The sequence below is a fragment of the Novosphingobium sp. ZW T3_23 genome (assembly GCF_044987305.1).
GTDB lineage: Bacteria > Pseudomonadota > Alphaproteobacteria > Sphingomonadales > Sphingomonadaceae > Novosphingobium.
In genome coordinates, this window is sequence record NZ_JBJDRF010000042.1 from 1 (window position 1) to 43,008 (window position 43,008).

Genomic DNA, 43,008 nt, shown 5'->3' on the forward strand with positions numbered 1-43,008 from the left:
GGTTGTTCGGGCGCGGTAACCCCGCCGCGCTGGTCGAGGATCTGGTGGCGATTGTACTCGGCATCGTGGTGGTGCTGCACGCATGACCCGCCGGTTCGACGCCATCATCATCGGCGCGGGACAGGCCGGGCCGCCGCTCGCGGGCCGACTTGCCGCAGCGGGGCAGAGCGTGGCGATCATCGAGCGCCATCTGGTCGGCGGCACCTGCGTCAACACCGGCTGCATGCCCACCAAGACGCTGGTCGCCTCCGCCTATGTCGCGCACCTTGCCCGGCGCGGAGCGGACTACGGGGTGAACACCGGGCCGATCTCCATCGACATGGCCCGCGTCCATGCCCGGACCAGCGCGGTCGCCGCCGGTGCGCGGGGCCGCAACGAAAAGTGGCTGTCGGGGATGGAGTGCTGCACGCTCATTTACGGCCACGCCCAGTTTGAAAGCGCCCGCACCGTGCGCGTGGGCGAAGAGCTGCTCGAAGCCGACCGCATCTTCATAAACGTCGGCGGGCGGGCGTCGATCCCCGACATGCCGGGAGCGCGCGACGTGCCGCTGCTGACCAACAGCTCGATCCTGGAGATGACGACGGTACCCGAACACCTCGTCGTCATCGGGGGCAGCTATATCGGGCTGGAGTTCGGACAGGCCTTCGCCCGCCTCGGTGCGCGCGTGACCATCGTGGAGAAAGGCCCGCGCCTGGTCTCGCGCGAGGATGCGCCGGTGTCGGCTGCGATCCGCGCCATGCTGGAGGAGGAAGGGCTGGCGATTCGCACCGATGCCGAGTGCATCCGTTTCCATGCGCGCGAGGACGGCGGCATCGACGTGGGCCTTCATTGCAGCGACGATCCTGATACAGTGGCCGCCAGCCACGTCCTGATGGCAGTTGGGCGTGTTCCCAATACCGCTGACCTCGGACTGGAGGCGGCAGGCGTGGAGACCGACGCGCGCGGCTACATCGTCGTAGACGAGCGGCTGGAAACCTCGGTCCCCGGCATCTGGGCGCTGGGCGACTGCAACGGGCGCGGCGCCTTCACGCACACCAGTTACAACGACTTCGAGATCGTGGCGGAAAACCTGCTCGACGGGGCGGACCGCAAGGTGGCGGACCGGATCGCCTGCTATGCGCTGTTCACCGACCCGCCGCTGGCACGTGTCGGCCTCAGCGCCGGGCAGGCCCGGGCGGCGGGCCGCACGGTCCGGATCGGGCGCCGGGCGATGACCCGCGTCGGTCGCGCCGTGGAAAAGGACGAGACGACCGGCTTCATGGAGATCGTCGTCGATGCGGATAGCGACGCGATCCTCGGCGGAACCATCCTGGGCACCGGCGGGGACGAGGCGATCCACGCGGTCCTCGACATGATGGCGAACGGCGCGACCGCCGATTGCCTGCGCCGCACCGTGCACATCCACCCTACCGTGGCCGAACTCCTCCCGACCATCGCGGGGGAATTGAGCTAGGCCGTGCGCTGCAAGCACCATCGAGGAACGGAACGAGCGACATGACAATCCGGGCCACCCGCCAGCACCAGATGTTTCCCGTGCTCAACCCCGCGCAGGTCGAGACTGCGCGCCGCTTCGCCAGCGGGCCGGAGCGGCGGTTCGCGCCGGGCGAGGTCGTCTACGCCATCGGCGAGCAGGGGGTGCCGTCGTGGCTGGTGCTGAACGGCGGCATCGAGGTCTCGCGGCGGCACGGCCTGAACGACGATCAGGTCTATACCACCTATAACGCGGGCCAGTTCAGCGGTGAGGTCAACCAGCTGGCCGGTCGCCCCACCATTGCGCACGGTCGCGCGGGGCCTGAAGGCTGCACTGCGCTGCCGTTCGATGCGCCGCACTTGCGGGCGCTGATGGTGGGATCGGCCGACGTGGGCGAGATCGTCATGCGCGCGCTGATCCTCCGCCGCGTCGAACTGATCGAGGATGCCGAGGCGGGGACGATCCTGATCGGGCGCCCTGGCAGCCGGGCCCTCGTTAGGCTGCAGGGCTTCCTTGCGCGCAGCGGCTATCCCAACCTCGTTCTCGATGCCGAGGTGGAAGGGGAGGGCCGCGCTTTCGTCGAGCGGATGGGGGTGCTGCCGGAAGACCTGCCTATCGTCGTCTGTCCGGACGGCGACTTCCTGCGCAATCCGGGCGAGCTGGAACTGGCGACCTGCCTCGGCATGCTGCCCGAGTTCAGGCAGAACGAGCCTTACGACGTCGCCATCGTCGGCGCGGGGCCTGCGGGGCTGGCTGCGGCGGTCTATGCCGCCTCCGAGGGGCTCTCGGTGGTGGTGCTGGACGAGCGTTCCAGCGGCGGGCAGGCGGGCGCATCGGCGCGGATCGAGAACTACCTGGGCTTCCCGACCGGCATTTCCGGGCAGGCGCTGGCGGGACGCGCCTTTAACCAGGCGCTCAAGTTCGGGGCGGAGATCGCGGTGCCGCTGAAGGTCCACCACCTCGACTGCTCGGAAGCTGGCCTCGCGCTCGAACTGGTGGGTGAACGGCGGATCAACGCGCGGGCCATCGTCATCGCCTCGGGCGCGCGCTACCGGCAGCCCGAGGTGGAGGGGCTCGCCATGTTCGAGGGCAATGGCGTGTCCTACTGGGCCTCACCCATCGAGGCACGGCTGTGCGCGGGGGAAGAGATCGCGCTCGTCGGCGGCGGCAACTCTGCGGGGCAGGCGGTCGCCTACCTCGCGCCGCATGTGAAGCGGCTGCACCTCTTCGTGCGGCGTCCGCTGGCCGAAACCATGTCCCAGTACCTGATCGAGCGCATCGCGGCGCTGCCCAACGTGGACGTGCACGTAGGGTGCGAAGTCATCGCGCTGGAGGGGGATGCGCTCTCGGGACTTTCGGCGGCGACCTTCCGCAAGGCAGCGGGGACCACGCATCGGTGCGAACTGCGGCACCTGTTCCTGTTCATCGGCGCAGATCCCAACGCGGACTGGCTCAAGGGCTGCGTCGATATGGATGAGAAGGGCTTCGTCCTCACCGGCACCGGTCCGCGCCCGCTGGAAACCAGCCGCAAGGGCGTGTTCGCCATTGGCGACGTGCGCGCCGGCTCAACAAAGCGCGTTGCGGCAGCAGTAGGCGAAGGCGCCGCGGTCGTCGCCCAGATTCATGCGCTGATCGCCGAACAGGCTGGAAGGGACACGCCATGACCCCGTTCACCCTAGCGGCCATTCAGGCCTCGATCTCAGAATGGCGTGAGTTGGTCGCTTGCCGCCGGATAGCGGGGGAGACGGCACGCTCACGCTCTTCCTTAGCATGAGGCGCCCTTTCCATCCGAGAGGCCACAGCCTCACCCCTCCGGCTCGCGACGGCAGAAATCTACGCCCCACGACTGCCATTACGAGTATGCCGACCCCTGGCTCAAACGGTGCTGATCGTACCGCCATCTATGACAAATTCAGCGCCGTGGATCGCCCCTGCGCGATTCGAAGCCAGATAGGCAATAAGGTCGGCGACTTCGGAAGGCTCCGCCCCGCGGCCAATTGAAATGCCGCCGAGAGCTTCAAGGACTGACTGCCTCGCATCCTCAATTGTGCCGCCATTCGTTTCCTGCAGGCGCTCCAAGAAGCGGCCCGTCGACTCAGTCATGATCCAGCCGGGGGAGACCACGTTGACCCGCACGCCCTTGGGACCAAGCTCCTTGGAGAGCGATTTGCTGTAGGTCCTGAGCGCGGCCTTGGCGGCGGCATAAGCTGTCGTCGATTCCGGCAAAGGCAGCACGGACTGGATGGACGTGACATGCACCACGGCGCCGCCGCCCTGTTCGATCATCTTGGGCACCAGCAGGCGATCGAGGCGGACGGTCGCCAGAAGGTTCAGGTTCAATTCGGCAAGCCAGTGTTCATCGGTCAAGGCAACGAAGCCGCCGCCCGGCGTGGACGAACCGCCGATGACATGCGCGAGAATGTCAATGCCGCCCAGGCGTTCGAGCGCTGCATCCGCCAGCGTCTTGCTGCCGTCCGGGGTTGCGAGGTCTGCTTGGACGAACTCCACTCCGTCGATGGGGTCCGGCGTTCCGCGCGCGGCGGTGATAACGCGCGCGCCCCCGGCCAGGAAACGGTCCACCGTGGCGCGGCCCGCACCTTTGGTGCCGCCGCTGACGAGTACGCGCTTCCCTGCGAACTCGGTCGGATCAGCCTTGATCGTCATGCCGTGACCTCCACTGCCTTGATCGCTCCGGCTTCGATCGCGAAGCGGTAGGTGAAGCGGATGGGACTGCCGGGAAAGTCACCATGGGCGAGGCCTTCGACGACGACCAGACCGTCTTCGCGGCGGATCGCATCCGGCGTGAAGATGGCTTTCACGGCGATGACCTCTTCCTCGAACAGGATCCGGATCTGGTCGTGGCCCTCAAAGCGTTTTCCATTATCCAGGAAAGCCGCGTCGGCAGCAAACGGCTTGAGCATGGCGTCTGCATCGAGCCGTGCGTTGGCCGCGACATAGTCGGCGATGGGTTTGGGTAGTTCGATCGGCATTGCTACGCTCCTTGCGGTGACGAGGAGAATTTAGCGCCGCACGATGGTTGTGATAATCGGGCTAAAGCGGCATGTGGCGTTGCGAAAGGCGGGACAATGTCGAAACACGGTTTGAACGAATTTGACGCTATTCTCGCGGTAGCGCGGCGCGCATCGTTCCGCGCGGCAGCGCTGGAACTGGGGCTCTCCACCACTGCGCTAAGCAATGCCGTCGGCAAGTTGGAAGGGCAGCTTGGCGTCCGTCTGTTCAATCGCACGACTCGCAGCGTGTCCCTCACCGATGCTGGACGAAATTTCGTCGAGCAGGTTGGGCCCGCTGTGGGCACCCTCCACGAAGCGATGGGAGCCGCTCGGTCACAGCAGGAAACACCCTCAGGAACTCTGCGAATCAATGCTTTCGCCACAGGCGCACGGGAGATACTCGGCCCACTTTTGCTGAAGTTCCTACGACATTATCCCAAAGTTCACATCGATCTCGTCACCGAAGGCCGGATTGTCGACATCGTCGCTGAGGGGTTCGACCTCGGGCTGCGAAGCGCGAGCCTGGTGCCGACCGACATGATCGCCATTCCAGTCGGACCTCCGCGCAGTTTTGCCGTCGTTGCGTCGCCCGCATATTTCAAGGACAACGACAAACCCCGCACACCCCCGGACCTACTTCATCACTCCTGCCTGCGCATCCGGCTGCCAAACGGCGCGCTGCATCGCTGGCACTTCGAGAAGAACGGCCAGCCCGTTTTAATCGATGTTTCCGGCCCCATAACCCTGGACGAGGCGAGCCTGTCGCGCATCGCCGTGCTCGATCATGTCGGCATCGGCTATTTCATGGAAGCTGACGTCCGGGACGACATCCAGGCGGGACGCCTGGTCCGTGTCTTGGAAGACTGGACACCGCCGCTCGCACCCTTGTGCCTCTATTATCCTAGCCGGCGAAATGCTTCAGCTGCCTTCAGGGCCCTGATTGAGATGGCGCGACAATCACCCAGGTAATCGACTTGCCGGGACTACTTTTGCCATCCAATATCATTCTCGGTGCTGGGCTGAATGGCGCTATCTGGTCGACACTTGCCGGGGTAGCAGACCGTCAGCAGTTGGGGATCAAAATTGGCTGCTGAGAGTCTTAAATGGGTCGGTTTCACCGCGGCCGAACGCCGGATCGTGGGACAAAACCGACGTTTTCGAACCGGGTCGGGAATGGCGGTCCGCATCCAACACCCGCCATTCCTAAAGCCAAAACGATCGTTCCAGGAATGTGCGAGACTGGCCGATAGGCGAATGTCTGGTTAGGAGCCGCGTGACGGATACAGCCGACATCTCAGCGGCGCTAGCTACCGACCACTCAATGTGTTTCGGGGTAGCCGTTGAAATGTCCATCGGCGTCGGAACCGGTCTACGCCCGTTAAGCGGCGGCAGACCGCCGTGCATGAAGACCGACGATCGTCAACTCGATAGTGTCGACCATGAAAGTCGAGAAGTCGGTGATGGCGGCACCGATATCAGAATCGGACGCATAGGCCACCAACAGCGCTTCGGCTATTCAGAAGGACTTCCAACGTTTTGTCACAGATGGCTTACCACATGAAACCAAGGACCAACTACAGCTGGCGCTCACGGACCTCGGATGTCGGAGACTGGCCGTCGGTGGAGGCAGCATTGCCGTCAGCAGCGGCCTGACGGTGAACGGCGGCGCGACGTTCGACATTTCTGGCACGACTGCTGGCGTCACGATCCAGGCGCTGAGCGGCGGGGGCAATGTAGCGCTCGGCGGCAAGGTGCTGACTGCCGACCAGGACTCGAACACCAGTTTCGCAGGCGTCATCGCGGGCACGGGCAGCCTGACCAAAGCGGGCACGGGTACGCTGACGCTGACGCTGACGGGCGTGAGCACTTATGAGGGCGGTACCGTGGTGGGTGCAGGGACGCTGGCGTTGAGCGGTGGAGCCAGCATTGCCGCCAGCACCGGCGTGACGGTGGACGGTGGCGCGACGTTCGACGTTTCTGGAACGACCGCTGGCGCCACGATCCGGGCACTGAGCGGCGGGGGCAATGTAGCGCTCGGCAGCAAGGTGCTGACTGTCGATCAGGTCTCGAACACCAGTTTCGCAGGCATCGTCGCGGGCACTGGAAGCCTGATTAAAGCGGGGACGGGTACGCTGACGCTGACGAGTGTGAGCACTTATGGTGGCGGCACCCTAGTGGGTGCAGGGACTCTGGCGTTGAGCGGAGGCGCCAGCCTTTCGGACAGCAGCGGCGTGACGGTGAACGGTGGCGCGACGTTCGACATTTCTGGCACGACTGCTGGCGTCACGATCCAGGCGCTGAGCGGTGCGGGCAATGTAGCGCTCGGCGGCAAGGCGCTGACTGCCGACCAGGCCTCGAGCACCAGTTTCGCGGGCGTCATCGCGGGCACGGGCAGCCTGACCAAAGCGGGCATGGGCACGCTGACGCTGACGGGCGCAAGCACTTATGGTGGTAGCACCGTAGTGGACGCTGGGACGCTGGCACTGAGCGGTGGAGGCAGCATTGCCGTCAGCACCGGCGTGACAGTGGACGGTAGTGCGACGTTCGACGTTTCTGGCACTACCGCTGGCGTCACGATCCGGGCACTGAGTGGAGCAGGCAATGTGTCGCTCGGCGGCAAGACTCTGACCATCGATCAGGCCTCGGCCACCAGTTTCGCAGGCACTGTCAGCGGTATCGGCGGCCTGACCAAACAAGGCACGGGCACGTTGACGCTGAGCGGCGTCAATACTTATGGCGGTGACACTGTAGTCGCCGCAGGGGCGCTGGCACTGAGTGGCGGAGCCAGCCTTTCGGGCAGCACCGGCGTGACGGTGGACGGTGGCGCGACGTTCGACATTTCTGGCACGGCCATGGACGCCACGATCCGGGCGCTGAACGGCGCGGGCAATGTAGCGCTCGGCGGCAAGGTACTGACTGTCGATCAAGCGTCGGCCACCAGTTTCGCGGGCGTGATCGGCGGTACCGGCGGCCTGACCAAGCAGAGCGCGGGCACACTGACCCTGACGGGCGTGAGCACTTATGACGGCGGCACCACAGTCGATGCTGGTACGCTGGCGCTGAGCGGCGGTGCCAACATCGCGAACAGCACCGGAGTGACGGTCAATAACGGCGCGACGTTCGACATTTCGGGTACGACCGCTGGCGCTACGATCCGGGCGCTCAGCGGCGCGGGCGATGTGTCGCTCGGCGGCAAGGCGCTGACTGTCGATCAGGTCTCGAGCACCAGTTTCGCGGGCGCCATCGCCGGTAACGGCACCTTGACCAAGCAAGGCACCGGCACGCTGACGTTGACGGGCGACAGCAGCGCATGGACCGGTACGACGACGATATCGGTCGGCAAACTGGTCGTGGGCAATGCCGTCGGCGGCGCGCTGGGCGGCGACGTTACGGTGGACGCGGCGGGTACGCTGGGCGGTTCGGGCGTGATTGGCGGCTCGGTCCGTGTTGACGGCACGCTTTCCGCGGGCAACAGCCCTGGCACCTTGACCATCGCCGGGAACCTCGATCTTGGTGCCACGTCGCGCTCGTTGTTCGAGCTCAATGCCCCTGGTGTCGTTGGCGGCACGAGCAACGATCTGATTGCGGTCGGCGGCGACCTGACGCTTGGCGGCGCGTTGGATGCGCAGGTCGCGGCGGCGGGTTATTATCGCCTGTTCGACTACGGCGGCGACCTGCTGGCCGGCAGTTTTGCCGACGAAAACGTGACCTCGATCAATGCCGATTTCACGGTAGCGAACCATCAGGTGCAGACCGGCATCTCCGGACAGGTCAACCTGTTCGTTCGCGGCGAGGGCCAGATCCTGCAGTTCTGGGACGGTGCCGATACGGTGGGCAACGGCATCGTGAACGGTGGCGGCGGAGCCTGGAGCGCGAGCGGAACCAACTGGACCGGCGCGCCGGGAGAGGCCGACTTCAACGGCACCTGGCAAGGTTCGGGGTCGGTAGCCGTCTTTGGCGGCGCCAATGGCAGCATGGTGACCGTTTCCGGCACGCAGAGCTTCGATACGCTGCAATTCTCGGCCAACGGCTATGCGCTGGATGGTGGGGCGCTGGCCTTTGCGCCTGCTTCGGGCACCGCGGCAACCGTTCAGGTGGACGGCGGCGTCACCGCGACGATCGGCTCGACGCTGACCGACGGTGCGTCCGCTACCCGCCTGAACAAGACCGGCTCCGGCACGCTGGTTCTTAGCGGCAACAATCTCTATTCGGGCGGAACCACGGTTTCGGGCGGCACGCTGGTGGGCAATGCGGCCGCGATCCGGGGCGACCTGCGCAATGCCGGCGTGGTGATCTTCGATCAGGCCAGCGATGCATCGTTTGCGGGCTCCATCGCCGGGCTCGACGGCAATGCGGGCACGATGGTGAAGCGCGGCGCGGGCGAACTGACGCTGACCGGGGCTTCGGCGCTCGACTGGACGATCGAATCCGGAGCGCTCGTGACGAACACGCAGTTCTTCACCGGCAACGCGGCGGTCACGTCCGGCGCGACGCTGACTTTCAGCCAGGCCGAGAACGGCCGCTATGACGGACGACTTTCCGGGGCGGGTACATTGTCCATCGATGGCGGGGCCGGGATCGAGCTGACAGGGGATAGTAGCGCATTCAGCGGCGAGCTTCGGGTTGTTTCCGGCCGGCTCGTCGCCACCGGCGCAATTGGTGGCACGGCCCGCATCGGTGCAGGAGGCGTCCTGGCGGGCAATGGCGGGGTCGGCACCACGATCATCGGCGCCGGCGGCATCGCCTCGCCCGGCAATTCGATCGGCACGATCACCGTCAACGGCAATCTCGTGTTCGAGCAGGGCTCGTTCTATGAGGTCGAGGTCGATCCGCTCACCAGCGGCAGCGATCAGATCAGGGTCACCGGCACCGCGACGCTCAACGGCGGCACCGTTGCGCATATCGGCTTTGGCGGGAACTATCGCCCGTCGGCCAGTTACACCATCCTGACCGCCGCGGGCGGGGTTACCGGGACCTTCGACGCCGTAAACTCGAACTTCGCGTTCCTGACGCCGACGCTCGGCTACACCGCCAATACGGTGACCCTGACGCTGAAGCGCAACGACGTCAATTTCACCGAAGTGGCCGCAAGCGCCAACCAGCGCGCGGTGGCCGGCGCGACCGAAACCCTGGGCGCCGGCAACGCGATATACGACGCATTGGTGGTGGCCGACGCCGCGACGGCGCGTGCCGGATTCGATGGGTTGTCGGGCGAGGTCCATGCCTCGTTGCGCAATGCGATGGTCGAAAGTGCCGGGTTCATCCGCTCCGCCGCGCTAGATCGTCTGCGCAACGTCAGGACCGAGACAGGCGTCGGCTATTGGATGCGGGGTGTGGGCGGTCAGCGCCGGGTCGATGGAAACGGCAACGCCGGTGGCCTGAAAATCCAGAGTGCCGGCGTGCTGATGGGCGTTGACGCGATGGTGGGCGAAACGGTCCAACTGGGCGTCTTCGGCGGTTGGCTGAACAGCGACGTCAAGGTGAAAAGCGTCGCTTCCAGCGCCGATGTCGATAGCTGGTCGATCGGATTCTACGCCGGAGGAGAGCTGGGTCGGTTCAATCTTCGTGCGGGGGCCGCGCTCGGCGCCTACTCCGGAACGACGAAGCGCGGGATCGCAATTGCGGATTTCGACGAAAGCGCGAAGGCCGATGTCGGCGGTTCGGTGCTGCAAGGCTTTGGCGAGATCGGCTATCGCGTCACGCTGGGCGACACGCAGATCGAGCCGGTTGCCGGGATCGCGCACGTCGTGCTCGACAGCAAGACCGCGCGCGAGCAGGGCGACGCCGCAGCCTTGCAGGTCGCCTCGGGTTCGACAGCGACGACCTTCACGACGCTTGGCGCGCGGCTTGCCCACGGGTGGAACGCGGGATCGGCGCGGGTCGTGCTCGATGCCGCCGCCGGGTGGCGGCATGCTTTCGGCACCCGCCGCCCCGACGCACGCGTGGCTTACGCAAGCAACGTTGCGCAGTCTTTCACCATCAGCGGTGCGCCGATTGCCGAGGATATGCTCTCGACCGAACTGGGGCTGGGCATCGCCTTGTCCGCCAGCACCCGGATCGATCTGCGTTATACCGGAGACGTGGCGGGCAGCGCGTCCAATCACGGTGGGAACGCTACTTTCGCCTGGCGCTTCTGATATCTGCAGGGAAGCGCTTCGATCCGGGGAATGTCTCCGCTTCGACGCGCTTCCGGCTAGATGGAGGCGAGCAGTCTTCGCGGGGGTGATGACGCAGAGTTGCGGCGGGGGCGGACAATTTGGCCACGTGACTTTTCTTTTTGCGGTCGTTACCCGCGATTCCGATGTTTTCGCTGCGCGCCTTTTTTCGTGACCATTTGGGGCTTTACGCCCTGGTGATCGCGCTGGCGCTCGCGATGAAAATTCTTGTGCCTGCAGGTTACATGCCGGGCGAACAGGCAAAGACCTTCACCGTCCAGATCTGCGCGGATGCGCAAGGTCGGCACCTCACCCAGCAGATCGCCATTCCGATGAAGGGCGATTCCAGCGACAGCCAGGACAAGCACGTCGGCGGTGACGGCGTTTGCAGCTTCACCGCGCTGGCGATGGGCTCGCTTTCGGGCGCCGATATCGTCCTGCTGGCGGTTGCGCTGGCGTTCATTCTGGCGACCGGCTTTACGCCGACGACGCCTCCGCGCCTTGAGCGCATCTTCCACATCCGACCGCCCCTGCGCGGCCCGCCCGCTTCGGCCTGACAGACCAGCCCTTTCCCGTCTGATCACCCGGACGCGCCGATTGCGTGCGCATCCGGGCCGAAACGAAGCCTTCCTCCATGTCAGAAACACTGCGTTTTCGCGCAGGGCCAGAGCTTGGCGGCGTAACCACACGCCGAGCAGCAAAGCGTCCTGCACGCACGATCATAAGGCAGGTCCACCTGTGGCTGGGCCTTACCATCGGCCTGCTGTTCGCGATGCTGGGGCTGACCGGCTCCGCCCTGGTCTTCTACGTCGAGATTGACGGCCTGTTGCATCGGCAAAGCCATGTCGTTGCAGAGGGGGCAGGGCCGGGGTGGTCCTCGCCAGTATGGGACCGGGTCTTGTCGACCGTCCACACGCGGTGGCCATCCGCTGAAGGCCAATGGCGGTTCGAGGTCACCGGCGAGGCGGGGCCCATCCCTGCGCGCTATTACGGAGACGGCGGCCATTCGCATTCGATGATGGTCTGGCTTTCGCCGGATGGCAGCCGCGTGCTGCGCCGCGAGCAATGGGGTGAATACCTCATGACCTGGATCTACGACCTGCACATGAACCTGCTGGCCGGAGACTTTGGCAAGCAGGTGGCGGGATGGTCCGGCATCGCAATCCTCACCCTGCTGCTTACCGGCCTGGCCGTATGGTGGCCGCGCGGCACTTTGCGCAAGGCGCTGGCGTTCAAACGCCAGGCGGCCCCGCTGCGCCGTCTCAGGGACTGGCACAAGCTGTCCGGGCTGTGGGGGCTGCCGGTGCTCATTATTCTGGTGGCCACGGGCGTGCTGCTGGCCTTGCCGCAGGAGCGCGACTGGGTGCTGGCGCGCACGCTTGCGCCTCTCGATGCACCCGTAACCCCCGCTGTCACTGCCGGGGAAGGGCCCGCGCAGCCGCTCTCCCGGTTGCTGGAATCCGCGCACCGCGCCGTGCCGGACGCGAGACTGGTCTGGATCGAGATACCCGGAGACGCATCGGCGCCGGTGCGCTTTCGCGTTCAGGTGCCGGGCGATCCCAGCAGGCGCTTTCCGCGCAGCTACATCCATGTGGACCGCCACAGCGCGTCAGTGGTGGCCTTCGCCGATTACCGGCGCAGCGGCGCTTCGAGCGCTTTCAACACGTGGCTGCACCCGCTTCACGACGGATCGATCGGCGGTTTGCCGGTCCGCATCCTGGTCTTTCTGTTCGGTCTCGTTCCGCCAGCGCTGTTCGTGACCGGGCTTCTTCATTGGCTGCGCCGCCGCAAGGCGGCTCGCCGCAGCCACACCGATATTTCCAGAACATACCGACAGGGAGCATGACTTCATGCGCACATCCATTTTCGCTCTCGCCGCAGCCTTGCTGGCTTCGCCCGCCCTGGCCGACGAAGCGCCCGACAACGGCACGATCACCGTCACCGGGCAGCGCGATCCGTTGAAGCTCGAACAGCGCAGCGACGCCGCGAGCCGGCTCGACCTTACCGTCATGGAAACGCCCGCCAGCGTCGAGACGCTGACCCAGGCGGACCTCCAGTTCCGCGGCCTTCGCACCGCGCGCGAGGCATTTGCCGATGTTCCCGGCGCTATCGCAGGCAACGTTCCCGGCAACCCGGCCGTCGTCAGCATGCGAGGCTTCGCGGGCAATGTCGTCTCGATCCTCCAGGACGGGGTTCGCATATCCTCCTCCACCGTCGTCCAGCGCGACACCAACACCTGGCACTTCGACCGTATCGAAGTGATCAAGGGGCCCGCCTCGGTGCTGTTCGGCGAAGGTGCACTGGGCGGCGTGATCAACAAGGTGACGCGAAAGCCCACGTTCGATGGCAACCACATGGATGGGCTGCTCAGCTACGGCAGCTTCGATACGGTCATGGCGGCGGGCGGCGTCAACTATCGGATATCCGACACACTGGCGCTGCGCGCCGATGCCAGCAACCTGTCGTCCGACAGCCTCTACGATGTCGACAACAACCGGACGCGCTCCAGCGGCCTGACGGCCAGCCTGCTTTTCCGGCCTTCCGCAGACCTTTCGGTGCTGCTGGCGGTCGATCACTACAGCGACCGGGCGGACAGCGCCTACCAGGGCGCGGTGTTGATCCCGCTCGCCTATGCACGCGACCCCAGCGATGCCGTTTCAACTGCTAACGGCTATGTCATCGACAAGGCGACGCGGCATCGCAACTACACGCCCGATGGAGGATATTCCGGCGCGACCGACACCACCATCCGTTCGCGCATCGACCTTTCGCTGGGTTCGGGCTGGTCGCTCGGCACCGACCTCGTCTGGTACACTGCGGACCGTGCCTTCGTGAACAACGGCACCCGCACATTCGTGGCGCCGGGTGAGGGGTTCCCGAACGGCAGCATCCAGCGCGGGCTCACCCGTTTCTACCACGACCACGAATTCTGGAATGTGCGCACGGCGCTGGGCAACGAGGGGGTGATCGCCGGATTGCGCAACCGCTTCACCCTAGGCGTGGAATATAACCACACCGAGCTTTCCAGCCTGCGCGAGACGAGCACCGCCACGCTGGTAGAGCCGGTCGACCCCTTCGACCCGGTGGTCGGAACGTTTCCCACCAACGGCACGCAGTATCGCGCCTCGAACGTGAACTTCGATTCCAGGCTGAGGACGATCTCGATCTTTGCCGAGGATGCGCTGAACCTGACGCCGCAGTGGCTGCTGGTAGGTGGCATCCGCTACGACCACATGGACCTGGACCGCGCCTCGACCGATTACCTGGTGACGCCCAACACCGTCACCCGCGCGAACCCGGTCTTCGAGCCGATTTCCTGGCGCATCGGCACAAGCTATGCGGTGACGCCCGGCCTGACGCTCTACGGGCAATACACTACGGCTGTCAGCCCGGTTTCCTCGATCCTGCTGATGCCGCTGGCCAACACGCGCTTCAAGCTGACCAAGGGCTATTCCTATGAAGGCGGCTTCAAGCTGGCCGCCTTCGACGAGCGGCTGACGGTGACCGGGGCTGCATACCGGATCGTCCAGAACGACATCATCACCCGCGATCCCACCAATCCCACCTTGAGCGTTCAGGGCGGCACACAGTCCTCGCAAGGGCTGGAAATCAGCCTTGGCGCTGCGGTCACGGACAATCTCTCGCTCGGGGGCAGCGCGAGCTATGTCGATGCCCAGTACGACGAACTGATCGAGGCGGGCGGCGTGGATCGTTCCGGTAACAGGCCGGTCAACGTTCCATCGACCACGGCCGCGGCGAACTTCGCCTATCGGCTGCCCGGCCGGCCGGTGACGCTGAGCGGCTTTGCCCGCCATGTCTCGGGTTTCTACACCGACACGGCCAATACCGTCTTCGTGAAAGGCCGCACGACGTTCGACGCCGCCGTTTCCTGGAAAGTGGCCGAGGCTCTCACGGTGGCCCTGCGCGGGCGCAACCTGACCGACGCGTTCTACGGCGAATACTCGGGCTATGGCGCCAACGACATCTACATCGGCGCCCCGCGCAGCGTCGAGGTATCGCTGGCGACGCATTTCTGACGCGCGTCTTCAGCGCGCGATGACGCCCGACCCCGCAAAAGCCACGCTGGGCTTTCGCGGGGCCGGGCGCTGTGGTCAGTTCCCGCTTGCCGAAGCGTTCAGGCTGATCGAGCCGCCGCTGGCGGAACCTGAACCTGCGGCGGCGCCCGATGCGGTGGCACTGTGCCCCCCGCTCGACGCCGTGCCTGAGCCGGCCGTTGAGCCTTGTGCATTGGCGGTCGAAGCCGTGTCCTGCGCCGAAGACGCCGCGTTGGATGCGTGCTCGACGGCCGTATCACGGGCGGATCCGGCGGTCCCGGCAAGGTGCGAAGCCGCGCCGGTGGCATCGGGCAGCGCCGGGGCGGCGAGAGTGCCGCTGGACGCGCCGCTGCCCGAGGCGGAGCCGTTGGCGTTCGTGCCTGATGGCGCATGGCTCGCGCTGCCCAAGGCCGCACCGCTGCCTGACGTGGCTGCGTTACCGGCCAGCGAATTCAGCGTGCCCTGCGCCGAGCCGGCCCGCGAGGTTGCGCCTGAGACTGCCGAGCTGGCAAGGTTGCCGGCAGTGCCGCGCGCATCATTGCCTGCGCCGGAAGAATCCGGCGTGGAAACCGCAGGCGCCGTCACCTTCTTGTCGGCGCGGCCGTTGCCCCGGCCGGAAGCCGATGCCGTGGCCGAACGCGCGCTGCGGCTGGCGCGCATGTCGCCTGCTGCGCTGCCCATGCCATCCAGCGTGCTGCCGACCGAGCCGGTGCCGAACGAGCCGCCCAGCGCTCCGCCCAGGCTTCCGCCCAGACTGCCACCGATACCACCGCCGCCGAGAAGCTGAGCCTGTGCCGTGCCGGGCGCCATGGCGACGGCGACGGCCGCCAGAGCCGCGCCGAGGGTCGCCTTGTTGAGAGTGATGCTCTTCATCGTTCGGGTTCCTTTCCTCTACTCGTTCCCTCCGCCGCCGCGCCCGAGCGCCTTGCGGTGGGTCTGAGAGAGAAACGGATGGCCTTTCCGGTTTCATCCGCAGGTCCGGCGAAAAAACTTCAGACCGCGATCATCCGCCGGTTCGGCAAACCATGCAGAGCACCCCGCGCCCGGTCCGCCGCGAAGGCGACAGAGCTTCGCCGTCGGTGGCCTTCAGGGCCGCCGCAACGTCTCTGCCGGCCCCCATCCGCGCGGCGATACGCGCGGCGGCGAGGGGAGCGGCGAACGAGGTTCCGCGTAGCCCGGTGCGTCCCTTGCCCGGAACCAGCGCCGTCATGTCCGCGCCCGGCGCCGCATAATCGAGATGGGCGGCCTTGCCTGCCTCGATCAGCACGCGCCCGCGTCCGTCGACGCCGGTAACGGCAACCACGCCGGGGTAGGAGGCCGGATAGGCCGGGGGCGCCGCGGCGCCGTCATTGCCCACGGCGCCGACCACCACCATGCCCTTTGCCCGCGCCGCCGCCACCGAACGCGCCAGGAGCGGATTGGCAGGCCCGACCAGACTGATCGAGACCACCGGCACCCGCTGCGCCGCCATCCAGCCGAGCGCGCGGGCAATCGCCAGCGCATTGCCGCCCGCCGGATCGGCGCCATAAACATCGGCGCCATAGATCCGCGCCGTACCTGCCCCCTTGAGCAGCGAGGCAATGGCCGAGGCATGGTCGCTCGCTTTCGGCGCGCCCGCCGCGAAGGCGCCTTGTGCCGCCAGCCGGTCCGAACCGGCAATTCCGCCATCGATCACGCCAACCGTGCCGCCTTTGGGCAACTTTACGGCAGCGGCATTTGCCCCGGTGTCCCTACCGGTTCCCGGCGCCGCCGCGCCCGAGGGAAAGTGCAACTGGTCCGCCGTGATCTCGCGGCCCGGCAAGGCGCGGCGCAAGTCGGCAATGGCGCGGGCGAGGGGCAGCCCTGCCGGTGTCGCAAGACGGGCATAGGCAATGCCGAGATCCGCAATCTCTCCCTGTTCGATCAGCGCGAAGCCTTTGCCTGCTGCCTGCGCAAGGCCTTGGGCATCGGGATCGAGCAGCAGCAATTCGCCCGCGCGGGCCGGTTCGTGGCGGTCGTCCCAATCCACGCGGTCATGCCGGGCCGCCACGAAATCGCGCAGCCGGCCCAGCCGGTCCTGCGCCAGTTGGCGGGTATCCCCGACAATCGTGGAGACACCGGACAGCGAACGGTCGACCACGTCCTGCGCAGTGCCCGACACGCTTCCGGATACGCTCGCCCGCGCGCGATCGATCGCGCCGAGCGGATCGAGCCCGCCCGGCAGACCCAGTTGCGCTCCGGCCGGAGCGGCTGGCGCGGCCAGCATCAGCGCTGCCAGCATCAGCCCTGCCAGACCCCCGCATATTTCAGACCGTCGACCCATCCTTCGTTCCCATAGCAAAAATCGGTGGCGCTCAAGGATGAAACGGTGCCATCGGGACGTTTCATCCTCACGGAAACGATATTTCGATGAGCACGCAGGACTTCTGCAACGAATTGACGGCATTGCTGCCACGCCTGCGGCGTTTCGCACGGGGGCTGACACAGAACGCGGCGGATGCCGATGACTTGTGCCAGGCCACCGTCGAGCGCGCACTGGTGGCGCGCGGTCAGTGGCAGGAAGGCACGCGGCTCGATGCCTGGGTGTACCGGATCATGCGCAACCAGTGGATCGACGAGACCAGGGCCCGCAGCCGCCGCGCACAGACCTTCGTGCACGAGGACGAAGGCACCGATGTGGGCGTGGCCGGGGACCGCGATGCGGAAAACCGTGTCGAGCTGCGCAATGTCGACCGCGCGCTCGCCCGTCTCCCCGCCGAGCAGCGGGAAGCGGTGGTGCTCGTGCTGGTCGAGGGCTTCGCCTACAAGGAAGCGGCGGAGATCATCGGCATTCCGCAGGGCACCCTGACATCCCGCCTCGGCCGCGGGCGCGAGGCTCTTTTGAAGGAACTTGGAGAAACCGCATGAGCGTGACCCCCGAAGAGCTCATGGCACTGGCCGATGGCGAATTGCCGCCCGAAGAGGCGGCGCGCGTGGCAGCGGCCGTCGCCGCCGATCCCGCCCTGGCCCGTCGGCTGGAAGCGGAGCGGGCCTTGCGCTCCGCACTGCGTGGCCATCTCGAACCTGTGGCGCAGGAGCCGGTGCCCGATGCGCTGACCGACCGGATCGCCCGTGCCGCCGCCGAGGACAGCGAGCGCCGCGCGACAGAAGGCATGACCGGAACGGGCCGTGCCACACCGGCCGAAGTCTTCGATCTCGCCGCCGCCCGCACCCGGCGCGAAGAGGCCGAAAAGGCCGGCAGGCGCGCGGCCAAGGGCCCTCGTGTGCCGCTTTTCGCCGATCGCCGCATGGCCTTCGCCATGGCCGCCTCGCTGGTTCTGGGGCTGATGCTCGGCGGACAGTTCCGGAGTGAAGGGCCGATAAGACAGACGCGCCAGGGGCTGGTCGCCTCGGGTTCGCTGGCACGCACGCTGGATCGTCAGCCGGCTTCGGCCGGAGAGAGCGGCGGCACGCGCATTCTGGCCAGCTTCCAGAGGCAGGGCGGCGGCTATTGCCGTGTCTTCACCGCCGTCGCCACTTCCGGCATTGCCTGCCGAGAGGAAGGCACCTGGCGGCTCGAACGGACCATGGCTGGAGAAGGCGCGCAAACGAGCGAATACCGGCAGGCCGGATCGGCGCAGGCCGAGATGATGGCCGCGGCGCAGAACATGATGCGTGGCGATCCTCTCGATGAGGCGCAGGAGCATGCGGTAATCGAGAAAGACTGGCGTTAGAACCTACGAAGTCCTGCCGGCAATCCATGCGCGCGATCATTGTGCTGATCTTCCTGCGCTCTGCCTGGCGGGTGCTCGCAGAGGCGGTTCCGGCCTGGCGACAAGCCCGCATGGCGCCGCACGAGACATGGAGATGACACCTCCCGCCAAATCCCTTATGCCGGAGGCCATGTCTCGTTGGGGCCTGCCTCTCCTGCTGATCTTGCTGTTGTCATCCTTCATGGCGGCATCGGCGTTGCATGCAGCGGAGATCGCCGGTCCGGTGACGATGGAATGCTCCGGCTACGTTCACAGTGACGGAGACGCGGACGAATCCCAGGGTGATGCCGACAAAGGCGTGTCGCACCATCATTCCAATTGCCAGGGCGGCGCCTCGTTCCTGCCGTCCCGCGATTTGATTCCCCAGCTTCAGAGCCATCGCAAGGAGCCGGTACGTGCCAACCAAGCGCATGCGCTCGGCCGCTGGATTTCCGGACCGGATCTGCGTCCTCCCATCGCCTGATTGAATCCGAACGGCCGTAACTCGCGCATCGGTGCGTGCGGCCTGACGTCCTTCAATCAGGAACAGTTTCATGTACAGGATCATAGCGGCCTTGCTGGCCGCCACGTCGTGCGTTGCCGTTGCGCAGGCGCAGGACATCGCGACCCCGCGCGCGGCGCAGGTGGCTACTAACGCATTCACTTTGAACGATGCCGTTGCGGCTGCGGGCGGCAGTGCCCCGGCGATCGAGGCGGCCGAAGCCGGTATCGAGGCGGCGGAAGCCGGCCGCCGGGTGGCGGGCCTTCGCCCCAATCCCGTCGCGCAGGCGCAGATCGAGAACATCGCGGGCACGGGCGCCTACAACGGCCTGGGCAGCAGCGAGACCACGGTCGGCTTCATGCAGACCCTCGAACTGGGCGGGAAGCGGAGTGCCCGCGTCGCGGTGGCCTCGGCCGAACTGAGCCGCACGGAACTTCAGGCCGCGATCGTCGGCGCGGATGTGCGCCTTCAGGTGACGCAGCTCTATGTCGAGGCGATCGCGGCCGAGCGCCGGCTCTGGGCGGCCCGCGATCAGGCGCGGATCGCGGGCGATGCGCTGAGGGCTGCCAGCATGCGCGTTCAGGCGGGGCGCGCTTCTCCGCTGGAGCAGCAGCGGGCAGACGTTGCCCGCGTCACTGCGGAGACGAACGTCGAGCGGCAGGACCGGCTTGCGCGCGCTGCGCGAACCAATCTCGAGCGGCGGATCGGCCGTCCGGTCGAGAGGACGCTCGATATCGGCCTGTTGGACCGGCTTCCCTCGGCATCCTACGGGCCGGGAGCACCCATGACCGCGCAGGGCACGCTGGCGCTTGCCGCCGCCGATGCCGATCTGGCGGTGGCCGACGCCAATGTGCGGCTGGCGAGAGCGAACCGGGTGCCGAACGTGGATGTCGGGCCTTCGGTCCGGCGCCTGGAAGCCACGAACGACTTTGCCGCGGTATTCACGCTGTCGCTTCCGCTACAGGTCTTCGACAATGGCCGTGCCGCCCTCGATCAGGCCAGCGCCCGGCGTAGCCAGGCAGCAGCGCAGCGCCGGGTCAGCGCGCTGGATATCGAACAAGCCATCACCGATGCCCGGGCCGAGGCCGACAATGCCGCGACTCTCGCCAGGGCGGCGTCGGGGCCGGCATTGGCCGCTGCGCAGGAAGCCGCCCGCATCGCCCGTATCGGCTACCGCGAAGGGAAGTTCGGCCAGCTCGACCTGCTCGATGCGGAACGCACGCTGGCCGAGACCCGCGTCGCCGCCATCGATGCGCTTGCCGCCTACCAGAATGCCCGCGCGCAGCTGGAGCGCCTGACCGCGCCCGCCGTCGCGCCTCAGGGGGGAAACTGAATCATGAATCGCCATATGCTCATGTACGCCGCGCTGCCGCTGTCCCTCGCGCTTGCTGCCTGCGGGGGCGGTAGCTCGCAGGATGCCGCACCCAGGGAGGAGAAGGCTGGGGGCGAGGCCGCTCACGCCGAGGCCGCTCACACTGAGGAAGGCAAGGTCACGCTGACCCAGGACCAGATCGCATCGGCGGGTATCCAGCTTGGCCGTCCGATGGTCGGTGGCTCGGGAACGCTGGAATTGCCGGCCACCATCGACGGCGACCCCCAGGGCATGCAGGTGGTCTCCGCCGCCATCGGCGGGCGCGTGGTGGCGCTGAACTACAACCTGGGCCAATCGGTCGGGCGCGGACAGATACTGGCGGTGATCGAGAGCCGGGAAGCGGCGATGCTGAGGGGCGAAGTCGAGGCAAGTCGCGCGCGCCTGGCCCTGGCGAACGCGAACCTTGCCCGCGAACAGCGCCTGTTCGCCCAGCGCGTCTCGCCCGAACAGGATCTGATCGCCGCGCGCACGGCAGCGACCGAAGCCCGGATCGCCTACAGCCAGGCGCAGGGACAGGTTTCCGCAGCGGGCGTTGGCGGCGGCGGGCTCAACCGCCTCGGGATTACCGCGCCGATCTCCGGACAGGTGATCGCCCGCAGCGTCGTGCTGGGCCAGACCGTCGATGCCAATGCCGAACTCTACCGGGTCGCTGACCTGTCGCGCGTTTCGCTCTCGCTCAACCTGCAACCGGCCGACGCGGGGCGCGTACGTCCGGGCAATCTCGTGACCGCCACGGCCCCCGGGCGCACGGCGAGGGCCAGAGTGAGCTTCGTGTCCCCGGCGCTCGATGCGCAGACCCGGCTCGTGCCCGTCATCGCGACGCTCGACAATCGCGCCGGTCAATGGCGCGTGGGAGAGCCGGTGACGGCCTCTGTTCAGCTTTCGGGCGCCCAGCTATCGGGTGAAGGCGGCGACGGCCTGGTGCGCGTGCCCAGCACGGCCGTCCAGACCGTGGAGGGCAAGAGCGTCGTCTTCGTGCGCACCAGGACCGGCTTCCAGGCGGTTCCCGTAACGCTGGGCGATAATTCCGGCGGCTCCGTGATCGTTCGCGCGGGTCTGAAGGGCAGCGAGCAGATCGCCACTTCCAACAGCTTTACGCTCAAGGCCGAACTCGGCAAGGGCGAAGCGGCGCACGAGGATTGAGCCGATGATTGCCGCAACCGTCAACTGGGCGGTCCACAAGCGCTGGCTCGTCCTGCTGCTGACCGCCATTGCCGCCGTGATCGGCGCCGCCGCCTTGTCCCGCCTGCCGATCGACGCCGTGCCGGACATCACCAACAACCAGGTGCAGATCAACGTCCGCGCCCCGGCACTGTCGCCGGAACTCGTCGAGAAGCAGGTTTCGTTCCCGATCGAGACCGCGCTCGCCGGTATCCCGGGCCTCGATCATACCCGTTCGCTCAGCCGCAACGGCTTCTCGCAGATCACCGCCGTGTTCGACGAGAGCACCGACATCTACTTCGCCCGCCAGCAGGTGGGCGAACGCCTTACCGGGGTGAAGGAAAGCCTGCCCCCGGGCGTCAATCCCGAGATGGGGCCGATCGCCACGGGCCTGGGTGAGGTCTACATGTGGACCGTGCGCCTGGAGCACCGCAAGGACGACAAGCACGTCCCCGGTGAGCCCGGCATGCAGCCGGACGGCAGCTACATCACGCCCGAAGGCGAACGCCTGACCAACGATACCGACAAGGCGACCTACCTGCGCACCGCGCAGGACTGGATCGTCGCGCCCTTGCTCAAGAACACCAAGGGCCTGGCCGGGGTCGATTCGATCGGCGGTTATGCCAAACAGTTCCTCGTCGTGCCGGACGTGCAGCGCCTGGCCGCGATGAACGTGACCCTTGGCGATCTAGCCGAGGCGCTGGAGCGCAACAACACCAGCGTCGGCGGCGGCTTCGTCAACCGCAACGGCGAGGGCCTTGCCGTTCGCTCCGATGCACTGGTCAAGAACGCGAACGAACTGGCCAAGGTCGTAATCGCCACGCGCGAAGGCGTGCCGATCACGCTGGGGCAGGTCGCCACCGTCAAGACCGGACAGGCGATCCGCATGGGCTCCGCCTCCGAGAACGGCACCGAGGTCGTCGTCGGCACCGCGATCATGCGGATCGGTGAGAACAGCCGCAGCGTCGCCACCGCCGTGGCCGACCGTCTACAGGAGATCAACGCGTCGCTGCCGCCGGACGTGGTGGTTCAGCCCGTGCTGAACCGCACCGAGCTGGTCAACGCAACGATCAGGACGGTCGCCAGGAACCTGGGCGAGGGCGCGCTGCTCGTCATCGTCGTGCTCTTTGCGCTGCTCGGCAATTTCCGCGCGGCGCTGATCGCGGCGATGGTGATCCCGATCACCATGCTGCTCACCGGCTTCGGCATGTTGAGGGTGGGTGTATCGGCTAACCTCATGAGCCTTGGAGCGCTCGATTTCGGCCTCATCGTCGACGGCGCCGTCATCATCGTCGAGAACGCCTTGCGGCGCATGGCGGAGGGGCAGTATCACAAAGGCCGTCTGTTGACCGTGGAGGAACGTCTCGCCACCGTGACTTCGGCCGCGCGCGAAATGATCCGGCCGTCGGTCTACGGACAGGCGATCATCATCCTCGTCTACGTGCCGCTGCTGACGCTGACCGGGGTGGAGGGCAAGACTTTCGTGCCCATGGCGCTGACCGTCATCATGGCGCTGGCCTTTGCCTTCGTGCTCTCGCTGACGGCGGTACCGGCGGCGATCGCCATCTGGCTTTCCAACCGTGTGGAGGAGAAGGACGGCCGGATCATGACCTGGCTCAAGGCACGGTACGAACCGGGTCTTGAAAGGGCGATGAAGCGGCCGGCTTTGACGGTAGGCACCGGCGTCGTCGGCTGTGCCGTCGCCATCGCCGCCTTCCTGTCGCTGGGACAGGTGTTCCTGCCGCAGCTCGACGAAGGCGACGTGCTGATCCAGGCGCTGCGCATTCCGGCCACTTCGGTTCAGCAGAGCCAGGCCATGCAGGGGCCGATCGAGCGCATGATGTCGAAGCAGCCGGAAGTGCAGTTCGTCTTTTCCAAGACGGGCACGGCCGAACTGGCCTCCGATCCCATGCCGCCCAACGCCACCGACATGTTCGTGATCCTGAAGCCGCGCGACCAGTGGCCGGACAAGAGCATGACCAAGGACGAACTCGTCGCCCGCTTCGAGAAGGAACTGAACAGGTTCCCCGGCAATGCCTACGAGATCACCCAGCCCATCCAGATGCGCTTCAACGAACTGATCGCCGGCGTGCGCGGCGACATCGCGGTCAAGGTGTTCGGAGAGGACTTCAACGCGATGAATGCCACGGCCGAGAAGATCGCAGGCGTCCTGCGCAGGACCGAAGGCGCGGCCGACGTCAAGGTGGAGCAGACCACGGGCCTTCCCATGCTCGACATTCGCGTCAACCGCGATGCCCTGTCGCGGCTGGGCGTCACGGCCCAGGATGTGCAGGATATCGTCACCGCCACGATCGGCGGTCGCGAAGCCGGCATGATCTTCGAAGGCGATCGCCGCTTCCCGGTGGTGATCCGCCTGTCCGAAACGCAGCGCGCCGATATCGGCCTGCTCCAACAGCTGCAGGTGCCGGTGCCAGGCGGCCGCTTCGTGCCACTGGCCAGCCTTGCGGACATCCGCATCGTCGACGGTCCTAACCAGATCAGCCGCGAGAACGGCAAGCGCCGCGTGGTGGTTCAGGCCAATGTGCGCGGTCGCGACGTCGGCAGCGTGGTCGAAGATGCCCAGGCCGCCATCGCCAGCGAAGTCCGACTGCCGCCGGGCAGCTATCTGGAATGGGGCGGCCAGTTCGAAAACCTCGCTTCAGCCCGAGAGCGCCTGCAACTGGTGGTTCCGGCCTGCTTCGCCCTGATCCTGCTGCTGCTCTACGGAGCGCTCGGATCGGTTCGCGACGCCGCGATCGTGTTCACCGGCGTTCCCCTGGCGCTGGTCGGGGGCGTGCTCCTGCTGTTCGCGCGGGGGATGGACTTCTCGATTGCGGCAGCGGTCGGCTTCATCGCGCTCTCGGGCATCGCGGTGCTCAACGGGCTGGTCATGGTTTCGTCGATCCAGGACCTCATGCGCAAGGGCATGGAACGGGCCGAGGCCGCCCGCAGCGGTGCCATCCAGCGCCTGCGTCCAGTGGTGATGACCGCGCTCGTCGCCAGTCTCGGCTTCGTGCCCATGGCATTCGGGACCGGCGCGGGGGCGGAAGTGCAGAAGCCGCTGGCAACGGTGGTGATCGGCGGCCTGATCTCGGCGACGCTGCTGACGTTGTTCGTCCTGCCGACGCTCTATGCCCGCCACGGGGGCCAGGACGTCCCGCGCGGGTGAAGCCGAAACGCGGCTTCCGTGAGGAAGAGGGAGGAGGCATCGCCCGCGCGGTGCCTCTTCCGGCGGGGTGGCGGGGCGCCGTCGCTGACGGCACAGTGCGGCCCGGCCAGGATGCAAGAGGAGTGACCGGAACAATGCCGGCAATCGATGTCGAACAGGAACTCGCCGCCCTCAAGGCCAGCGTCCAGCATATCATGGACCGGCAGGACATTCTCGACGTGATCGTTCGGGAATCGCGCGGGCGGGATCGGCACGACGAGGAACTGACGGCCGGGTGCTATTGGCCGGAAGGCGCGGACGAGCACGGTCCGGTGCCGTTCCCGGCCCTGGAGTATCCCGCCAAGGCCAATCGCGGGCACGCCGCGTTCTTTGCGATGAACCAGCACAATCTTGCCAACCATTCGTGCGAGATCGATGGCGACACGGCCTATTGCGAAACCTACGTCATCGGAACGCTGCTGTCGCAAGACGGCCTGACCTGCACGATGGCCGCGGGACGGTACATGGACCAGATGGAACGGCGCGGCGGCGAGTGGCGGATTCTGTGGCGTCGCTCCACCGTGGAGGCCGCGATCCAGGGCGACGCCTCATGGCTCCACACGGCGGCCGTGAAGGGCTTCCTCAAGGGAACCCGCGATCGCGGCGACCTGTCCTACGCCCGTCCGTTCGAAGTCGGCGCTCCCGGCGCGCGCTGGTAGCTCGCGTCAGCGGATAACGAGATCCGCCCACTCCGGTCGTCAGGCCGGGCCGGTGCTTCCGCGCAGGACGACTTCGTGGGGCAGCATCAGGTGCCAGTCCTCGCCTCCGGCATCTTTCCGGAACTGGGGGTTCACGAGGATGTCGACGGCCGCAGAGGCCATTTCGGCCTTGGGCTGGCGGACCGTCGTCAGTTGCGGCCAGGCTGCGCGAGATGACGGCGCGTCGTCGAAGCCGCAGATCGACAGCTTCTCGGGCACGGCGATCCCATGTTTCATCGCCGTGATCAGGACGCCCAGCGCCATGTCGTCGTTCGAGGCGAAAATGGCGGTCGGGCGATCCGCCATGGCCAGCAGTTTCTCCCCAAGTTCCATGCCCGAGCGCGAACTGAAATCGCCGCGCATGACACAGGCTTCGTCCACCGCCACGCCCGCCGAGGCCATGGCCTGGCGGAAGCCTTCCTCGCGCCGTGCCGATGCGCTGTGGCTGATCGGGCCCTGGGCGAAGCCGATGCGGCGGTGGCCAAGGCCAAGCAGGTACTCGGTCATCTCCTGCGCCGCACGGCGATCGTCCATGCGCACCGTGCCCGAGGCGGGCGGGGCGGAGCTTGGCGCGACGAGCACGGTGGGCAGCCCCGCCTCCGCGAAGACCGCCATCAGCGCGGGTTCGTCGCAGATCGGCGGCGCAACGATCGCGCCGTCCAACCGCAGCGCCGAGATGCTGCCGCGCACTTGCGCTTCCCAGCCCGGAGCGCCGAGATCCACCGGCTCGACCACGAGATGATAGCTGCGCGCGCGGCATCCCAGCAGGGCGCCATGCTGGACATCGGCGGCGTAGCCGGAAACGGGATCGTCGATGAACAGGCCGAGCAGGTAGGAGCGGGTGCTGGACAGGCTGCGCGCGAAGGCATTGGGCCGGTAGTCCAGCTCGGCCACGACCTTCTGCACAAGCGCCCGCACTTCCGGCCGCACATGGGCCTCGCCGTTGATCACGCGCGAGACGGTCTTGGGAGATACCCCCGCCAGGGCAGCGACGTCCTTGATCGTGACGATGCTCAAGTTCGTGCCTCCCGTGGTACTGCCGGTCTTCTCGTGCGGACGCAGAACGCGGCGAACAACGCGATCCCCATGTAACAGACGCAAGGCAGCAGAAGCGAGGCGAGCAGTCCGACCGCGTCCGCCATGGTCCCGGTCAGGATCGGCACGATCGCGCCGCCGACCACGGCCATGCAGAGCCACATCGAAGCCAGGGGTGCCCTGGCGCTGTCTTCCGGCATCGCCAGGGCATAGATCGTCGGATACATGATGGCGTTGCACAGTCCCACCGCGATCAGCGTGGCGGCTCCGGCCGGGCCGGGCAGGACGGCGGCCGCCGCGGTCAGCCCGATGGCGGCCAGCGCGGCATAGAGAAGCAGCCGGGTTTCGGGGATGCGGGTCATGAGCCAGGCGCCCGCGAACCGCCCGATCATCGCTCCCGCCCAATAGAGGCTGACGAGCCGCCCGGCGCTGACGGGCTCCAGTGCCAGTCGGCTGGGCAGCATCAGCACGTTCGTCATCAGCGTGCCGATCGTCACTTCCGCGCCGACATAAAGGAAGATCGCGCAAGTCCCCCACAGCAGCCGGCGATCGGAAAGTACCGAGAGGATCTGCCGCGTCCAGTCGCGGGGGAGGTGGTCGCCCGATCCCGACGGCGATCGCGCCAGGAGCTGCCGGTGGGCTGCATAGAGCGTCGCAAGCAGGGCCAGCACCGCGCCGGTGGCGATGAAGGGAATGGCTGCCCCGACATTGGCCCCCGCATTGAGCGTGATTTCGGCCAGCAGGAACGGCGCGCTCGCCAGCGGGCCGAGCACGGTTCCTAGCGAGTTGAAGCCTTGCAGCAGGTTGAGCCTGAAGGCGGAACGGCGCGAAGGCCCGATCACGGTGACCACGGTGTTGGCTGCGATCTGGAGTATCGTCTGCCCGCCCGAAAGCAGCAGGAGCGCGCAGAGAACCAGCAGGAACGCCCGCATCCCCTGCGCCAGCGCGAGCGCCAGGCAACCGGCCGCCATGATCGTCAGGCCCGTCGCGATCGCACGCATGTAGCCGATGCGAACGACGGCAAGCGCGGCGGGCAGGGCAAAGAGCAGGTAGCTGGAATGGAAGGCCAGCTGCACCAGCAGCGCGCTCTTGTAGTCCAGCGCCAGCACGGCCCTCAGCTGCGGCACCAGCAGGCTGACCGAAGCACTCAGGAACCCGCCGATGAAGAACACGCCGATGGAGAGCTGGAACAGGCGCCGGGCCACGGCTTCCGGGGCGGCGGAAAGCGCATCGTGCGGTGGGGAAAGCGTCATGGCGAACATCTATGGCACTCGACAGGCGATGGCAAACCGGGCCCGACCGGCAAAGGTATGGGCTCCCGGAACCGCAACTTGAAATCCACCGCTCGGAAATTCACGGGCTGGAATTCCAGAATCTGACATCGATGTCAAATCATTGCCATTTTGGTTCTGAATGCGCTTGACATCGATGTCAAATGCAGGCCATCAGCCGCTCACAAAGTACAAAACCATCTGGGAGGATGACATGACGAGGCACGATCTCGTCGCGGGCACAGCGCTCGCGGCTTGCCTTTTTTCGATTTCGACTGCGGCTCACGCACAGGACGCCGCTGCTGTCCAGCAGAGCGCGCCCGCCCTCTCCAGCGGGGACATCATCGTCACCGCCACGCGCCGCGAAACCACGCTGCAATCGACGCCCATCGCAATTTCCGCGTTCAGCCAGGAAACGCTGACGAAGAACGGCGTGAAGGACGTGACCGACCTCGCGCGCTTCGTGCCTTCCTTGCAGTTCAACCAGCAGGGCGACCAGTCGGCCGTGCTGCTGACGCTGCGCGGCATCGGCAACGACAGCGCCTATACCGAAGTGGCCGATCCCGAAGTCGCCATCTATATCGACGGCATCTACTCGCCGCGTTCGCAGGGCGCCTCGGTCCTGATGTACGACATGGAACGCGTCGAAGTGCTGCGCGGTCCGCAGGGCACGCTGTTCGGCCGCAATGCCACCGTCGGCGCGCTCAGCCTGATCTCGGCCAAGCCCAAGCTCGGTGAATTCTCGGGCAATGTCGAAGTGGTGGGCGGCAACTACGACCGCCTCGGCGTGCGCGGTGCGATCAACATTCCCGCCACCGACAGCCTGGCCTTCCGCGTCGCCTTCGTCAGCGACCGGCACGACGGCTATGCCGACTATCAGCCCGCGCTCGACATCGTCGGCATCAACAAGTCGGCCTTCGTCACTTCGGGCAAGAAGTATTACGCGGCAGACCAGCAGTCGGGCCGCGTCTCGATGCTCTGGCAGCCGGGCGACAAGTTCAGCTGGAATCTCTCGGCCGAAGGCTTCCTGGACAACGGCGCGCCGGTGATCGGCCTGCTCCAGACCCCGCGCGCGGGCACCAAGCGCTGGTCCACGCTCAGCGATACCGCGCCGGAAACCGATCGCTACTCGGTCGCCGTGCGCAGCACGATGAACTACGACATCACGGACGGCGTGCAGGTCAGCTACATTGCCGGCTGGTCGCGCATCGGCGGCAGCACCCGTACCGATGCCGACGCGGGCGCCCTGCCGCCGACCGGACAGGTGGACGCAAACGGCAACGACCTGCCGCTCGGCGCCTTCGGCGAGAACGCGACGCTTTCCTCGCGCTACGACTTCCAGAGCCACGAGCTTCAGCTCAAGTCCACCGGCGAGAACGCCATCGACTGGATCCTCGGCGCCTACTACAGCCACGAGAAGAACCGGATCCGCTTCGATATCGACCAGCGCAACGGCTACCGCGACGGCACCTTCAGCTGGGCCGGCAGCTTCATCCAGGCCAACCGCCAGATCGACAGCCGCGCCGTGTTCGGCCAGGCCGTCTGGCACGCCTCGGACTGGCTGCGCTTCACTGGGGGCCTGCGCTATACCTCGGACAAGAAGCAGGACATCGGCGGCCGCAACGTGACCTACTCGGGCGAAGGCTGCACCGATGCCGACAAGGCACCCGGCGGCGCCTGCACCGGCGGCATCTTCGGCGCCTATCCGAACGCCACCGCGCAGGAACTCGTCGCCCTGCTGCCCGGCTTCTCGATCTCCAGCAATGACGTGAAGGGCAAGTGGGACAAGCTGACCTACCTCGCCCGCGTCGATGCCGATCTGGCCGAGGACACGTTGGGCTACGCCAGCATCTCCACCGGCTTCAAGTCGGGCAACATCCAGGACAATGCCGGTCTGACCGATCCGGAAACGCTGACCAACTACGAAGTCGGCCTGAAAACCCGCCTGCTCGACCGGGCCGTGACGCTGAACCTGGCCGCCTACTATTCCGACTTCAAGGGATATCAGGTGAACCAGGCGGTCACCTTCCGCGACGATGAAGGCAACGTGGTGCGCAGCCAGATCGTGACCCAGAACGCCAAGGGCGCGAAGGCCTACGGCCTGGAAGCGGAAATGAACGCCGCCTTCACCCCCGCCGATCGCCTGAACTTCTCGGCCACCGTGCAGAAGACCAAGCTGGACGATCTGGAAAGCGTGGACGGCCGCCTCTACGACGGCGGCAAGGCATCCTCGATCGTGCAGCTTCAGGGCAACGAACTGGCCCACGCGCCGCGCTTCTCGGCGACGCTGAGCTACGAGCACGATTTCGAACTGGCGAGCGGCGCGCGCATCACCCCGCGCTTCACCACCCATTACGAAACCAGGAGCTGGCTGAGCTACTTCAACGGCGACGCCAACCCGTTCGTGAATGCCAACGACCCGGCCGAGAACATGCCGGATCGCGGCACCAACGGCACGAACTGGGACAAGCAGAAGGCCTACTTCCGCTCCGACGCCTCGATCCGTTTCGAGCCCGCCGACGGCAAGTATTCGGTCGAAGCCTTCGTCCAGAACATCGAGAACGGACATATCCGTACCGGTGCCGGTGCCTTCGGCGCGCCGCGCTACGATCCGGTGTTCCTCTCGAACCTCCAGCCCCCTCGCACCTGGGGCGTCCGCGCCCGCGCGAGCTTCTAAACAGCTGAAGGGAACGACCATGACGACCGACTACCCCTCCTCCGGTCGTGTCGTCATCCTGGGCGGCGGCACGGCCAGCGGGCCGACCGCCGCCCACCTTTTGCCTACCAAGCCCCCCTTTCCAAGGTGCCGATGACCATGAAGATTGCCGCCCTGCTGGCCGCGCTGACCCTAGGCAGCAGCCTCACCGCTCCGGCCCTGGCGCAGCAGGCCGCTTCCCCGGCCCCATCCACCGTCGGCACCCGTCAATCGGCCGAGGCGCGCGCCGACGCGTTGGTCCGGGCGATGACGCTGGAAGAGAAGCTACAACTCGTCCACGGCTACTTCCCGCCCTTGGCCAAGCCGGTGCCGCCGATCGCGATGATTCCCTCGGCAGGGCACATTCCGGGCATCCCGCGCCTCGGCATTCCCACCCTGCGTGAGAGCGACGCCAGCCTGGGCGTGGCCAACCAGATCGAGCAGCGCAAGGGCGACGTCGCCACCGCGCTCCCCGCCAGCATCGCCACCGCCGCCACCTTCAATCCGAAACTCGCTTACGAAGGCGGCGCGATGATCGGCGCCGAAGCCCGCGCCAAGACGTTCAACGTCCTGCTGGCGGGCGGCGTCAATCTCACCCGCGATCCCTGGAACGGCCGCAATTTCGAATATCTCGGCGAAGACCCGCTGCTGGCGGGCGTCATGGTGGGTGAGCACATCAAGGGCGTGCAGAGCAACCATATCGTCTCCACCATCAAGCACTTCGCACTCAATTCGCAGGAAACGGGCCGCACCGTGCTGGACGCCCGGATCGGCATGGCCGAACTGCGCGAGAGCGACCTGCTGGCCTTCCAGCTCGGCATCGAAAGCGGCAAGCCCGCTTCCGTCATGTGCGCCTACAACAAGCTTAATGGCGACTATGCCTGCGAGAACGACTGGCTGCTGAACAAGGTGCTGAAGCAGGACTGGGCCTACAAGGGCTGGGTCATGTCCGACTGGGGCGCGGTCCATTCCACCGAAAAGGCCGCCATCAACGGCCTCGACCAGGATTCCGGGCAGGAACTGGACGACGCGATGTTCTTCGACACGAAGTTCGCCGAAGCGGTGAAGGCCGGGCGCATCCCGATGGCCTGCCTCGACGACATGGTCCGCCGCATCCTGTTCGGCGTGATCGACAGCGGACTGATGGACGATCCCGTCCCCGAGAGCGCCCAGCCCATCGACTACGCGCGCCATGCCGAAGTCGCCCAGCGCGCGGCGGAGGAAGGCATCGTCCTGCTCAAGAACCAGGGCGATCTGCTGCCGCTGGCCAGGACCGCGAAGAAGATCGTGCTGATCGGCGCCCATGCCGACGTCGGCGTGCTTTCCGGCGGCGGTTCGTCGCAGGTCCGCTCGGTGGGCGGCGCGCCGGTGGAGATCCCGCTGACCAAGGGCGCGGCCGCCTCCTTCGCGCGGATCACCTGGCATGCGTCCTCGCCGCTCAAGGCGATCCAGGCGCTGGCGCCGGGCGCCACCGTCACCTATCTGGACGGCAGCGATGCCAAAGCCGCCGCCGCCGCCGCGAAGGGCGCGGACATGGCGATCGTCTTCGCCTGGGCCTGGCGCACCGAGGCGCAGGATCCCGAAAGCATGGCCCTTCCCGACGATCAGGACGCGCTGATCGATGCCGTTGCCGGCGCCAACCGGAAGACGCTGGTGGTGGTAGAGGCGGGCGGCCCGGTGCTGATGCCCTGGGTCAGCCGCGTGCCCGCCATTCTCCAGGCCTGGTATCCCGGTCAGCGCGGCGGCGAGGCGATCGCCAATATCCTGTTTGGAAAGGTCGCCCCGTCCGGGCGCCTGCCCATCACCTTCCCCGTCGCCGTCAGCCAGGCGCCGCGTCCGGAGCCGCTCGGCCTAGCTGAACTCCACGCTGCCGATGCGCGGCGCGATGCCGGGGACAAGACCGTCTACGGCATGAGCGGGGGCGTCGCCTCCTTCCCGGTCGACTATCCCGAAGGCGCCGATGTCGGCTATCGCTGGTACGCCGCGAAGAACCGGAAGCCGCTGTTCCCGTTCGGCTTCGGCCTCACCTACACCGCGTTCCGCTATGCCAATCTCAAGGTCTCGGACGGCGCGGGGCTGACCGTGGCGTTCGACGTCACCAACAGCGGCAAGCGTGAAGGCGCCGACGTGCCGCAGCTCTACGTCGAGGCGAAGAGCGCAGCCGGCACCAGGGCCTATCGCCTTGCGGGCTTCGAAAAGGTCCGCCTCGCGCCCGGCGAGACGCGCCGCGTTTCGATGACCGTCGATCCGCGCATCATCGCCCGCTTCGAAAACGACGCGCCCGGCGGCCACACGGCCGGCTGGGTGGTCGATGCCGGAACCTATCCGGTGCGGGTGGGCCATTTCGCCGGCGACGCCGCACTGGCAGGAACCGCACGCCTCGATCGGGTGACCATCAAGCCTTAAGGCCCTGGTCGTTCGCGTCCGCGTCGGAAGCGAGCAGCGGCGCGGGCACGGCGTAGCCCCATTCCTCGTACTGCCGCGCGATGATGGCAGCCATTATCGCCAGTTCGGCGGAGTGGTCTCCCGGGCGGTGGCTCATGATGATCGGTGAGGTTGCGGGCTCCACGAGGTCGCGGAAGGCGACATCGTGGCTGCGGGCGCGGCGTACCGACTCGGGGACGATCGCCATGCCTTCCTCGGCGGCGACGAGGCCGATCGCTATCTGGAGTTCCCGCGCTTCGTGGACGATGCGCGGTTCTATGCCGTTGTCGCGAAACAGGGACATGACCTGGTCGGCATAGCTGGGGCGCGGCATGCGCGGGTAGAGGATCTGGGGCTCGTTCGCGATGTCCCGCAGGGAAATGGGGCCTTCGCCATCGGCCAGCGGATGGTGCATCGGAAAGGCCGCGACCAGTCGCTCGTTGCGCAGGATTATGCGCCGGAGCGCCGGATCGTCGAAACGGATGCGGCCGAAGCCCACGTCGATGCGGCCTTCCTTCAGCGCGGCGATCTGGTCCAGCGTGGTGCTTTCCACCATGACCAGCTCTACGTCCGGTGCCGCCTTGCGAAACTCCCGGATCAGCTCGGGCAGGCGGGCATAGATCGTCGATGCCACGAATCCGATGACGAAGCGGCGCCGTTTGCTTTCGGCGGCGGCCTTTACCATGGATTCAAGGTCTTCCATGCGCGCCAGGATCTGCATCGCCTGTTCGTAGAGGAGCTTGCCGACCGGGGTGAGCCGGAGCGGGCGGACCGATCGGTCCAGCAGCTCGGCGCCGACATGAGCCTCCAACTGCTGGATCGCGCGGGAAAGGGGCGGCTGCGCAATGTGCAGCCTCTCTGCCGCGCGATTGAAATTTCCGTCGCTCGCCACGGCAACGAAGTAGCGGAGAAGGCGTAGGTCCATGCTCATTATACCTGCCGGGTATCAACCTCGCACCGGATTGGTCTTTGATGACCGGCCTGGCAAGGACTAGGTAAGTGACAGCAACACTAACCAGTCGGGAGAGACGCCGCAATGGCTATGCTGGATCGGGTCGATACCTTAATCGTCGATGTACCGACGATCCGCCCGCATGTTCTGGCCATGGCCACGATGCATTCGCAGGCGATGGTGATCGTGCGCCTCACCGATACGGACGGCGTCGAGGGGATCGGCGAAGGCACCACGATCGGCGGCCTCAGCTATGGCGAGGAAAGCCCGGAAAGCATCAAGTCCGCCATCGACACTTACATCGTCCCGGTCCTGAAGACCTGCGATATCAGCCGCGTCGGCGCTACCATGGCCAAAGTCGCCAAGTGCGTGCGCGGCAATCACTTCGCCAAGTGCGCGGTGGAAACCGCGCTGCTGGACATGGCGGGCAAGCGCTTGGGCGTGCCCGTTTCCGAACTGATCGCCGGCGGCCGCGTGCGTGACGACATGCCGGTGGCATGGACCCTCGCCAGCGGCGACACCGCGCGCGACATTGCCGAGGGTGAGGAAATGCTCTCGCTCCGCCGCCACCGCATCTTCAAGCTGAAGATCGGCAAGCGCAGCGTGGAACAGGACGTCGCCCATGTCGGCGCGATCTGCAAGGCGCTGGGTGACCGCGCCAGCGTGCGCGTGGACGTGAACCAGAACTGGAGCGAGGCGCAGGCCAAGCTGGGCATGGCGATGCTTCAGGACGTGGGCTGCGATCTGGTCGAACAGCCGATCGCCGGGGACGATATCGCGGCGATGACCCGCCTTGCCACCACGCGCGGCGTGCCGCTGATGGCGGACGAGGCGCTGCACGGGCCGCGCACCGCGCTGCGTATCGCCTCTGCCGGTGCGGCGGGCGTGTTCGCGCTGAAGATCGCGCAATCGGGCGGGCTTTTCGCCACGGCCGAAGTGGCCGCCATCGGCACGGCGGCGGGGATCGGCCTCTACGGCGGCACGATGTTGGAAGGCGGCGTGGGCACGGTGGCCTCGGCCCATGTCTTCGCCACCGTTCCCGAGCTTGCCTGGGGCACCGAACTGTTCGGCCCGCTGCTCCAGACCGAGGAAATTCTCACCGAGCCGCTCGGCTACGGGGACTTTTCGCTGAAGGTGCCGACCGGCCCCGGCCTCGGCATCGCGCTCGATCCCGACAAGGTCGAATTCTTCCGGCGTGACCGTTCGGGCCCGCGCCTTCACGCCGTAAACGCAGGAGCCTGAGCCATGCTGTTCATGGTCGAAATGGACGTCAACATTCCGCTGGACTTCGACGCGGAAGAAGCCGCGAAAATCAAGGCGGCCGAGAAGGCCTATTTCCAGAAGCTCCAGACGGCGGGCACCTGGCGCCACATCTGGCGCAAGGTGGGGCTCTATTCGAACGTCTCGATCTTCGATGTCGAGAGCAATGCGGCGCTGCACGACACGCTGATGGGCCTGCCGCTCTACCCCTTCATGACCATGAAAATCACGCCGCTCTGCCGGCACCCATCCTCCATCCATGACGACGATCGCTGATCGCCGGAGCCACTGAATACAGTCCTTGGGAGAGAACAAAATGGACGTCAGCTTCGTAAAGACCCCGGAAATCCAGCAGCTGCTCGATCGCGCCGCCGGCGTGAACGAGAGCGGCGGCAGCCCCCGCCTCAAGGCGATCATGCGCGACCTCACCGAATCGGTGATGGAGCTGATCGTCCGCCACGACATTTCCGAAAGCGAGTTCTGGCTCGCCATGAAGTACCTGTCGGACAGCGCGGGCGAGATCGGCCTGATCGTGCCGGGCACGGGCCTTGAGCACTTCCTGGACCTCTACATGGACGCCAAGGATGCCGAGGCTGGCCTCTCCGGCGGCACCCCGCGCACCATCGAGGGCCCGCTTTACGTCGCCGGCGCGCCGCTGGTGGAAGGCAACGTGAACCTCTCCGTCGACGAGGACGAGGGCACCACCGTCCTGCACATGACCGGCAATGTCACCGGCCCGGACGGCGAGGCGGTGGAGAACGCGATCGTCCACGTCTGGCACGCCAACTCGAAGGGCTGGTATTCGCACTTCGACCCCACCGGCGAACAGACCCCGTTCAACAACCGCCGCCGTATCAAGCTGGGCAAGGATGGGCGCTATGCGTTCCACTCCAAGCAGCCGAGCGGTTACTCGGTGCCGCCGGGCGGATCGACCGACCAGCTGATGCAGGCGCTGGGCCGCCACGGCAATCGTCCCGCCCACGTCCATTTCTTCATCGAGGCGCCGGGCTACCGCACGCTGACGACGCAGATCAACTTCGGCGACGATCCCTTCGCGGCCGACGATTTCGCCTTCGGCACCCGCGCGGGCCTGCTGCCGGTGCCCAGCCGGCAGGGCGACAGCGCCTACATCCAGTTCGACTTCCAGATGCAGCGCGCCGCCGATGCGGACGACGAGCACTTCTCGTCCCGCGCCCGCGCCGAAGCCGAACCGCAGCCCGAAACAGAAACGGCCTGACCGCCAAGATAACACGGGAGACAGGATCATGTACGAACACCTCATGCACCGGGTCTCGACCGCCGTGGTCGATGACGTCGAAACCGGAGAGTTCCGCTGCCGCCGGGACGTCTTCACCGATCCGGCGCTGTTCGAGCTGGAAATGAAGTATATCTTCGAAAGCAACTGGGTGTACCTCGCCCACGAAAGCCAGCTTCCGAACAAGAACGATTACTTCACGACCTTCATCGGGCGCACGCCCGTGATCCTGACCCGTGCCAAGGACGGCGCGATCAACGGCGTGGTCAATGCCTGCGCGCATCGCGGCGCCAAGCTGTGCCGCCGCAAGCGGGGCAACCAGCCGCTGTTCGTCTGCCCGTTCCACGGCTGGAGCTTCAAGACCGACGGCAAGCTGCTGCGCGCCAAGGATGCCAGCACCGGCGCCTATCCGGACAGCTTCGACCACGAGGGTTCGCACGACCTGACGAAGGTGCGCGTCGAGAGCTATCGCGGCTTCGTGTTCGGTTCGCTGAACCACGATGTGCTGCCGCTCGAAGACCATCTGGGCGAGGCGAAAGTCATCATCGACCAGATGGTCGATCAGGCGCCCGAGGGGCTGGAAGTGCTGACCGGCAATTCCACCTACACTTTCGACGGCAACTGGAAGATGCAGATGGAGAACGGCTGCGACGGCTATCACGTCAGCTCCGTTCACGAAAACTACCAGTCCACCATGGGCCGCCGGGCCGAGGGCGGCACCAAGGCGGTGGACGCCAACGGCTGGTCGAAGGCACCCGCCAGCGGCGTTTACGGCTTCGAGCATGGGCACATCCTGCTCTGGACGCAGGTGATCAATCCCGAGGTCCGCCCGATCTGGAACCACAAGCCCGAACTCGATGCCCGGCTGGGCGAGGAACGGGCCAAGTTCATCATCGAACAGACCCGCAATCTGGCGCTTTATCCCAACGTGTTCCTGATGGACCAGTTCTCGACCCAGATCCGCGTCGTCCGCCCGATCGACGTGCACACCACCGAAGTGACGATCTACTGCTACGCCCCCAAGGGCGAGAGCGCCGAGGACCGCGCCCACCGCATCCGCCAGTACGAGGATTTCTTCAACGTCACCGGCATGGGCACGCCCGACGATCTGGAGGAGTTCCGCTCCTGCCAGAAGGCCTACGAAGGCGCGGGCGAGCTGTGGAACGACCTCAGCCGCGGCGCCACCCGCTGGATCCACGGTGCGGACGCCAATGCCAAGGCCATGGGCATGAACCCCCTGCTCTCCAGCGAGCGCAGCGAGGACGAGGGGCTGTTCGTGCGCCAGCATGAGTTCTGGGCGCAGATCATGCTCGATGGCCTGGCCAAGGACGCGGCCAATCAGCCGCCGATGATGGAGGCAGCGGAATGAGCACGCTCGACATGACCCGTGAGGTTCTCTCCTACCGCGAGATCTGCGCCTTCCTCTACCGCGAGGCGCGCCTGCTGGACGACCGCCAGTTCGACGAATGGCTGGAATGCTATTCGCCCCAAGTCGAATACTGGATGCCGGCCTGGACCGACGACGATGAACTCTGCTCTGATCCGCAGACCGAAATCTCGCTGATCTACTACGCTAACCGGCAGGGTCTGGAAGACCGCGTCTACCGCCTCAACACCGAGCGTTCCTCCGCCTCCACGCCCGAACCGCGTTCGGCGCACTTCATCGGCAATGTCGAAGTGCTGGAGAGCCGGGAAGGGCAGGTGGACCTGCGCTACAACTGGCACACGCTCAGCCACCGCTACCAGCAGACGCAGCAGTTCTTCGGGACCACGTTCCTGACGCTGGATACCGCCGGAGTTTCTGGTGGCGAGACGCCGAAGATCCTGAAGAAGAAGATCGTCCTGAAGGACGACTACATTCATCAGGTCATCGACATCTACCACGTCTGAGGAGGGTGCCGTGATCTTCGCAGGACGTTTCGCAGGCAAAGTCATGGTCGTGACCGGCGCGGCGCAGGGTATCGGGGCCGGTGTCGCAACCCGCGCCGCTGCCGAGGGCGCGAGCGTGGTTCTGGTCGACCGTGCCGAATTCGTGACCGAGGTGGAACAGGCCATCGTGGCGGCGGGCGGAAAAGCAATCTCCGTCTGCTGCGATCTTGAGACCTACGAAGGCGCGGCGATGGCGATGGCCAAGGCGGTCCAAGCCTTCGGGCGGATCGACATCCTGATCAACAATGTCGGCGGCGCGATCCGGATGCGGCCCTATGCCGAGTTCGAGCCTGCGCAGATCGACGCGGAAATCCGCCGCTCGCTGATGCCGACGCTTTACTGCTGCCATGCGGTGCTGCCAACCATGCTGGGGCAGGGCCAAAACGGTCAGGGATCTGGGACGATCGTGAACTTGTCCTCCAACGCCACGCGCGGCATTCGCCGGGTGCCCTATTCGGCGGCGAAGGGCGGGATCAACGGCCTCACCCAGAGCCTGGCGATGGAATATGCGGAAAGCGGCATTCGTGTCGTCGCGACGGCACCGGGCGGCACCAGCGCTCCCCCGCGCCGTGTCGCGCGCAATGCCGAAGGCGACAATGCGCAGGAGCAGGCGTGGATGGCCGAGGCGGTCGCGCAAGTGACCGATTCCGCCTTCCTGAAACGCTACGGAACCCTTGAGGAGCAGATCGCCCCGATCCTGTTCCTCGCCTCGGACGAGGCCAGCTACGTGACCGGCACCGTGCTGCCCGTCGCGGGCGGCGACCTCGGTTAAGGAGACACCAGATGTCCAAAATATTCGATAGCCCCCGCAGCGCCCTCGATGGCCTGCTGTTCGACGGCATGACGATCATGTCCGGCGGGTTCGGCCTCTCGGGCAATCCCGAGAGCCTGATCCCCGAAGTGCGCGCGGCGGGCGTGAAAGACCTGACGGTCGTGTCCAACAACGCGGGCGCGGACGGATTCGGCCTCTGGATGCTGCTGGAGAGCCGGCAGGTGCGCAAGATGATCTCCTCCTATGTGGGCGAGAACAAGCTGTTCGAGAGCCAGTACCTCTCGGGCGAGCTGGAGCTGGAACTCAACCCGCAGGGCACCCTCGCCGAGCGCATTCGCGCAGGCGGCGCGGGCATTCCGGCGTTCTACACCAAGACCGGCGTCGGCACCGTGGTCGCCGAGGGCAAGCCGGTCGAAGTGTTCGAGGGCGAGGAATACGTGCGCGAAACCTGGCTGCGCGCGGACCTGTCGATCATCAAGGCCTGGCGCGCGGACGAGGAGGGCAACCTCCAGTTCCGCAAGACCGCGCGCAACTTCAACCCGAACATGGCGACGGCGGGCAAGGTCACCGTGGCCGAGGTCGAGGAAATCGTGCCCGCCGGCACTTTCGATCCGGACTGCATCCACACCCCCGGCATCTACGTCGACCGCGTGGTGCTTTCGACCATCAACGAGAAGCGCATCGAGAAGCGCACCGTGCGTGAAAGGGAGGTCGCCTGACATGGCTTGGACCCGCGATGAAATGGCCGCCCGCGCCGCGAAGGAACTGCGCGACGGGTACTATGTAAACCTGGGCATCGGCATCCCGACGCTGGTAGCGAACCATGTGCCGGAGGGCATCAAGGTCACGCTCCAGAGCGAGAACGGCATGCTCGGCATTGGCCCGTTCCCTTATGACGAGGATGTCGATCCCGACCTGATCAATGCCGGCAAGCAGACGATCACCGCGCTGCCCACTTCCAGCTTCTTCTCCAGCGCGGACAGCTTCGCGATGATCCGCGGCGGCCATATCGATATGGCCGTGCTGGGCGCGATGGAAGTCTCGGCCGAGGGCGACCTCGCCAACTGGACGATCCCGGGCAAGATGGTGAAGGGCATGGGCGGGGCGATGGACCTCGTCGCCGGCGTCAAGAAAGTGATCGTGGTGATGGACCACGTCTCCAAGCACGGCGATCCCAAGATCCTGCCCGCCTGCACCCTGCCGCTGACCGGCAAGCGCGTGGTGGACATGATCGTCAGCGACCTTGCCGTCTTCGCTGTCGACCGCAAGGCGGGCGGCCTGACGCTGATCGAACTCGCGCCCGGCGTCTCGCTGGACGAGGTTACCGCCAAGACCGGCGCCCCCTTCGCCAGCGCACTGGCAGAGGCGGCCTGATGTTCACCAGCGTTCCCGGCGCACGCCTCTACTGGAAGCTGGAAGGGCGCGATGGCGCTCCAGCACTGGTGCTGCTCAACTCGATCGGCACCGACATGGACTTGTGGGACGCGGTCCTGCCCCATCTTCGCGACCGCTTCGCCCTGCTGCGGATCGATACGCGCGGCCATGGTGCCTCTACGGCCGAGCCGGGTGACTTCTCGATGGCCACGCTGGCGGATGACGTGCTGGCCGTGGCCGACGCCGCCGGGCTGGGATCCTTCGCGCTGGCAGGGGTGTCGCTCGGCGGCATGATCGGCATGGAACTGGCGCTTCGGGCGCCGACCCGCGTGACGAAGCTCGTGCCGGTCTGCACCTCCGCGACGATGGACAGCGCGTCCTGGAACGACCGCATCGCCAAGGTGCGCGGGGCCAAAGTACAAGGGGGCGGCATGGCCGCCATCGCCGATCTGGCGATGGGCCGCTTCCTTTCGGACAGAGCCGAGCCCGCCCTCTACGAAACCGTGCGCCGCCAGCTCCTGACCATGGATGCGCAAGGCTATGCCGGTTGCGGCGCGGCGATCCGAGACATGGCCCTTGCGGACCGTATTGCTGGCATCGCCTGCCCGACGCTGGTCGTCACCGGCACCCGCGACACCTCGACTCCGCTGGAAGGCCACGGCGAGCACCTCGTCTCCCGCATTCCCGGAGCGGCCCATGTCGCGCTGGAGGCCGCCCATCTCGCCCCGCTCGAAGCCCCCGAGGCCCTTGCCGCCGCGCTCGTCTCCTTCCTCGAAAGCTGATCATCGTGACCGAAGCCTTCATCTGCGACGCCATCCGTACTCCCATCGGCAAGCTCAACGGCGCACTCGCCACCGTGCGCGCCGACGATCTGGCCGCACTGCCGCTCAAGGCGCTGATGGCGCGCAATACGCAAGCGGACTGGTCCATGCTGGACGACGTGATCCTCGGCTGCGCCAACCAGGCGGGCGAGGACAATCGCAATGTTGCGCGCATGGCGGTGCTGCTGGCGGGCATGGGCGAGAGCGTGCCGGGCGTCACCGTCAACCGCCTCTGCTCGTCGGGCCTCAATGCGCTTGGCATGGCGGCGCAGGCGATCCGCAGCGGCGACGCGGACTTCATGATTGCGGGCGGCGCCGAAAGCATGACCCGCGCGCCCTATGTCATGGGCAAGGCGGACAGCGCTTTCGGACGCGGCCAGAAGATCGAGGACACGACACTGGGCTGGCGCTTCGTCAATCCTGCGATGAAGGCCGCCTACGGCGTCGATACCATGCCCCAGACCGGCGAGAACGTGGCCGCGCAGTGGCAGGTGAGCCGCGAGGAGCAGGACCGCTTCGCTCTCGCCAGCCAGGAAAAGGCAGCGGCGGCGCAGACGAGCGGACGCTTTGCCGCAGAGATCGTGCCCGTGACGATTGCGCAGAAGAAGGGCGATCCGCTCCTGTTCGGCCGCGACGAGCATCTGCGCGCCACCAGCCTTGAGGCGCTGGCGAAGCTGAAGCCGGTCGTGAAGGCGGACGGCACGGTGACGGCGGGCAATGCCTCCGGCCTCAACGATGGTGCGGCGGCCATGCTGGTCGCCAGCGAGGAAGCCGCGAAACGCCACGGACTTACCCCGCGCGCGCGCGTGATCGGCATGGCGGCCGCAGGCATCGCGCCCCGAGTAATGGGCGCGGGGCCCATCGAGGCGGCGCGCAAGGTGCTGGCCCGCAACGGCCTGACCGTGGACCGGCTTGACGTCATCGAACTCAACGAAGCTTTTGCCAGCCAGGCGATCGCCACCTTGCGCGATCTCGGGATCGATCCCGCCGATCCGCGCGTGAACCCCAACGGCGGCGCCATCGCGCTGGGTCATCCGCTCGGCATGTCCGGTGCGCGCATCGCCATGTCGGCGGTGGAGGAGCTTCACCGCGGCGGCGGTCGCTATGCGCTGGCCTTCATGTGCATCGGCGTCGGCCAGGGGCTGGCCGTACTGATGGAGCGCGTGTGATGTCTGACGTCGTAATCGTGGGAGCCGGGCACGGGGGAGCGCAATGCGCGATCTCCCTTCGCCAGAACGGTTTCGAGGGGACCATCACCGTGATCGGCCGCGAGCCGGAATATCCTTACGAGCGGCCGCCGCTCTCCAAGGAATATTTCGCGCGCGAGAAGACCTTCGACCGGCTCTATATCCGCCCGCCGACGTTCTGGGCGGAGAAGGAGATTACCTTCCTGCTCGGCACCGAAGTCACCAAAGTCGATGCCGAGGCGCGTGAACTGGCGCTCTCGAACGGCGAGACTTTCGGCTACGGCAAGCTGGTCTGGGCGACCGGCGGCGATCCGCGCCGGCTTTCGTGCTCGGGCGCGGAGCTGGCCGGGGTCCATGCCGTGCGCACCCGCGAGGACTGCGACACCTTGATGGCCGAAGTGGATGCCGGCACGAAGAACGTGGTGGTGATCGGCGGCGGCTACATCGGTCTGGAAGCGGCGGCGGTGCTGTCGAAGCTGGGCCTCAAGGTCACGCTGCTGGAAGCGCTGCCGCGCGTGCTGGCACGGGTGGCGGGCGAGCCGCTTTCCGAATTCTACCAGGACGAGCACCGCACGCACGGCGTCGATCTGCGCACCGGCGTGGCGGTGGAATGCCTCGAAGGCGACGGGCACAAGGTGACCGGCGTGAAGCTGGCGGACGGCGAAGTGCTGGCCGCCGAGGCGGTGATCG

At 66.5% G+C, this 43,008-nt stretch carries 34 protein-coding genes; 27 read left to right on the forward strand and 7 right to left on the reverse strand.

The genetic code is table 11. The features are described 5' to 3' along the window. Window positions 1–82 precede the first annotated feature (82 nt). Together ACI3K3_RS18475 and ACI3K3_RS18480 are read left to right on the forward strand one after the other, a co-directional pair. The gene (locus ACI3K3_RS18475; protein ID WP_404916296.1) at window positions 83–1,453 is read left to right on the forward strand and encodes an FAD-containing oxidoreductase; all 1,371 of its coding nucleotides are present in this window, start codon (window positions 83–85) and stop codon (window positions 1,451–1,453) included. A gap of 41 nt (window positions 1,454–1,494) precedes the next feature. Then, a complete protein-coding gene (locus tag ACI3K3_RS18480) occupies window positions 1,495–3,135 on the forward strand; it encodes an FAD-dependent oxidoreductase (protein WP_404916298.1) in 1,641 nt (546 codons plus the stop codon). 211 nt (window positions 3,136–3,346) lie between these two features. Here ACI3K3_RS18480 and ACI3K3_RS18485 read toward each other — a convergent pair whose 3' ends face one another. Together ACI3K3_RS18485 and ACI3K3_RS18490 are read right to left on the reverse strand one after the other, a co-directional pair. Next, window positions 3,347–4,135 (reverse strand): SDR family oxidoreductase, encoded by a 789-nt coding sequence (locus ACI3K3_RS18485; protein ID WP_404916300.1) that lies wholly within the window; start codon window positions 4,133–4,135, stop codon window positions 3,347–3,349. Further along, window positions 4,132–4,461, reverse strand: coding sequence for a nuclear transport factor 2 family protein (locus ACI3K3_RS18490; protein ID WP_404916302.1), 330 nt, complete (start codon window positions 4,459–4,461; stop codon window positions 4,132–4,134). Before ACI3K3_RS18490 ends, ACI3K3_RS18485 begins: the two co-directional genes overlap by 4 nt. 96 nt (window positions 4,462–4,557) lie before the next feature. Between ACI3K3_RS18490 and ACI3K3_RS18495 the strand changes: the two genes are divergently transcribed. The 5 genes from ACI3K3_RS18495 (at window position 4,558) to ACI3K3_RS18515 (ending at window position 14,674) form a co-directional block, all read left to right on the forward strand. Next, window positions 4,558–5,451: a LysR family transcriptional regulator gene (locus ACI3K3_RS18495; RefSeq protein WP_404916304.1), complete on the forward strand. Its 894-nt coding sequence runs from the start codon at window positions 4,558–4,560 to the stop codon at window positions 5,449–5,451. A 686-nt stretch (window positions 5,452–6,137) separates the two neighbouring features. Next, window positions 6,138–10,619 (forward strand): autotransporter domain-containing protein, encoded by a 4,482-nt coding sequence (locus ACI3K3_RS18500; RefSeq protein WP_404916306.1) that lies wholly within the window; start codon window positions 6,138–6,140, stop codon window positions 10,617–10,619. Window positions 10,620–10,783: 164 nt separating this feature from the next. Further along, on the forward strand, window positions 10,784–11,194 hold the full coding sequence (locus ACI3K3_RS18505; RefSeq protein WP_404916308.1) for a DUF2946 family protein: 411 nt from the start codon (window positions 10,784–10,786) through the stop codon (window positions 11,192–11,194). A 77-nt stretch (window positions 11,195–11,271) separates the two neighbouring features. Further along, window positions 11,272–12,483, forward strand: coding sequence for a PepSY-associated TM helix domain-containing protein (locus ACI3K3_RS18510; RefSeq protein ID WP_404916310.1), 1,212 nt, complete (start codon window positions 11,272–11,274; stop codon window positions 12,481–12,483). A 4-nt stretch (window positions 12,484–12,487) separates the two neighbouring features. Further along, entirely contained in the window at window positions 12,488–14,674 is a 2,187-nt protein-coding gene (locus tag ACI3K3_RS18515; RefSeq protein WP_404916312.1) for a TonB-dependent receptor, read from the forward strand. Between the two features lie 75 nt (window positions 14,675–14,749). On the opposite strand, the gene ACI3K3_RS18520 is transcribed toward ACI3K3_RS18515, so the two are convergent. Both ACI3K3_RS18520 and ACI3K3_RS18525 read right to left on the reverse strand, forming a co-directional pair. After that, entirely contained in the window at window positions 14,750–15,565 is an 816-nt protein-coding gene (locus ACI3K3_RS18520; protein WP_404916314.1) for a hypothetical protein, read from the reverse strand. A gap of 130 nt (window positions 15,566–15,695) precedes the next feature. Further along, window positions 15,696–16,952, reverse strand: a complete 1,257-nt coding sequence (locus ACI3K3_RS18525) for a S8 family serine peptidase (RefSeq protein ID WP_404916316.1) — start codon at window positions 16,950–16,952, stop codon at window positions 15,696–15,698. Between the two features lie 128 nt (window positions 16,953–17,080). Between ACI3K3_RS18525 and ACI3K3_RS18530 the strand changes: the two genes are divergently transcribed. The 7 genes from ACI3K3_RS18530 to ACI3K3_RS18560 all read left to right on the forward strand — a co-directional run bounded on the left by ACI3K3_RS18530 (window position 17,081) and on the right by ACI3K3_RS18560 (window position 25,304). Continuing rightward, window positions 17,081–17,578, forward strand: coding sequence for an RNA polymerase sigma factor (locus ACI3K3_RS18530; RefSeq protein WP_404916319.1), 498 nt, complete (start codon window positions 17,081–17,083; stop codon window positions 17,576–17,578). Beyond that, entirely contained in the window at window positions 17,575–18,384 is an 810-nt protein-coding gene (locus ACI3K3_RS18535) for an anti-sigma factor family protein (protein ID WP_404916322.1), read from the forward strand. The genes ACI3K3_RS18530 and ACI3K3_RS18535 overlap by 4 nt, the downstream gene beginning before the upstream one ends. 127 nt (window positions 18,385–18,511) lie before the next feature. Further along, complete coding sequence (locus ACI3K3_RS18540) at window positions 18,512–18,886, forward strand: hypothetical protein (protein WP_404916324.1); 375 nt, start codon at window positions 18,512–18,514, stop codon at window positions 18,884–18,886. A gap of 70 nt (window positions 18,887–18,956) precedes the next feature. Further along, window positions 18,957–20,237, forward strand: coding sequence for a TolC family protein (locus ACI3K3_RS18545; protein ID WP_404916326.1), 1,281 nt, complete (start codon window positions 18,957–18,959; stop codon window positions 20,235–20,237). Window positions 20,238–20,240: 3 nt separating this feature from the next. Continuing rightward, on the forward strand, window positions 20,241–21,419 hold the full coding sequence (locus ACI3K3_RS18550) for an efflux RND transporter periplasmic adaptor subunit (RefSeq protein WP_404916328.1): 1,179 nt from the start codon (window positions 20,241–20,243) through the stop codon (window positions 21,417–21,419). 4 nt (window positions 21,420–21,423) lie between these two features. Next, a complete protein-coding gene (locus ACI3K3_RS18555) occupies window positions 21,424–24,606 on the forward strand; it encodes an efflux RND transporter permease subunit (protein WP_404916330.1) in 3,183 nt (1,060 codons plus the stop codon). A gap of 134 nt (window positions 24,607–24,740) precedes the next feature. Beyond that, on the forward strand, window positions 24,741–25,304 hold the full coding sequence (locus tag ACI3K3_RS18560; RefSeq protein ID WP_404916332.1) for a nuclear transport factor 2 family protein: 564 nt from the start codon (window positions 24,741–24,743) through the stop codon (window positions 25,302–25,304). Window positions 25,305–25,343: 39 nt separating this feature from the next. On the opposite strand, the gene ACI3K3_RS18565 is transcribed toward ACI3K3_RS18560, so the two are convergent. Both ACI3K3_RS18565 and ACI3K3_RS18570 read right to left on the reverse strand, forming a co-directional pair. Then, entirely contained in the window at window positions 25,344–26,360 is a 1,017-nt protein-coding gene (locus ACI3K3_RS18565; RefSeq protein WP_404916334.1) for a LacI family DNA-binding transcriptional regulator, read from the reverse strand. Then, window positions 26,357–27,640: an MFS transporter gene (locus ACI3K3_RS18570; protein ID WP_404916336.1), complete on the reverse strand. Its 1,284-nt coding sequence runs from the start codon at window positions 27,638–27,640 to the stop codon at window positions 26,357–26,359. The genes ACI3K3_RS18565 and ACI3K3_RS18570 overlap by 4 nt, the downstream gene beginning before the upstream one ends. A gap of 223 nt (window positions 27,641–27,863) precedes the next feature. On the opposite strand from ACI3K3_RS18570, the gene ACI3K3_RS18575 reads away from it, so the two are divergent. Both ACI3K3_RS18575 and ACI3K3_RS18580 read left to right on the forward strand, forming a co-directional pair. Beyond that, window positions 27,864–30,326, forward strand: a complete 2,463-nt coding sequence (locus tag ACI3K3_RS18575) for a TonB-dependent receptor (protein ID WP_404916338.1) — start codon at window positions 27,864–27,866, stop codon at window positions 30,324–30,326. A gap of 132 nt (window positions 30,327–30,458) precedes the next feature. Then, the gene (locus ACI3K3_RS18580) at window positions 30,459–32,750 is read left to right on the forward strand and encodes a beta-glucosidase (RefSeq protein WP_404916340.1); all 2,292 of its coding nucleotides are present in this window, start codon (window positions 30,459–30,461) and stop codon (window positions 32,748–32,750) included. Here the strand turns inward: ACI3K3_RS18580 and ACI3K3_RS18585 are convergent. Then, complete coding sequence (locus tag ACI3K3_RS18585; RefSeq protein ID WP_404916342.1) at window positions 32,740–33,693, reverse strand: LysR substrate-binding domain-containing protein; 954 nt, start codon at window positions 33,691–33,693, stop codon at window positions 32,740–32,742. The genes ACI3K3_RS18580 and ACI3K3_RS18585 overlap by 11 nt on opposite strands. Window positions 33,694–33,804: 111 nt before the next feature. Between ACI3K3_RS18585 and ACI3K3_RS18590 the strand changes: the two genes are divergently transcribed. From ACI3K3_RS18590 to ACI3K3_RS18640, 11 genes are all read left to right on the forward strand, one after another. Further along, window positions 33,805–34,962, forward strand: coding sequence for a muconate/chloromuconate family cycloisomerase (locus ACI3K3_RS18590; protein WP_404916344.1), 1,158 nt, complete (start codon window positions 33,805–33,807; stop codon window positions 34,960–34,962). Between the two features lie 3 nt (window positions 34,963–34,965). Next, window positions 34,966–35,256, forward strand: a complete 291-nt coding sequence (gene catC, locus ACI3K3_RS18595) for a muconolactone Delta-isomerase (RefSeq protein ID WP_134095921.1) — start codon at window positions 34,966–34,968, stop codon at window positions 35,254–35,256. 40 nt (window positions 35,257–35,296) lie between these two features. Further along, entirely contained in the window at window positions 35,297–36,217 is a 921-nt protein-coding gene (locus ACI3K3_RS18600; protein WP_404916346.1) for a dioxygenase, read from the forward strand. Window positions 36,218–36,245: 28 nt separating this feature from the next. Beyond that, window positions 36,246–37,604 (forward strand): Rieske 2Fe-2S domain-containing protein, encoded by a 1,359-nt coding sequence (locus tag ACI3K3_RS18605; RefSeq protein WP_404916348.1) that lies wholly within the window; start codon window positions 36,246–36,248, stop codon window positions 37,602–37,604. Next, complete coding sequence (gene benB, locus ACI3K3_RS18610; RefSeq protein ID WP_404916350.1) at window positions 37,601–38,125, forward strand: benzoate 1,2-dioxygenase small subunit; 525 nt, start codon at window positions 37,601–37,603, stop codon at window positions 38,123–38,125. Before ACI3K3_RS18605 ends, benB begins: the two co-directional genes overlap by 4 nt. A gap of 10 nt (window positions 38,126–38,135) precedes the next feature. Beyond that, window positions 38,136–38,936, forward strand: coding sequence for a benzoate diol dehydrogenase BenD (gene benD, locus ACI3K3_RS18615; protein ID WP_404916352.1), 801 nt, complete (start codon window positions 38,136–38,138; stop codon window positions 38,934–38,936). Between the two features lie 11 nt (window positions 38,937–38,947). Beyond that, entirely contained in the window at window positions 38,948–39,655 is a 708-nt protein-coding gene (locus tag ACI3K3_RS18620; protein WP_404916354.1) for a CoA transferase subunit A, read from the forward strand. A gap of 1 nt (window position 39,656) precedes the next feature. Beyond that, the gene (locus ACI3K3_RS18625; RefSeq protein WP_404916356.1) at window positions 39,657–40,310 is read left to right on the forward strand and encodes a 3-oxoacid CoA-transferase subunit B; all 654 of its coding nucleotides are present in this window, start codon (window positions 39,657–39,659) and stop codon (window positions 40,308–40,310) included. Beyond that, window positions 40,310–41,092 carry a 3-oxoadipate enol-lactonase gene (pcaD, locus tag ACI3K3_RS18630; protein ID WP_404916358.1) on the forward strand — a complete coding sequence of 261 codons (783 nt, stop codon included), beginning with the start codon at window positions 40,310–40,312 and terminating at the stop codon, window positions 41,090–41,092. Before ACI3K3_RS18625 ends, pcaD begins: the two co-directional genes overlap by 1 nt. A gap of 5 nt (window positions 41,093–41,097) precedes the next feature. Next, complete coding sequence (gene pcaF, locus ACI3K3_RS18635) at window positions 41,098–42,300, forward strand: 3-oxoadipyl-CoA thiolase (RefSeq protein WP_404916360.1); 1,203 nt, start codon at window positions 41,098–41,100, stop codon at window positions 42,298–42,300. Further along, window positions 42,300–43,008 (forward strand): NAD(P)/FAD-dependent oxidoreductase (locus ACI3K3_RS18640; protein ID WP_404916362.1); only part of this gene is annotated, 709 nt, incomplete at its 3' end. The genes pcaF and ACI3K3_RS18640, both read left to right, overlap by 1 nt.

What these genes read in the sequence shown, in the direction of transcription:
- ACI3K3_RS18475 (WP_404916296.1), top strand. Translation starts at nt 83, where the DNA reads ATGACCCGCCGGTTCGACGCCATCATCATCGGCGCGGGACAGGCCGGG.
- ACI3K3_RS18480 (WP_404916298.1), top strand. Translation starts at nt 1,495, where the DNA reads ATGACAATCCGGGCCACCCGCCAGCACCAGATGTTTCCCGTGCTCAAC.
- ACI3K3_RS18485 (WP_404916300.1), bottom strand. Translation starts at nt 4,135, where the DNA reads ATGACGATCAAGGCTGATCCGACCGAGTTCGCAGGGAAGCGCGTACTC.
- ACI3K3_RS18490 (WP_404916302.1), bottom strand. Translation starts at nt 4,461, where the DNA reads ATGCCGATCGAACTACCCAAACCCATCGCCGACTATGTCGCGGCCAAC.
- ACI3K3_RS18495 (WP_404916304.1), top strand. Translation starts at nt 4,558, where the DNA reads ATGTCGAAACACGGTTTGAACGAATTTGACGCTATTCTCGCGGTAGCG.
- ACI3K3_RS18505 (WP_404916308.1), top strand. Translation starts at nt 10,784, where the DNA reads ATGTTTTCGCTGCGCGCCTTTTTTCGTGACCATTTGGGGCTTTACGCC.
- ACI3K3_RS18510 (WP_404916310.1), top strand. Translation starts at nt 11,272, where the DNA reads ATGTCAGAAACACTGCGTTTTCGCGCAGGGCCAGAGCTTGGCGGCGTA.
- ACI3K3_RS18515 (WP_404916312.1), top strand. Translation starts at nt 12,488, where the DNA reads ATGCGCACATCCATTTTCGCTCTCGCCGCAGCCTTGCTGGCTTCGCCC.
- ACI3K3_RS18520 (WP_404916314.1), bottom strand. Translation starts at nt 15,565, where the DNA reads ATGAAGAGCATCACTCTCAACAAGGCGACCCTCGGCGCGGCTCTGGCG.
- ACI3K3_RS18525 (WP_404916316.1), bottom strand. Translation starts at nt 16,952, where the DNA reads ATGCTGGCAGCGCTGATGCTGGCCGCGCCAGCCGCTCCGGCCGGAGCG.
- ACI3K3_RS18530 (WP_404916319.1), top strand. Translation starts at nt 17,081, where the DNA reads ATGAGCACGCAGGACTTCTGCAACGAATTGACGGCATTGCTGCCACGC.
- ACI3K3_RS18535 (WP_404916322.1), top strand. Translation starts at nt 17,575, where the DNA reads ATGAGCGTGACCCCCGAAGAGCTCATGGCACTGGCCGATGGCGAATTG.
- ACI3K3_RS18540 (WP_404916324.1), top strand. Translation starts at nt 18,512, where the DNA reads ATGGAGATGACACCTCCCGCCAAATCCCTTATGCCGGAGGCCATGTCT.
- ACI3K3_RS18545 (WP_404916326.1), top strand. Translation starts at nt 18,957, where the DNA reads ATGTACAGGATCATAGCGGCCTTGCTGGCCGCCACGTCGTGCGTTGCC.
- ACI3K3_RS18550 (WP_404916328.1), top strand. Translation starts at nt 20,241, where the DNA reads ATGAATCGCCATATGCTCATGTACGCCGCGCTGCCGCTGTCCCTCGCG.
- ACI3K3_RS18555 (WP_404916330.1), top strand. Translation starts at nt 21,424, where the DNA reads ATGATTGCCGCAACCGTCAACTGGGCGGTCCACAAGCGCTGGCTCGTC.
- ACI3K3_RS18560 (WP_404916332.1), top strand. Translation starts at nt 24,741, where the DNA reads ATGCCGGCAATCGATGTCGAACAGGAACTCGCCGCCCTCAAGGCCAGC.
- ACI3K3_RS18570 (WP_404916336.1), bottom strand. Translation starts at nt 27,640, where the DNA reads ATGTTCGCCATGACGCTTTCCCCACCGCACGATGCGCTTTCCGCCGCC.
- ACI3K3_RS18575 (WP_404916338.1), top strand. Translation starts at nt 27,864, where the DNA reads ATGACGAGGCACGATCTCGTCGCGGGCACAGCGCTCGCGGCTTGCCTT.
- ACI3K3_RS18580 (WP_404916340.1), top strand. Translation starts at nt 30,459, where the DNA reads ATGACCATGAAGATTGCCGCCCTGCTGGCCGCGCTGACCCTAGGCAGC.
- ACI3K3_RS18585 (WP_404916342.1), bottom strand. Translation starts at nt 33,693, where the DNA reads ATGGACCTACGCCTTCTCCGCTACTTCGTTGCCGTGGCGAGCGACGGA.
- ACI3K3_RS18590 (WP_404916344.1), top strand. Translation starts at nt 33,805, where the DNA reads ATGGCTATGCTGGATCGGGTCGATACCTTAATCGTCGATGTACCGACG.
- catC (WP_134095921.1), top strand. Translation starts at nt 34,966, where the DNA reads ATGCTGTTCATGGTCGAAATGGACGTCAACATTCCGCTGGACTTCGAC.
- ACI3K3_RS18600 (WP_404916346.1), top strand. Translation starts at nt 35,297, where the DNA reads ATGGACGTCAGCTTCGTAAAGACCCCGGAAATCCAGCAGCTGCTCGAT.
- ACI3K3_RS18605 (WP_404916348.1), top strand. Translation starts at nt 36,246, where the DNA reads ATGTACGAACACCTCATGCACCGGGTCTCGACCGCCGTGGTCGATGAC.
- benB (WP_404916350.1), top strand. Translation starts at nt 37,601, where the DNA reads ATGAGCACGCTCGACATGACCCGTGAGGTTCTCTCCTACCGCGAGATC.
- ACI3K3_RS18620 (WP_404916354.1), top strand. Translation starts at nt 38,948, where the DNA reads ATGTCCAAAATATTCGATAGCCCCCGCAGCGCCCTCGATGGCCTGCTG.
- ACI3K3_RS18625 (WP_404916356.1), top strand. Translation starts at nt 39,657, where the DNA reads ATGGCTTGGACCCGCGATGAAATGGCCGCCCGCGCCGCGAAGGAACTG.
- pcaD (WP_404916358.1), top strand. Translation starts at nt 40,310, where the DNA reads ATGTTCACCAGCGTTCCCGGCGCACGCCTCTACTGGAAGCTGGAAGGG.